Annotated in this window: 57 protein-coding genes (1 of these 57 running past the window's edge); 26 read left to right on the top strand and 31 right to left on the bottom strand. The window is 66.3% G+C overall.

Annotated elements, in window-relative coordinates:
• The 5 genes from IPU70_RS26170 to IPU70_RS26150 all read left to right on the top strand — a co-directional run.
• Nucleotides 1–1294 carry the 3' portion of an ATP-binding cassette domain-containing protein gene (locus tag IPU70_RS26170; RefSeq protein WP_207471974.1) on the top strand. Its footprint begins 521 nt before the window's first position, so 1294 of the gene's 1815 nt are visible here — the last part of the coding sequence; its start codon lies off the left edge, out of view; it ends in the stop codon at nt 1292–1294.
• Nucleotides 1287–2012, top strand: a complete 726-nt coding sequence (locus IPU70_RS26165) for an ABC transporter ATP-binding protein (RefSeq protein ID WP_207471972.1) — start codon at nt 1287–1289, stop codon at nt 2010–2012. The genes IPU70_RS26170 and IPU70_RS26165 overlap by 8 nt, the downstream gene beginning before the upstream one ends.
• Before the next feature lie 6 nt (nt 2013–2018).
• Nucleotides 2019–3458: a dihydrolipoyl dehydrogenase gene (gene lpdA, locus IPU70_RS26160; protein ID WP_242702707.1), complete on the top strand. Its 1440-nt coding sequence runs from the start codon at nt 2019–2021 to the stop codon at nt 3456–3458.
• 42 nt (nt 3459–3500) lie between these two features.
• Nucleotides 3501–4154, top strand: coding sequence for a TetR/AcrR family transcriptional regulator (locus tag IPU70_RS26155; RefSeq protein ID WP_207471970.1), 654 nt, complete (start codon nt 3501–3503; stop codon nt 4152–4154).
• Between the two features lie 99 nt (nt 4155–4253).
• Complete coding sequence (locus IPU70_RS26150; RefSeq protein WP_207471968.1) at nt 4254–4571, top strand: hypothetical protein; 318 nt, start codon at nt 4254–4256, stop codon at nt 4569–4571.
• A gap of 30 nt (nt 4572–4601) precedes the next feature.
• Here IPU70_RS26150 and IPU70_RS26145 read toward each other — a convergent pair whose 3' ends face one another.
• Together IPU70_RS26145 and IPU70_RS26140 are read right to left on the bottom strand one after the other, a co-directional pair.
• The gene (locus IPU70_RS26145) at nt 4602–5204 is read right to left on the bottom strand and encodes a LysE/ArgO family amino acid transporter (protein WP_207471966.1); all 603 of its coding nucleotides are present in this window, start codon (nt 5202–5204) and stop codon (nt 4602–4604) included.
• A gap of 178 nt (nt 5205–5382) precedes the next feature.
• Nucleotides 5383–5607, bottom strand: a complete 225-nt coding sequence (locus IPU70_RS26140; protein ID WP_013395499.1) for a YdcH family protein — start codon at nt 5605–5607, stop codon at nt 5383–5385.
• Nucleotides 5608–5860: 253 nt separating this feature from the next.
• Between IPU70_RS26140 and IPU70_RS26135 the strand changes: the two genes are divergently transcribed.
• A complete protein-coding gene (locus IPU70_RS26135) occupies nt 5861–7009 on the top strand; it encodes a sterol desaturase family protein (RefSeq protein WP_013395498.1) in 1149 nt (382 codons plus the stop codon).
• 79 nt (nt 7010–7088) lie between these two features.
• On the opposite strand, the gene ycaC is transcribed toward IPU70_RS26135, so the two are convergent.
• From ycaC to IPU70_RS26120, 3 genes are all read right to left on the bottom strand, one after another.
• The gene (gene ycaC, locus IPU70_RS26130; RefSeq protein WP_207471964.1) at nt 7089–7715 is read right to left on the bottom strand and encodes an isochorismate family cysteine hydrolase YcaC; all 627 of its coding nucleotides are present in this window, start codon (nt 7713–7715) and stop codon (nt 7089–7091) included.
• Between the two features lie 58 nt (nt 7716–7773).
• On the bottom strand, nt 7774–8451 hold the full coding sequence (locus IPU70_RS26125; protein WP_013395496.1) for a hydrolase: 678 nt from the start codon (nt 8449–8451) through the stop codon (nt 7774–7776).
• A 114-nt stretch (nt 8452–8565) separates the two neighbouring features.
• The gene (locus tag IPU70_RS26120; RefSeq protein ID WP_013395495.1) at nt 8566–9513 is read right to left on the bottom strand and encodes a LysR substrate-binding domain-containing protein; all 948 of its coding nucleotides are present in this window, start codon (nt 9511–9513) and stop codon (nt 8566–8568) included.
• Nucleotides 9514–9623: 110 nt separating this feature from the next.
• On the opposite strand from IPU70_RS26120, the gene IPU70_RS26115 reads away from it, so the two are divergent.
• On the top strand, nt 9624–10442 hold the full coding sequence (locus tag IPU70_RS26115) for a 2-keto-4-pentenoate hydratase (protein ID WP_207471962.1): 819 nt from the start codon (nt 9624–9626) through the stop codon (nt 10440–10442).
• A gap of 35 nt (nt 10443–10477) precedes the next feature.
• Here the strand turns inward: IPU70_RS26115 and IPU70_RS26110 are convergent, their stop codons facing one another.
• The 9 genes from IPU70_RS26110 to IPU70_RS26070 form a co-directional block, all read right to left on the bottom strand.
• A complete protein-coding gene (locus IPU70_RS26110) occupies nt 10478–11566 on the bottom strand; it encodes a LacI family DNA-binding transcriptional regulator (protein ID WP_207471953.1) in 1089 nt (362 codons plus the stop codon).
• A 25-nt stretch (nt 11567–11591) separates the two neighbouring features.
• Entirely contained in the window at nt 11592–12626 is a 1035-nt protein-coding gene (locus IPU70_RS26105) for a succinylglutamate desuccinylase/aspartoacylase family protein (RefSeq protein WP_207471951.1), read from the bottom strand.
• Between the two features lie 66 nt (nt 12627–12692).
• On the bottom strand, nt 12693–13040 hold the full coding sequence (locus tag IPU70_RS26100; protein ID WP_013395491.1) for a RidA family protein: 348 nt from the start codon (nt 13038–13040) through the stop codon (nt 12693–12695).
• 23 nt (nt 13041–13063) lie between these two features.
• On the bottom strand, nt 13064–13849 hold the full coding sequence (locus tag IPU70_RS26095; protein ID WP_207471949.1) for a transporter substrate-binding domain-containing protein: 786 nt from the start codon (nt 13847–13849) through the stop codon (nt 13064–13066).
• A gap of 24 nt (nt 13850–13873) precedes the next feature.
• Nucleotides 13874–14614 carry an amino acid ABC transporter ATP-binding protein gene (locus IPU70_RS26090; RefSeq protein ID WP_013395489.1) on the bottom strand — a complete coding sequence of 247 codons (741 nt, stop codon included), beginning with the start codon at nt 14612–14614 and terminating at the stop codon, nt 13874–13876.
• A complete protein-coding gene (locus IPU70_RS26085) occupies nt 14601–15251 on the bottom strand; it encodes an amino acid ABC transporter permease (RefSeq protein WP_013395488.1) in 651 nt (216 codons plus the stop codon). Before IPU70_RS26085 ends, IPU70_RS26090 begins: the two co-directional genes overlap by 14 nt.
• A gap of 11 nt (nt 15252–15262) precedes the next feature.
• On the bottom strand, nt 15263–15931 hold the full coding sequence (locus tag IPU70_RS26080) for an amino acid ABC transporter permease (protein ID WP_207471947.1): 669 nt from the start codon (nt 15929–15931) through the stop codon (nt 15263–15265).
• Nucleotides 15932–15934: 3 nt separating this feature from the next.
• Nucleotides 15935–17236 (bottom strand): alanine racemase, encoded by a 1302-nt coding sequence (locus tag IPU70_RS26075; RefSeq protein ID WP_207471945.1) that lies wholly within the window; start codon nt 17234–17236, stop codon nt 15935–15937.
• Between the two features lie 118 nt (nt 17237–17354).
• Nucleotides 17355–18317: an AraC family transcriptional regulator gene (locus IPU70_RS26070; RefSeq protein ID WP_207471935.1), complete on the bottom strand. Its 963-nt coding sequence runs from the start codon at nt 18315–18317 to the stop codon at nt 17355–17357.
• Between the two features lie 319 nt (nt 18318–18636).
• Between IPU70_RS26070 and IPU70_RS26065 the strand changes: the two genes are divergently transcribed.
• Nucleotides 18637–19683 (top strand): aldo/keto reductase, encoded by a 1047-nt coding sequence (locus tag IPU70_RS26065; protein ID WP_207471933.1) that lies wholly within the window; start codon nt 18637–18639, stop codon nt 19681–19683.
• Nucleotides 19684–19731: 48 nt separating this feature from the next.
• Nucleotides 19732–20391, top strand: a complete 660-nt coding sequence (locus IPU70_RS26060) for a thiopurine S-methyltransferase (protein WP_207471931.1) — start codon at nt 19732–19734, stop codon at nt 20389–20391.
• A gap of 47 nt (nt 20392–20438) precedes the next feature.
• Here the strand turns inward: IPU70_RS26060 and IPU70_RS26055 are convergent, their stop codons facing one another.
• The 6 genes from IPU70_RS26055 to IPU70_RS26030 form a co-directional block, all read right to left on the bottom strand.
• Nucleotides 20439–21206, bottom strand: coding sequence for an SDR family NAD(P)-dependent oxidoreductase (locus IPU70_RS26055; protein ID WP_207471919.1), 768 nt, complete (start codon nt 21204–21206; stop codon nt 20439–20441).
• A complete protein-coding gene (locus IPU70_RS26050; protein ID WP_207471918.1) occupies nt 21203–22198 on the bottom strand; it encodes an NAD(P)H-quinone oxidoreductase in 996 nt (331 codons plus the stop codon). The genes IPU70_RS26055 and IPU70_RS26050 overlap by 4 nt, the downstream gene beginning before the upstream one ends.
• A gap of 18 nt (nt 22199–22216) precedes the next feature.
• Complete coding sequence (locus IPU70_RS26045; RefSeq protein WP_207471916.1) at nt 22217–22921, bottom strand: ABC transporter ATP-binding protein; 705 nt, start codon at nt 22919–22921, stop codon at nt 22217–22219.
• The gene (locus IPU70_RS26040) at nt 22914–24695 is read right to left on the bottom strand and encodes a branched-chain amino acid ABC transporter ATP-binding protein/permease (protein WP_207471914.1); all 1782 of its coding nucleotides are present in this window, start codon (nt 24693–24695) and stop codon (nt 22914–22916) included. Before IPU70_RS26040 ends, IPU70_RS26045 begins: the two co-directional genes overlap by 8 nt.
• A 22-nt stretch (nt 24696–24717) precedes the next feature.
• Nucleotides 24718–25584: a branched-chain amino acid ABC transporter permease gene (locus IPU70_RS26035; protein WP_013395478.1), complete on the bottom strand. Its 867-nt coding sequence runs from the start codon at nt 25582–25584 to the stop codon at nt 24718–24720.
• 118 nt (nt 25585–25702) lie between these two features.
• Nucleotides 25703–26902 carry an ABC transporter substrate-binding protein gene (locus IPU70_RS26030; protein WP_013395477.1) on the bottom strand — a complete coding sequence of 400 codons (1200 nt, stop codon included), beginning with the start codon at nt 26900–26902 and terminating at the stop codon, nt 25703–25705.
• A gap of 326 nt (nt 26903–27228) precedes the next feature.
• Here IPU70_RS26030 and IPU70_RS26025 point away from each other — a divergent pair, with 326 nt between their 5' ends.
• Genes IPU70_RS26025 through IPU70_RS26015 form a run of 3 tightly spaced genes read left to right on the top strand, consistent with a single transcriptional unit; the run spans nt 27229 to nt 29895 of the window.
• Entirely contained in the window at nt 27229–28011 is a 783-nt protein-coding gene (locus tag IPU70_RS26025) for an SDR family oxidoreductase (RefSeq protein ID WP_088142064.1), read from the top strand.
• Nucleotides 28011–28967 carry a 3-hydroxyacyl-CoA dehydrogenase gene (locus IPU70_RS26020; protein ID WP_207471912.1) on the top strand — a complete coding sequence of 319 codons (957 nt, stop codon included), beginning with the start codon at nt 28011–28013 and terminating at the stop codon, nt 28965–28967. The genes IPU70_RS26025 and IPU70_RS26020 overlap by 1 nt, the downstream gene beginning before the upstream one ends.
• Nucleotides 28960–29895, top strand: coding sequence for a 3-keto-5-aminohexanoate cleavage protein (locus IPU70_RS26015; protein WP_013395474.1), 936 nt, complete (start codon nt 28960–28962; stop codon nt 29893–29895). Before IPU70_RS26020 ends, IPU70_RS26015 begins: the two co-directional genes overlap by 8 nt.
• A gap of 35 nt (nt 29896–29930) precedes the next feature.
• On the opposite strand, the gene IPU70_RS26010 is transcribed toward IPU70_RS26015, so the two are convergent.
• Together IPU70_RS26010 and IPU70_RS26005 are read right to left on the bottom strand one after the other, a co-directional pair.
• Nucleotides 29931–31001: a glycerol dehydrogenase gene (locus IPU70_RS26010; RefSeq protein ID WP_207471909.1), complete on the bottom strand. Its 1071-nt coding sequence runs from the start codon at nt 30999–31001 to the stop codon at nt 29931–29933.
• 9 nt (nt 31002–31010) lie between these two features.
• Nucleotides 31011–31715, bottom strand: coding sequence for a GntR family transcriptional regulator (locus IPU70_RS26005; protein ID WP_013395472.1), 705 nt, complete (start codon nt 31713–31715; stop codon nt 31011–31013).
• A gap of 128 nt (nt 31716–31843) precedes the next feature.
• Here IPU70_RS26005 and IPU70_RS26000 point away from each other — a divergent pair, with 128 nt between their 5' ends.
• From IPU70_RS26000 to IPU70_RS25985, 4 genes are read left to right on the top strand one after another with little or no spacing between them, the layout of a single operon-like run.
• A complete protein-coding gene (locus IPU70_RS26000) occupies nt 31844–32701 on the top strand; it encodes a transketolase (protein WP_242702706.1) in 858 nt (285 codons plus the stop codon).
• The gene (locus IPU70_RS25995; protein WP_207471908.1) at nt 32702–33688 is read left to right on the top strand and encodes a transketolase family protein; all 987 of its coding nucleotides are present in this window, start codon (nt 32702–32704) and stop codon (nt 33686–33688) included.
• A gap of 15 nt (nt 33689–33703) precedes the next feature.
• On the top strand, nt 33704–34525 hold the full coding sequence (locus IPU70_RS25990; RefSeq protein ID WP_207471901.1) for a shikimate dehydrogenase: 822 nt from the start codon (nt 33704–33706) through the stop codon (nt 34523–34525).
• A gap of 5 nt (nt 34526–34530) precedes the next feature.
• Nucleotides 34531–36129: a GMC family oxidoreductase gene (locus IPU70_RS25985; RefSeq protein WP_207471894.1), complete on the top strand. Its 1599-nt coding sequence runs from the start codon at nt 34531–34533 to the stop codon at nt 36127–36129.
• A 57-nt stretch (nt 36130–36186) separates the two neighbouring features.
• On the opposite strand, the gene IPU70_RS25980 is transcribed toward IPU70_RS25985, so the two are convergent.
• Genes IPU70_RS25980 through IPU70_RS25960 form a run of 5 tightly spaced genes read right to left on the bottom strand, consistent with a single transcriptional unit; the run spans nt 36187 to nt 40982 of the window.
• Complete coding sequence (locus tag IPU70_RS25980; RefSeq protein ID WP_013395467.1) at nt 36187–37200, bottom strand: proline racemase family protein; 1014 nt, start codon at nt 37198–37200, stop codon at nt 36187–36189.
• Nucleotides 37201–37234: 34 nt separating this feature from the next.
• Nucleotides 37235–38026, bottom strand: coding sequence for an ABC transporter permease (locus IPU70_RS25975; RefSeq protein WP_013395466.1), 792 nt, complete (start codon nt 38024–38026; stop codon nt 37235–37237).
• Nucleotides 38023–38871 (bottom strand): ABC transporter permease, encoded by an 849-nt coding sequence (locus IPU70_RS25970; protein ID WP_207471892.1) that lies wholly within the window; start codon nt 38869–38871, stop codon nt 38023–38025. The genes IPU70_RS25975 and IPU70_RS25970 overlap by 4 nt, the downstream gene beginning before the upstream one ends.
• A complete protein-coding gene (locus tag IPU70_RS25965; RefSeq protein WP_207471889.1) occupies nt 38868–39920 on the bottom strand; it encodes an ABC transporter ATP-binding protein in 1053 nt (350 codons plus the stop codon). The genes IPU70_RS25970 and IPU70_RS25965 overlap by 4 nt, the downstream gene beginning before the upstream one ends.
• A 9-nt stretch (nt 39921–39929) precedes the next feature.
• Nucleotides 39930–40982, bottom strand: coding sequence for an ABC transporter substrate-binding protein (locus IPU70_RS25960; protein ID WP_207471887.1), 1053 nt, complete (start codon nt 40980–40982; stop codon nt 39930–39932).
• A gap of 139 nt (nt 40983–41121) precedes the next feature.
• Here IPU70_RS25960 and IPU70_RS25955 point away from each other — a divergent pair, with 139 nt between their 5' ends.
• From IPU70_RS25955 to IPU70_RS25930, 6 genes are all read left to right on the top strand, one after another.
• Nucleotides 41122–42189, top strand: a complete 1068-nt coding sequence (locus IPU70_RS25955; RefSeq protein ID WP_207471885.1) for a GlxA family transcriptional regulator — start codon at nt 41122–41124, stop codon at nt 42187–42189.
• Nucleotides 42190–42252: 63 nt separating this feature from the next.
• Nucleotides 42253–42963 carry a glutathione S-transferase gene (locus IPU70_RS25950; RefSeq protein ID WP_207471883.1) on the top strand — a complete coding sequence of 237 codons (711 nt, stop codon included), beginning with the start codon at nt 42253–42255 and terminating at the stop codon, nt 42961–42963.
• A gap of 187 nt (nt 42964–43150) precedes the next feature.
• Entirely contained in the window at nt 43151–44587 is a 1437-nt protein-coding gene (locus tag IPU70_RS25945) for a methyl-accepting chemotaxis protein (protein WP_207471881.1), read from the top strand.
• Between the two features lie 105 nt (nt 44588–44692).
• Entirely contained in the window at nt 44693–44917 is a 225-nt protein-coding gene (locus tag IPU70_RS25940) for a DUF1653 domain-containing protein (RefSeq protein ID WP_207471879.1), read from the top strand.
• A gap of 85 nt (nt 44918–45002) precedes the next feature.
• Nucleotides 45003–45545 (top strand): PolC-type DNA polymerase III, encoded by a 543-nt coding sequence (locus tag IPU70_RS25935; RefSeq protein ID WP_242702709.1) that lies wholly within the window; start codon nt 45003–45005, stop codon nt 45543–45545.
• 2 nt (nt 45546–45547) lie between these two features.
• Complete coding sequence (locus IPU70_RS25930) at nt 45548–45907, top strand: nucleotide pyrophosphohydrolase (RefSeq protein ID WP_207471875.1); 360 nt, start codon at nt 45548–45550, stop codon at nt 45905–45907.
• Between the two features lie 30 nt (nt 45908–45937).
• Here IPU70_RS25930 and IPU70_RS25925 read toward each other — a convergent pair whose 3' ends face one another.
• Nucleotides 45938–46228 (bottom strand): antibiotic biosynthesis monooxygenase, encoded by a 291-nt coding sequence (locus IPU70_RS25925; RefSeq protein WP_013395456.1) that lies wholly within the window; start codon nt 46226–46228, stop codon nt 45938–45940.
• Between the two features lie 455 nt (nt 46229–46683).
• Here IPU70_RS25925 and IPU70_RS25920 point away from each other — a divergent pair, with 455 nt between their 5' ends.
• Nucleotides 46684–47151 carry a hypothetical protein gene (locus IPU70_RS25920; protein ID WP_207471873.1) on the top strand — a complete coding sequence of 156 codons (468 nt, stop codon included), beginning with the start codon at nt 46684–46686 and terminating at the stop codon, nt 47149–47151.
• A 44-nt stretch (nt 47152–47195) separates the two neighbouring features.
• Nucleotides 47196–47864, top strand: a complete 669-nt coding sequence (locus tag IPU70_RS25915) for a hypothetical protein (protein WP_207471871.1) — start codon at nt 47196–47198, stop codon at nt 47862–47864.
• Nucleotides 47865–47919: 55 nt separating this feature from the next.
• On the opposite strand, the gene IPU70_RS25910 is transcribed toward IPU70_RS25915, so the two are convergent.
• Together IPU70_RS25910 and IPU70_RS25905 are read right to left on the bottom strand one after the other, a co-directional pair.
• Nucleotides 47920–50328, bottom strand: a complete 2409-nt coding sequence (locus IPU70_RS25910) for a DUF3772 domain-containing protein (protein ID WP_207471869.1) — start codon at nt 50326–50328, stop codon at nt 47920–47922.
• Nucleotides 50329–50560: 232 nt separating this feature from the next.
• Nucleotides 50561–51481: a LysR family transcriptional regulator gene (locus IPU70_RS25905; RefSeq protein ID WP_207471867.1), complete on the bottom strand. Its 921-nt coding sequence runs from the start codon at nt 51479–51481 to the stop codon at nt 50561–50563.
• Nucleotides 51482–51721: 240 nt separating this feature from the next.
• Between IPU70_RS25905 and IPU70_RS25900 the strand changes: the two genes are divergently transcribed.
• Nucleotides 51722–53239: an acetyl-CoA hydrolase/transferase family protein gene (locus IPU70_RS25900; RefSeq protein WP_207471865.1), complete on the top strand. Its 1518-nt coding sequence runs from the start codon at nt 51722–51724 to the stop codon at nt 53237–53239.
• Nucleotides 53240–53370: 131 nt separating this feature from the next.
• Here IPU70_RS25900 and IPU70_RS25895 read toward each other — a convergent pair whose 3' ends face one another.
• Nucleotides 53371–54315: a LysR substrate-binding domain-containing protein gene (locus IPU70_RS25895; protein ID WP_207471863.1), complete on the bottom strand. Its 945-nt coding sequence runs from the start codon at nt 54313–54315 to the stop codon at nt 53371–53373.
• Nucleotides 54316–54439: 124 nt separating this feature from the next.
• Between IPU70_RS25895 and IPU70_RS32880 the strand changes: the two genes are divergently transcribed.
• Entirely contained in the window at nt 54440–54745 is a 306-nt protein-coding gene (locus tag IPU70_RS32880) for a hypothetical protein (RefSeq protein WP_242702705.1), read from the top strand.
• Nucleotides 54746–55022 lie beyond the last annotated feature (277 nt).

The following is a 55022-nucleotide window of genomic DNA, read 5'->3' as shown; positions in this document are numbered from 1 at the left end:
GCTGGTCGTCATGCTGATGTTGCGAAACTTCGTCAAAAGCCATTTCGGCAGGGCGTTCTACGCCGTGCACGTCAGCGAAATCGCCGCTGGTTCACTGGGCATATCCCAGGCCGCCGTCAAACGTGCCGCCTATGCCATCAGCGGCGGGCTCGCGGGCCTGGCAGGGGGGTTCTATGCGCACATGATCGGCTATCTGACGCCGGAGAGCTTCGGCCTGATGCGGTCCATCGAGATCCTGGTGATGTCCATCGTGGGCGGCCTGGGTTCGCTCGCGGGACAGGTATACGGGGCGGTGCTGTTCACCTACCTGCCGCAGAAGCTGCAGGCTTTCAATGACTATCAGTACATCGTCTATGGCTTGATTCTGGTGTTCATCTTCTCCTTGTTGCCCAAGGGCCTGGCCGGCTTGCTGCGCACGCAGACACGCTACAGCAAGTTCGACCAATTGCGCCCCGCAGCGGGCAGCGCGGCCGAGCCGCCAATGTCGCGGCGGCAGCCCGCGGCAGGCATTGGTGGAGGACAAGCGTTGGTGCGTGTCGAGGGCGTGGTCATGGAGTTTTCCGGCCTGCGCGCGCTGGCAGGAGTGTCGCTCGAGCTCAGCGCCGGCAACATCACCGCGCTGGTCGGCCCCAATGGCTCGGGCAAGAGCACGCTGGTCAACGTCATCAGCGGCATCTATGCGCCGACTTCGGGGCGCATTCTTTACAAAGGCCAGGACATCGCCGGCTGGCCCTCCCACAGGGTGGCGCAGGCTGGCATCACCCGAACCTTCCAGGATCCGCGCAACGTGCCCAGCTTTACAGTGCGCGAGAACATCCTGATGGGTGCCCATCGCCGCTATCGGCACGGCGCCCTTGCCGCAGCTTTCAATACGCCCGGTGCGAGGCGCGAGGAAGGCGCGCTGCTGCGCCAGGTCGAAGCCTTGATGCAGGCGGCCGGGTTGGCCGGGCACTCGGACGCCATCATGAGCGAATTGCCCTACGGCATACAGCGCCTGGCCGAAGTTGCCCGCGCCCTGGCGAGCGATCCGGAGCTGCTGCTGCTGGACGAACCCGCCGCCGGCCTGTCCGAAGTGGAGTCCGAACACCTGGTCAGGCTGGTTCGCCTGGCGCGCGATCATGGCGTGGCCATCATGATCATTGATCACCACATGGATTTCCTGGCCGAACTGGTCGACGAAGTGGTGGTGTTCGAAGCCGGCGAGGAAATCTACCGGGGTGACATGGACGGCATGCGCGCCGACCGGGCCGTGATCCAGGCCTATCTTGGCGTTGAGGAGCCGGCCCATGCTTGAAGTCCGCAATCTGCAGGTAAGTTACGGCGCGATCGATGCCGTGCGTGGTGTCAGCCTGACGGCGCGCCCTGACGGCATCACGGCTCTGATAGGCGCGAACGGCGCCGGCAAATCGTCGCTGATGCGAGCGATATCAGGAGTGACGCCGATCAAGGGCGGACAGATTCTGCTGGATGGCGAGGACATATCTCGCCTGCCTCCGCACGAGCGCGCGCGGCGGGGGCTGGCGCACGCCATGGAGGGACGGCGCATCTTCCATCAACACACGGTAGAGGAAAACCTTATTACGGCTTGGCACTTTCGCAAACCCAAGGGCAATTTCAAGACAGCGCTGGAGCAGGTGTACGGCAATTTTCCGGTTTTGGCGCAACGCCGGGCAGCGAAGGCGGGGACCCTGAGCGGCGGCCAGCAGCAGATGCTGATCCTGTCGATGGCCACGTTGCATGAGCCGCGCTGCGTGCTGCTGGACGAGCCGTCCCTGGGGCTGGCGCCCATCGTCGTCGCGCAGATATTCGACTTCATCAAACAGTATTGTGCGCAGGGCGGCCGTGTGGTTTTGCTCAGCGAGCAGATGGCCAGCCTGGCGCTCAGAGTGGCCGATTTCGGCTACGTGCTCAAGCACGGTACGACGGTCTTCGAGGGCACACGCGAAGTGCTGACGGGCGGCGCGGGGGCGGCGCTGTCCAGCGCCTATCTGGGCGCAGGCAGAACGGAATAGGCAGACATGCAGACCGAAAACAAGGACAGGCCGCCCGTGGGCGAAAACATCGATACCGAACTGCTGGTACTGGGCGGCGGGCCAGGTGGTTATACGGCGGCCTTCCGCGCCGCCGATCTGGGGCTGTCGGTGACGCTGGTCGAGGAACGGCCGGCCCTCGGAGGCGTATGCCTGAACGTGGGTTGCATCCCTTCCAAGGCCCTGCTGCACGCAGCCAGCGCCCTGGAAGAGACGCGAGGCCTGCACGAGCTGGGCATCGAGTTCGGCGAGCCGCGCATCCGCCTCGACAAGTTGCGGCGGTGGAAGGAGGCGTTGGTCGCCAAACTGAACGGCGGACTGGCGGGCCTGGCAAAACGGCGCAAGGTTCGCGTGGTGCATGGCCTGGGGCAGTTCACTGGGTCCAACACCCTGGAGGTCGCCGGCGGCCAAACCGTGCGCTTCAAACAGGCCATCATTGCCGTGGGCTCGCATCCCGTGCGCTTGGCGGGCTTGCCGGACGATCCTCGCATCATGGATTCCAGTGATGCCCTGGCGCTTGAGAGTGTGCCCCAGCGCCTGCTTGTGGTGGGTGGCGGCATCATCGGCATGGAACTTGCCACGGTGTACGCGGCGCTTGGCACGAGGGTGACGGTGGTGGAACTGACCGACGGCCTCCTGCCGGGATGCGACCGCGATCTGGTGAAGCCCCTGGAGCAGCGGGTGGCCAGCCGATACGAGGCCATTCTGACTGGCACGCGGGTGGTCTCGGCCAGCGCGCGGGAGGACGGGGTGCACGTCGTGTTCAGCGGGCCGCATGGCGTCGGACCCCAGGTGTATGATGCCGTCTTGGTCGCGGCGGGCCGCCGGCCCAACGGGGCCCGGATCGGAGCAGACCGCGCCGGAGTCCTCGTGGACGAACGCGGTTTCATTGCGGTGGATGAACGCCAGCGCACCAATGTCCCGCATATTCTGGCCATAGGCGATGTCGTCGGTGAACCGATGCTGGCGCACAAGGCGGCCTACGAGGGCAAGGTGGCGGCCGAGATAGCGGCGGGCAAGAAGGCAGGCAACGATGCCAAGGTAATTCCGGCAGTCGCCTACACGGATCCGGAAGTGGCGTGGGTGGGCTTGACCGAGACCGCCGCGCGCCGGGACGGCGTGGCGTTCGAGTCGGCCAGCTTCCCCTGGGCGGCCAGCGGCCGCGCGCTGAGCCTGGGACGCGGAGAGGGACTGACCAAAATCCTGGTCGAGCCACGGACCCGCGCCTTGCTGGGGGTGGGCATGGTGGGGCCGCAGGCGGGCGATCTGATCTCTGAAGCGGCGCTGGCCATCGAGATGGGCGCGGAGCCCGGTGACATCGCGCTTACCATACACCCGCACCCGACCTTGTCGGAGACGCTGGCGTTTGCCGCCGAGGCCTATGAGGGGACGCTCACCGAGTTGTTCCTCTCTGGGAAAAAAAGTTAAGTATGCGGCCGGTCCACGCAATTCACCGGGAGGGTTTGATCAGTGGCAACATGGAATAATTCGGTGCCGACGCACAAGGCGATGCACCAATTGAAGCGCGAAGCGCTGCTGCGCCAGGCGATTGCCGCCTTCAATCAGAAAGGGTTCCACGCTACTTCGCTGGGAGATATCGCGACGAGCCTGGGCGTGACCAAGGCCGCGCTCTATCACTATTTCCCGAACAAGCATGCCCTGCTGTATGAGGCGTTCGCCGAGGCGTTGCGAGTGGGGTTCGAGGCCATCGAGGCGGCCGAACGCCATGGCGGCACCGGCCTGGAAAAGCTGCAGTTCGCGTTGCGCGAGTACCTGGAGGTGACGCTCAGCGAAATGAGCCGCTGCGTCATCATTACAGAAGAGCATGCGCTCGAACCGGACGACCGCGCCGAGATCGTCAAGCAGCGCGACCGCTTCGAAGCCAAGCTGCGCGCCTTCGTGCGCGAGGGCATGGAGGACGGCACCATTATCCAGTGCGATCCGAAGCTGGCCATCTTTTCCATTTTTGGTGCCGTGAATTGGGTGCCGAAGTGGTATTCGGACGCGGGGGAATGGAACAATAAACAGCTGGCCAAAGGCATGTCCGAACTGCTGTGCCGTTCCATCGCCAGCAAGCCTCCGGAGGGATTTGCGCCCGACATCGGCAAGATGCAGGTGGAATAGCTGCGCCGCCGAGGAAAATTTACGTTCTAATCGCGGTCTATGAAGCTAGCGCCAACACGCTGGCCGCAGCTTGCGGCCCGCCAGACCGGGGAAGACAGAATGAGAACATCCTTGCTTTTCGTGGCTGCCATCGTGACGGGCTGCGCCAGCACTAGTTCCGGCGACCTGCTGACCGAATCGAAGGTGGCGGCCATCAGGCTCAACGTCACGACCTACGACGAGATGGTCCGGGACTACGGCCCGCCCCGCTCCCAGAGCGTCAACCGGGATGGTCTGACCACGGCCACCTGGTTCTATTTCGACAACAGCGCCTACGGCGCGATGGACAACCAGCAAACCTTGACGGTGATCTTCAACAAGGACCGCACGGTCAAGGACTACATGAACGCGTCCGCCGGATCAGGCAAGAGCCGGTAAACCGGACACCCCGGGGGGCCGGCCGGGCGGTCAGAGCACCAGCTTCAGCCCGATGGCGAACATGGCCGCGGCGACGCAGCCGTCCAGCACCCGCCACGCGTTGGGATTGGCGAAGATGGGCCGCAGCAGGCGCGCTCCATAGCCCAGGGCAAAGAAGAAAGCGAACGAGGCCGAAATCGCGCCCAGCGCGAAGGCGGTCTTGTGGCCGTCGTACTGGCTGGACACCGATCCCAGCAGGACCACCGTGTCCAGGTATACGTGGGGATTGAGCCAGGTCAGGGCCAAGCAGGTCGCCAGCGCGGCGGCGCGTCCCGCCGTCTGGGTGGATGACGGCGTCAGGTTGTCATGGCGGGCGCGCAGCGCCGACCTCAGGCTGCGCGCGGCGTAGGCGAACAGGAACAGGGCGCCGCCATAGCGCAGGGCGGGTTCCAGCCAGGGCAGGGCGCCGACCGCCAAGCCGAAACCGGCCACGCCGGCGCTGATCAGGATGGCGTCCGACAGGGCGCAGGCCAGGCAGACGGCAAAGACATGTTCCTGGCGCAGTCCTTGGCGCAGGACGAACGCGTTCTGCGCGCCGATCGCCATGATGAGGCTCAGGCCGAGCAGGAAGCCGGGAATGTAGGCGGTGGTCATCGATACCCTTCAGGGAAGGGCGACAGACTAGCCTTTGCCAAAAGATTAGGAAAACTAATTATCCTAATCCTTATTTAGTTCTGCTAATTTTCTCGGCGCATTCCGCCGGTCAGGAGGGGCTGGCGATGGCGGCACGGGACCGGAGTGGTCCGATGCCGCCCGTAGCGGTGCGGTGAACTCAGCTGCCGCCCTGGTCGGCAGCGCGCAGGATGCCGTACAGCTTGTCCTTCAGGTGCAGTTTCTCCTTCTTGAGCACTTCGACCTCGTTGCCCGACGCCGGCTGGATGCCGGCCTCCATGTTCTTGATTTCCTGGTCCAGGTCATTGTGACGCTGGAACAGCGCTGAGAAATGCGCGTTTTCGGATTTCAGTTGGGTAATGAGGTGGCGGTATTCAGGGAACATAGGGGCCTCTTTAAAGAACCGGTTGATGGGCACTGCGGGAAACCGGGGAACCTGATGATCCATAAAGCTTTCGATTCCATGACACGCCAAGCCCGCGTCGTTGTCAACCGCCCGGCAGGCCGCGGCCAGCGGGCGGATTGATGCTGCGCAAGCCTGCGCGGCACTGATTCTGTCGTGGCTGTTCACCTTTGCTTACATGCAGATCCGTCCCCAGCGATACACTCGCTTCCCCGTGGTCTGCCATAAATTTGAAATGAATCAGCGCGCGTCCATCCTTCGCCAGGTCTTTGACCTTTTCAAGCAGGACGGGAGAATCCACCCGGGAACGGGCATGATGAGCGGCGTGATTGCGCTGTTCCTGGCGATCCTGGCGGTGCTGGGGGTCCTGGCGTTCCACTTTCCCGCCTACCTGACCACGCCGGAGCTGCGCAGCTTCTACAACGTGGACGTGATGCGCGGCCTGCTGTTCGGGGCGCTGCTGGTATCGGGCACGATCGCGCTGGCCAATACCGTGCTGGGCCGTCAGCGCTGGCTGAACATCGCGGCCTTCGTACTGGTGTGCGGGGCGGTGGCCGCGGGCGGCAGCAATGTGGTGGTGACCTCGTCCAATACCGGCAACCACCCCTATCTGGGTCTGGACTGGTTCATCCTGGACCTGCTGGCTTCCAGCACCGTGTTCATCATTTTCGAGAAGCTGTTCCCGCTGTATCCGGGCCAGCCGGTGTTTCGCGGCGAATGGCAGGTGGACATGAAGCACTTCCTGTTCAACCACCTGTCGGTGGGGGCGGTGCTGCTGTGCATCAACTTCTTCGTGCACCGGCTGTTTTCCTGGGCGGCCTACGAGCCCCTGCAGCAGGCGATCGTGTCGTTGCCTTATCTGGCGGAGTTGTTCCTGGCGGTGCTGGTGGCGGATCTGGTGCAGTACGCGGCGCATCGCGCGTATCACGAGGTGCCGTTCCTGTGGCGCATCCACGCGGTGCACCACAGTACCCGCACGCTGGACTGGCTGGCCGGTTCGCGCCTGCACATCGTCGAATTGCTGATCACCCGGGTCGCGGTGCTGGGCGTGCTGTTCGCGCTGGGCTTTTCCAAGCCGGTGCTGGACGCCTACATCATCATCGTCGGCTTCCAGGCCGTGCTGATCCATTCCAATGTCAGGCTGCCCTGGGGCTGGCTGCGTTACATCATCGTGACGCCGGACTCCCACCACTGGCACCATTCCTCGGACACCGAGGCGATCGACCGGAACTATGCCGCGCACTTCTCGTTCATTGACTATGCATTCGGCACGGCGGTGCGCGGCGTGAGCAAGCGCCTGCCCGAGAACTACGGCATCCTGGACAACGACATGCCGGGCACCTTCCTGGCGCAGCAGGCCTACCCGTTCGCCCGCAAGAAATGAAACGGCGGCGCGCCCGATGCGCGCCGCCGCGGAAGATGCCGCCAGCCGGCTCAGCGCCTGGGCGCGGCCGGCCGGGACATTACCTGCTGCCCTTGACGGTGGAGTAGGCGGCCATCAGGTTGCGGTAGTCGGGGATGTGGTTGGAGAACAGCGTCCCCAGGCCTTCGATGTCGTTGCGCCAGTCGCGGTGCAGCTCGCACGCCACGCCGAACCAGCTCAGCAATTGCGCGCCGGCCTGCTCCATGCGGCTCCAGGCGGCGTTGCGGGTCACTTCATTGAAGGTGCCGGACGCATCGGTCACGACGAACACGTCAAAGCCTTCCTCCAGGGCCGACAGCGCCGGGAACGCCACGCAGACTTCGGTGACCACGCCGGCGATGATCAACTGCTTCTTGCCGGTGGCCTTGACGGCCTTGACGAAGTCTTCGTTGTCCCAGGCGTTGATGTTGCCCGGACGGGCGATGTAGGGCGCCTTGGGGAATTTGTCTTTCAGTTCCTGCACCAGCGGGCCGTTGGGGCCGTCTTCGAAGCTGGTGGTCAGGATGGTGGGCAGCTTGAAATATTCGGCCAGGTCGGCCAGCGCCAGGACGTTGTTCTTGAACTGGTCGGGCTGGAAGTCCCGGACCAGGGACAGCAGGCCCACCTGGTGGTCGACCAGCAGCACCGCGGCCTGGGTCTTGTCGAGTTTCACATAGGGCTTGGTCATTGCATACTCCATGAGGGAATTGCGCGCCTTGCGGCGCGCGGGGGACTTCAGGGCCGGCTCAACGCTGGGAGTCGAGCTGCTCGCCCTTCTTGATGACTTCCTGGGCCCGGTTGTAGCTTTCGATCAGCAACTGGTAGGGCGGGAAGATCTTGGTATAGACCTCGGCCCACTTGGCGGCGTCTTCGCGGTTCCAGGTCTTTTGCAGCTCGGCCGCGACGGCGCCCGTGTCCATGGGCACGACGCCGGCCTGCACCACGCGCGCCAGGGTGATTTCCTGGGCCATCTTGCTGTAGGTGCCCGAGGCGTCGACCACCACGAAGACCTTGTAGCCCTCGGCCACCGCGCTGATGGCGGGGAAGGCCATGCACACGCTGGTGATGGTGCCGGCGATGATCAGGGTCTTGCGGCCGGTCGCCTTGACCGCCGCGACGAATTCAGGATTGTCCCAGGCATTGATTTCACCTTTGCGCGCGACGTATTTCGCATGCGGGGCGTTCTCGTGGATTTCCGGGATCAGGGGGCCGTTGGGGCCTTGCGGCACGGAGGCGGTGGTGATGACAGGCAGCTTTGCCAGGGTGGCCATGGAGGCCAGCGCGCCGGCCAGCGAGCGCAGCTCGGTCATCGGCATGTCGGCAACCGTCTGGAACAGACCGCTCTGATGATCGATCAGCAGCATGGCTGCATCGTTGGGATCGATGACGGGGCGCTGGCCGTTGAAGTTGGCGGGGACGCTCATGGTGTGCTCCAGTTGAGGTGGGGCTAACCATGCTAGGAGCAACGCGGGCCGCTGGGTAGGCGGGGAAAATGGGTTTCTGCGTCCCACTCGTCGAACGCTGGCCCAGCCCCGGAGCTACTTCAAGGTGGGCAGCTTGTGGCGCACCTGCGTGTCGTGTTCACGCTTGGCCACTTCCTGGTACTCCGAGCTGAGGAAGTCCAGCAGTTCCCGCACGCCGGGCAGCAGGCCGCGGCGCGACGGGAAGATGGCGTGCACGCTGCCGGCCTCCGGCTGCCAGGGAGCGCCCACGTCCACCAGGGTGCCCGCGTCCAGTTCGTCGCGGATCATCAGCAGGGGCAGGGCGACCACGCCCACGCCGCGCAAGGCGGCCTGCTTCAGGGCCAGCATGTCGTCCGTCACCAGGCGCGGCGTGAACGGCACGACAATGCGCGCGCCGTCCGGCCCGTCCAGCCGCCAATGGGATTCGCGCTGTTCGGTGCCCAGCGCCAGCGTGGGCAATTCGCTCAGGGCGTGGGGGTCGGCGGGCAGCGCGATGCTGCGCGCCAGCGCTGGACTGGCCACCAGACACTGGCAGCTCATGCCCAGGGGCTTCATGATGAGGTCGCTGCTTTCGATGGGCCCGAAGCGCACGCGCACGGCGATGTCGAAGCCCTCGCGCAGCACGTCCACCGGCCGGCTGAAGCTCTTCAAGAACACGTGGACCTTGGGGCAGCGGACCATGAAGCGGGCCACCAGATCGCCCAGGAAGTAGTAGATCAGCGCGGGCGGGGCGCTCATGCGTATCGTGCCTTGCGGTTCGGCCCGGGTGCGGTCGATGACTTCCTGGGCTGCTTCCGCGCCCGCCAGCATCGACAGGCATTGTTCGTAATATTCCTGACCCAATTCGGTCACGGCGAAGCTGCGCGTGGAACGCTGGATGAGCCGCACGCCCAGCCGGTCTTCCAGCAGCGCGATGCGCCGGCTGAGGCGGGACTTGGGTATGCCGAGCGCCCGTCCCGCAGGCGCGAATCCGCCGTTCTTGACGACCTGGACGAAGTAATAAAGGTCATTCAAGTCGTGCATTGCTTCCCCCAACTGTTCTGAAAATAGGACATCAGAGGGGAGCATATAACGGCTGCGGTATTGCGCGGGCAGCTTTTCTTTTACATTCGAACCTACCCTCAGGAGCCACCATGCCAGCTTCCGACCCCGCGTCGCTCGCGCGCGAAATCAAGGCGGCGCAGGATCATGCCGCTTACCTGGCGCCGCCCACGGCCAGGCGGCCGCGCTTCGACCTGGATGCCGCCTACGACGTGGCCGCGCGGATTCACCAGGCGCGGCTGGCGGAAGGCGCGCTGCTCGTCGGCCGCAAGATTGGGTTCACCAATGCCGCGATGTGGGCAGCGCTGGGCGTGGATTTTCCGGTATGGGGACGGGTCTACGAGCACAGCGCGATCTACGACGACACCGGCGAAGTCCATTGCCGCCTGGGCCGCTATGTCGAGCCGCGCATCGAGCCGGAGATCGTGCTGCATTTCCACAGCGCGCCGCCGCGGACGCGGGATCCGGCCGCGATACTGGAGTGCGTGGACTGGATCGCCCATGGTTTTGAGTTGGTGCAGTCGCACTATCCGGCCTGGCAGTTTCAGGCCGCCGACACCGTGGCGGACAACGCCTTGCATGGCGCGCTGTTCATCGGGCCGCTCATGGAGCCGGCCGAGCTCGGGCCGGGCTTGATCGAACGGCTGGCGGACTTCCGGGTAGACCTGTCCTGCAACGGCATCCACCGCGAAACCGGGACCGGCGCCAACGTGTTGGGCAGCCCGCTGGAGGCGCTGGCCCATCTGCTGGCGGTGGTGGCGGAACGGCCGGCCGACGAGGCGATCCAGGCGGGCGAACTGGTCACGACCGGCACGCTGACCAAGGCCTGGCCGGTGCATCCGGGCGAAACATGGAGCACCACGCTGGACGGCATCGGCCTGCCTGGGCTGCGCATCGTGTTCGACGAGTGATCTTGGTGCCGGCCCTTGCCGGCCGGCCCGCAAGCCTAGGCGCTGGCGCGCTGGTTGAGCGTCAGCGGAAACACTTCCTGGCGCGCGGCGGGTGCACCGCCGTTCAGGCGCTGCAGCAGCAGTTCGCCCGCGCGCGCGCCGAGCTTGCGGCTGTCCACGCCTATGGTGGTCAGGCCCGGTTCGATTTCGCTGGCGATGTCGGTATCGCCGAAGCCCAGGATGGCGACGTCGCGCGGAATGGCGAGCTGACGGTCGCGCGCCTCGAACAACGCGCCCACCGCCAGCAGGTCATTGGCGCAGAACACGGCGTCGAAGGCCTGGCCCATGGCGAGCAGGCGGGTGAAGGCCGCGCGTCCGTCGGCGATGGTCTGCGCGTTGTCCACGGCCAGTTCGGCCACCACTTGCAGGCCTAGCTCGGTGGCGGCGGCGTTGAAGCCCTGGCGGCGCAAGTCGCCGCGGCCGCCCTGGCGGGCGACGAAGGCAACGCGCCGGTAGCCGCGCGCGGCCAGATGGCGCGCGGCCATGACGCCGCCGTCGTAGTTGGAAAAGCCCACCAGCATGTCGATGGGATCGCGCGGATAGGCCCAGGTCTCCATGATGGGGATGCCCAGCTCGCGCAGGGATTGGCGGTTTTCCTCGAGTTCGATGACGCCGGTGAACAGCACCGCTGCGGGCCGCAGGGCGCGCAGCGATGCAATCATGCTGGTTTCCTTGGCGTAGGAATACGAGGTCTGTCCCACCATGAGCTGGTAGCCCTGCGGCTCCAGCACTTCGGCGCAGCCCTGCACCGCCAGCGCGAACTGCTGGCTGAGGATGTTGGAGACGAAGGCCGCCACCACGCTGGACTGCCCGGAGCGCAAGGCCCGCGCATGCGGGTTGGAGGCATAGCCGGTCTGCGCCACCACCTGCAGGATGCGGTCGCGCTTTTCCTGCGCCACTTTTTCGGGCTGGCGCAAGGCCCGCGATACGGTGATGGGCGACACCCCGGCCAGCCTGGCTACCTCTTCGATGCGCGGCGGTTTGGCGGGGGCGGTCGCGCGCGCTGGCGCGGCCGCGCCCTCGGGACGCACACGCAGCACGTCGTCATAGGTGGGGGCGGAAGGAGGCGCGGGCCGGTGGCTCATGCGATTTCTTTTGATGGTTCCGGGGTCAGGCGGCAGCCGCCAGGATATCAGCCTGGCCGACCGGACGCGCAACCTGGATCAGGCTGTCGCCGGATTCGCAGTCGGTATGCAGCCGCCGGGAAATGACGATGCCTGACTGCCGGAAGCGCAGGACTTCCTCTTCCGCGTCCAGTTGGTTGAGGTCATGGTAGTAGCCTGCGACATCGCCTTTGTTGACCGTCGCACCGATGTCCACCGCCGGCTCGAACCAGCCGCGGCGGGTGGCAAAGATGTTCTGCTCGTGGCTGTCCAGCTCCAGCAATTGCATGGCGGGCGCGCCGGGCACGTGCGGGCCGAGCAGCGGCGCGTCGGTCACGCCCAGCTTCTGCAGCAGATTGTCGATGGCGCGTTGGGTCGCGGCCAGCGTGGCCGGGGTCAGCGTGCCGCCGCCGCCGAATTCGCCGCTGATGCCGATGGCGCCCGCGCGCGCGGCCGCCGCCATGGAGGTGGGCGCATCGCGGCCGTTGGCCGCGACGAAGGCGTGGCCCATGCCGAGCGAGCCCATCAGGTCCAGCGCGCGCGCCATGCGCTCCGGCGAGTCCTGGCGCTCGATCAGGGCGGTGGGCAGGTGCGCCATCGAGGTGCCGCCGGAATGGATGTCGAACACCACGTCGTGGCGCGGGAACAGTTCATGTTCCAGGAAGTGCGCCAGGCGTTCGGTCGGGGTGCCGCCGGGCATGCCGGGGAAGGCGCGGTTGAGATTGCCATTGTCCAGCGGCGAGCGCCGCCGCGCCGCCATCACGGCGGGCAGGTTGGCCAGCGGCAGGATCGTGACCTCGCCGCGCATGCGGGCGGGTTCCAGGCGGCGGATCAGGCGGCCCAGGGCGACCTCGCCTTCATACTCGTCGCCGTGGTTGCCGGCCATGAGCAGCACGCGCGGGCCGCTGCCGTTGCGGATGCGGCAGATGGGAGTCTTGATCTGGTAGTAGGGCGAACGGTCCACCGAATAGGGGGTGCCCAGGAAGCTGAGCGCCTTGCCGTCGGCGTCGAAATCTATCTCGTGAAACAGGCCGGTATGCATGGGGAGAGACAACAGCGCCGCGCAAGGCGGCGCGAAAAGGGGATCGGAAGGCCTAGGCAACGCGCCTTAGCGCAGCGCGGCGACCGCGGTCATTTCGACCCGCAGGTCGGGGTCGGCCAGGCGCGCTTCGACGCAGGCGCGGGCCGGCGGGTTGGCGGGGTCGATCCAGGCGTCGTAGACGCGGTTCATGGCGTCGAAGTCGCCGATGGCGGGCAGGAATACGTCCACTGCCAGCAGGCGGGATTTGTCGCTGCCGGCCTCGGCCAGCAGCGCCTCGATCTTGGCCAGCACTTCGCGCGTCTGCGATTCGAGCGAACCCTGGCGGTTGTCGGCGACCTGGCCGGCGATGAACACGAAGCCGTTGTACGAGACGGCCTGGCTCATGCGCGAGCCGGATTTGTAGCGTTTGATCATGCGAGTCCTTTTGATTCGGCCGATTACATCTGCGGCAGGGTCTGGGCTTCCTTGAACCACTTCTGCTGCAGGGCCGGCAGCTTGCCGTTCAGGCGGTTGGTGAAGAGGAAGGTGTTGATCCAGTTCAGCAGGTTCTGCTGGCCCTGCTGCACGGCGGCGTGGGCGGGCGACTGGCGGATCAGGAACTTGAGCTGGGGTGCGCGGGCGGGATTGTCTTCGGTCACCTTGAGCGCGATGGCGCTGTTCTCGGCGAACGACTCCGACTGGCCGGCCAGATAGGCGGCCACTGCCGACGGCGTGTCCTCGAAGCGCACCAGCTTGGCGCCGGGCGCGTTGTCGGTGAGCCAGATGTCCAGCGTGGAGCCCTTGGCGACCGCGATGCTGTGGCCCTTGAGTTCGTCGACGCTCTTGGCTTGCGGCATGGCTTCGCCGCCATAGACGCCCAGGTTCACCGCGGCGTAGGGCTGCGAGAACATGACCTGCTGGGCGCGCTCCGGGGTGGCGCCGGCGGCTGCGATCAGCACGTCGACCTTGCCGGCCAGCAGGCTGGGGATGCGGCTGGCGCCGGTGACCTGCACCAGCTCCAGCTTCACGCCCATGTCGGCGGCCATCAGTTTGGCCAGGTCGATGTCCAGGCCGGCGGCCTCGCCCTTGGCGTCCTTGAAACCCCAGGGCGCGGCATCCATCAGCACGCCCACGCGCAGCTTGCCCGCGCCCAGCACGTCCTGCAGTTTGTCGGCGGCCGAGGCGGGCGCGGCCAGGGAGAGACAGAGGGCCGCGGCGGCGGCCAGCTTGGCGTACAGTTTCATGCGATGACTCCAGGGGCGGTTGCTTCAGTGAGTGGAAGGCGCGGCCGTGCCGATGAACTGGCGCAGCTCGGGGGTTTGGGGGTTGGCGAAGAGTTCGGCGGGCGGGCCTTGTTCCCAGACGCGGCCCTGGTGCATGAACACCACCTTGGACGCGACGTTGCGGGCGAAGGCCATTTCGTGCGTCACCAGCACCATGGTCATGCCCTGGCGCGCCATGTCTTCCATGACCTTCAGCACCTCGCCCACCAACTCCGGGTCCAGCGCCGAGGTGACTTCGTCGAACAGCATCAACTGCGGTGCCATGGCCAGGCAGCGGGCGATCGCCACGCGCTGCTGCTGGCCGCCCGAGAGCAGGGCCGGATAGGCGTCGATCTTCTCGGCCAGGCCGACGCGGCGCAGCACGTCCAGCGCCAGCGCGCGGCCCTGCGACTTGGCGATCTTGCCGTTGAGCGTGGGCGCCAGCGTGATGTTGCGTTCCACGTTCAGGTGCGGGAACAGGTTGAACTGCTGGAACACGATGCCCACGCGCTGGCGGAACTGGCGCAGTCCGGGCATGCCGGCATGGATCTGTTCGCCGCCGATGCGGATGTCGCCGTCGTCCACCGTTTCCAGCGCGTTCAGGCAGCGCAGCAGGGTCGACTTGCCCGAACCGGAGCGGCCGATGATGGTGACGATCTCGCCTTCGTTGACCTCGAGCGAGACGCCGTTGAGCACCGCGTTGGCGCCGAAGCGTTTGTGGATGTTGGAGACTTCAACGAGCGCCATGGAAGCGGCCCTCCAGGTTACGGGCCCACATCGTCAGGGGCAGGCACGCCGCGAAGTACAGCAACGCGACGCAGGAATAGACCAGCAGGGGCTGGAAGGTGGCGGCGCTGGCGATCTGCCCGGCGCGCGCCAGTTCGACGAAGCCCACCACCGAGGCCAGCGAAGTGCCCTTGATGAGCTGCACCAGGAAGCCCACCGTGGGCGGCAGCGACAGGCGGAAGGCCTGCGGCGCGATCACATGGCGGAACTGGTGCCACTTGGACAGCCCCAGGCAGGCGGCCGCTTCCCACTGCTCGTGCTTCACGGCCTGGATGCCGCCGTACCAGATCTGGCCCAGGAAGGCCGCGGTGTAGATGATGAAGGCGACGCTGACGGCGGTCAGCGCGGGCACTTCGATGCCCAGGAACACCGGCATGCCGAAGTAGAAGAACATCAGCAGGCCCAATAGCGGTACGCCCTGGACCAGCTGCTGCAGGGCCGCGGCCAGCCAGCGCAGCGGCGCCGAACGGTGGCCGCGCAACAGCGCCAGCCCCAGGCCCAGCGGCGCGCCGATGGCCAGCGCGATCAAGACCAGGGCCACCGTCCACTGCAGCGCGCTGATGAGGGAGGCGAAATCGCTCAGGGTAAACGTACGCATGCTTGCAGCTCCTAGCGGCGCACGGGCCAGGTGAACGTCAGGCGGCCGGCCAGGGCCAGCAGGGCCTTGGTGATCAGTACCAGCGTGAAATAGATGCCGCAGATCACGGCATAGACCTCGAAGCTGCGGTAGGTGCGGCTTTCGATGAAGCTGCCGGCATGGAACAGGTCTTCGGCCGACACCTGCGAGGCCAGGGAGGTGCCGAGCAGCAGGATGACCAGCTGCGTGCCCAGGGCCGGATAGACGTTGCGCAGGGCGGGCGCCAGCACGATGTGGCGGTACACCTGCCAGGTGCTCAGGCCGAGGCAGTGGCCGGCTTCGATCTGGCTGCGTGGAATGGAATCCAGGCCTGAGCGCAGGATCTCGATGGCATAGGCGCCGAAGTACAGGCTGAGCGCCAGCGCCGCGGCCACGAAGGGCGGCATGCGCAGGCCCAGCCCCGGCAGGACGAAGAACACCACGAACAGCTGGATCAGCGACGGCGTGTTGCGGAACACCTCGACATAGGCGCGCAGCGCCAGCTTGACCCCTTTGGGGCCGTGGCGCGTCAGCAGGGCGCCGGCCAGGCCGATGGCCAGTCCGGCGACCACGGCGATGATGGTCAGCTCCAGCGTCACCTGGATGCCGTCCCAGAGCTGTTCGCGGTAGCGCCAGATCTGTTGGAAGTTCAGCTGTTGCATGGCTTACCCGAAGAACGTGCGATACGCCGACTGCACGCGGCCGTCGACGTCCAGGCCGAAGAAGACGCGCCAGCGGTCCAGACAGGTGCAGGGGTGGGAAATACCGAACTCGATGACGTCGCCCGGCGCCAGCTCGCTGTCCGGCGCGATGGCCAGGAAGGCGTGCTGGTCATTGAGCCGCGTGACGCGGGCCTGCGCATCCCAGCCGGGCAGGGCCGCGCCGCCGCGAAAGGCCGCCAGCGGCGCGGGCAGGTCCTGGTCGTAGGACACGTCGCGCATGCCGAAGCCGCAGATCGCCAGGCCCGGCTCCGGGCGCGACAGGACTTCGCCCCAGAGGCGCAGGGCCGGCCGGAAATCGGTGGCGGCGCTGCGCGCCTGGCCGTCGACCTGGAAGCCCGCGCGGGCGTCCATGGCTTGCAGCGCGCGCTGATAGGTGCCGTGGTCATGGAAGAAGATGGCGCCGCTGCGCAGCACCAGCTGGGCATTTCCGTCCTCGGCGAGCCAGCCTTTGGCCGCCTGGGTGACATGGTCGAAGAAGGCCGAGCCGCCCGCGGTGAACACCAGCGGCGCTTGCGGCGCCAGGGTGCGCACTTGTTGGAACGCCCGGGCGGCGCGCTTCATCAGCGCGGCGATGTTCTGCGCGGTGAGCGCAGCGTCAGACGAGGCGACGGCGCCTTCATAGGTGGCCACGCCCGCCAGCGCCAGTTTGTCGCCCTGTTCGCCGATCGCGTCCAGGATGGCCGAGACCGCGGCATCGTCGCGTGCGCCCGCGCGGCCGCCGCCGACTTCCACCAGCACCTCCACCGGCCGGCCGGCTTCAGCCGCCGCGGCGGCCAGCGACCGCACCGTGGCGGCGGAATCCGCGAAGGCCAGCAGGCGCGCATCGGGGTAGGCCGCCAGCAGCTTGCCCAGGCGGGCGCCGCTGGCCGCGCCGCCGATCTCGTTGCCCAGCATCAGGCGGGAGACGCCGGCGCGCAGCAGCACCGCGGCTTGCTGCAGATTGGCGACGGTGGCGCCCCAGGCGCCGGCATCCAGCAGCCGCTGCACGATCTGCGGCGACATCGGCGTCTTGGCATGCGGCGCCAGCGCTGCGCCGTGGCTGCGGGCGTATTGGAAGATCTGTTCGACGTTATGGGCGAAGGCCGCCTCGTCCAGCGTCAGGACGGGCAGGGCCATGTTGCCGCTGCTGGGCTGCCAGCCGCGGGCCGCCACGGCGCGCAGCGCAACCGCTGGTTCGCCCGGAGGAATGCCCCGGTAGGTGTCGTCCAGTGGAGTATCGAGCAGGGTTTCCAGGAAGGGATTCATGCGGCCGCCGAAGAAGGATTCAGGGATATGACAACGTTATCATTTGATGGCGGCAGTCTAATGGTAACGTTGTCAAATTAGGATTAGGGCAATCCCTAGGGCAGCGAAAACCGGCGTTTCAAGCCGGCGCCAGCGCGGTTTCGTCCTTCCAGCGCTGCTTGTCGCGCAAGGGCGGGGAGCCGAACAGGCGGCTGTATTCGCGGCTGAACTGCGAGGAGCTTTCATAGCCCACGGCATGGGCCGCCAGCGCCACGCCGGCGTCGTCGGTCAGCATCAGCCGCCGCGCTTCCTGCAGGCGCAGGTGCTTCTGGTATTGCAGCGGGCTCATGGCGGTGGCCTGCTTGAAATGATGGTGCAGCGAAGACACGCTCATGTGGACGTCGCGTGCGATCTCTTCCACGCGCAAGGGCTGCGCGTAGTTGTCGCGCAGGATGCGGATGGCCTTGGCCACGCGGTTGAGTTGGCTGTCTTGCAGCACCGACTGGCGCAGTACAGCGCCCTGGCCGTTCATCAGCAGGCGGTACAGCAGTTCGCGCTTGACCAGCGGCGCCAGGATGGGAATGTCGCGTGGCGTATCCAGCAGGCGCAGCAGGCGCAGTACCGCGTCCAGCAAAACGCTGCCCAGCGGATTGACGCAAAGCGCGCGTCCGGCCTCGGCAGGCGGCTGGGCGGGCAGGTTTTCGTCGCTGATCAGCGCGGTGATCTCCTCCACGTTCAGGTCCAGCCGCAAGCCCAGGTAGGGCAGGGTCGGGCTGGCGACGGAGACCTTGGCCACGACCGGCAGTTCCACCGAGGAAATCAGATAGTGGAAGGGATCGTACTCGTAGGCCTCGTCGCCGATCAGCAGGCGCTTGGACCCCTGCGCGATGACAGCGAACGCTGCCTTCTGCAGGCCGGGCTTGGCGCCGGTGGGCTGCGAAAGGCGGTGCAGGAACAGGCCCTCGATGGGCGTGTCCAGTGAGCCCTCCAGGTCGCCGGTCATGCGTTCCAGCGTGCAGAGCAGCTCGCGCCGCGCCGGCTCGTAGGCGGCGTCCAGCGTCGGGCCGGCGCGGTGGTCGGTAATGGCGGTCGTCATGGTCATGGGGGCTCCCGTGGCGCACCGCGCCGGGAAGGCGGGCGGCGGAGGAAAATCGGAGAATCGGGCGGCTTTCAGTGTATGCCCAAGTGGGGCTGCTTCCAGGGTGCCGCCTCCATCATGGAGAAATGGGCAGAAAATCCGGAGGAATGAGTGCGCGCCGATTGGATGCCTGGCGTCGCCGGAGAATTGGGCAAAAAAAGGGCAGGATCAAGCAGCGCCTGCGGCGGGCGCCGGACGCATACTGCCTTCATCCCGGCAGACGGGCCGAGACCCTACCATCCTGGAGTGCCGGCTCCCGTCGAGCCCTTGAAGGAGTGCAACCATGCGGTACAAGAAATTCGGCAGTACTGGCCTGTTCGTGTCGGAACTCTGCCTGGGCACCATGACCTTCGGCGGCGAAGGCGAGCTGTGGAGCAAGATCGGCAGCCTGCAGCAGGAAGACGCCAACCGGCTGGTGGGCCGGGCGCTGGATGCCGGCGTCAACTTCATCGACACGGCCGACGTGTATTCCGAGGGGCGTTCCGAGGTCATCACCGGCCAGGCGCTGCGCGACCTGAAGGTGGCGCGCGAGGACGTCGTCATCGCGACCAAGGTGTTCGGCCAGACGGGGGCCGGCGTCAATGCGCGCGGCAACTCGCGTTCGCACATCATGGACGGCGTCAAGAAGAGCCTGTCGCGCCTGCAGCTGGACCATATCGACCTCTACCAGATCCACGGCTTCGATCCCGCCACGCCGGTGGAGGAAACGGTGAGGGCGCTGGACAATCTGGTGCAGCACGGCCACGTGCGCTACGTCGGCGTGTCCAACTGGGCTGCCTGGCAGATCATGAAGGCGCTGGGCATCGCCGAACGCCTGGGCCTGGCGCGCTTCGAGTCGCTGCAGGCCTACTACACGATCGCCGGCCGCGACCTTGAGCGCGAGATCGTGCCCATGCTGCAAAGCGAAGGCGTCGGGCTGATGGTGTGGAGTCCGCTGGCGGGCGGCCTGCTCAGCGGCAAGTACAGCCGCGACGGCCAGGCTGAAGCCGGCAGCCGTCGCGCCGCCTTCGACTTCCCGCCGGTGAATCAGGACCGCGCCTACGACAGCATCGACGTCCTGCGTCGCATGGCCGGCGCGCGCGGCGTGTCCGTAGCCCAAGTGGCCCTGGCCTGGCTGCTGCACCAGCAGGCCGTGACCAGCGTCATCATCGGCGCCAAGCGCGTGGAGCAGCTGGACGACAATCTGGCGGCGACTGCCATCCGGCTGACGGCCGACGAACTGGCCGAACTGGATCAGGTCAGCGCCTTGCCGCCGGAGTATCCGGGCTGGATGCATGTGCGCCAGGGCGAATACCGGCGCAAGCAGCTGAGCGATTCCGGCGCGGCATAAGCCAGCACTACAATGCCTCGCAACGATTACACAGGAGGCAGAGCAGGCATGGACGCGGAATTCTGGCTGGAGCGCTGGCGCGAAGGGCGCACGCATTTTCATCAATCGCGGGTGACCCCGCTGCTGCAGAAGTACTGGCCTACGCTGGGCGTCCCCAAGGACGGCCGCGTGCTGGTGCCGCTGTGCGGCAAGTCGCTGGACATGGTGTGGATCGCGGCGCAGGGGCATCCCGTGCTGGGCGTGGAACTGTCGCAGCTCGCGGTGGAGCAGTTCTTCGAAGAGAACGAACTCAAGCCGCTGACGCACGTGTCCGTCTATGGCAAGCACTACGTGGCGGGCAGCATCGAAATCATCTGCGGCGACATCTTCAAGCTGGACGCGCAACTGCTGTCGCATTGCGTCGGCGCCTATGACCGCGCCGCGCTGGTGGCGCTGCCCGAAGCCATGCGCGCGGATTACGTGCGCCACGTCTACGGCAATCTGTCGCCCGCCTGCCAGGGCCTGCTGATCACGCTGGACTATCCCCAAGAGGAAATGCCGGGGCCGCCGTTCTCGGTGGTGGACAGCGAAGTGCAGGCGATCTTTGCAGGCGTGTCGCCCGCCAGGATCATCGACCGCCGCGACATCCTGGAAAAGGAACCCAAGTTCCTGGCGGCCGGCGTGAGCCGGCTGGACACGGTGGTCTACCACCTGGGCTCGCAGGAATGAAGGGGACGCCCGCCTGAGCTTGCAGGCGGGCGTTTTTCATCACGACATCAAGTCATCAGCCAGCCGCCGGCCACGTCCAGCACCTGGCCGGTGACGAAGCGGGCCTGGTCCGACGCGAAGAACAGGCAGGCATCCGCCACTTCCTCCGGCGTGCCCAGGCGGCGCAGCGCGGTCACCTGAGCCACGGCGTCATTGATTTCCTTGGGTACGGATTTCAGCAGAGGCGTGCTGATGCGTCCGGGCGCCAGCGCATTGACCGTGACCTCGTGTTCGCCCAGTTCGGCTGCCCAGTGGCGCGTCAGGCCGATCAGGCCGGCCTTGGTGGCCGCATAGTGCGCCGCCACGATGTCGCAGTAAGCCCGGCCGGCTACCGAAGACATGTTGATCACGCGGCCTTGGCGCTCGCGCACCATGTGTGGCGTGGCCAGGTGCGTCATGTAGAACACGCTGTTCAGGTTGACGGCGACCACGTTCTCCCATTCCCGCGGCGGCATCTCCCAGACCTTCAGCGCGCGCCCGTCCGTCTTGGGCGAAATGCCGACGTTATTGACCAGAATGGTGGCGGCGCCCAGCTCGCGGCTGATGCGTTCATAGGCCGCCTGGCATTCCTCGAAACGCGCCACGTCGGCGTGCACGAAGCACACTTCATGGCCGCGCTTGCGCAGCTCCTTCTCGTAGGCCTGGCCGCCCTGCGAATTGAAATCGATCAGCCCCACGCGGCCGCCTTCGGCGAGGAAACCCTCGACGATGGCCGAGCCTATGCCGCCGACCGCGCCGGTGACGATGGCGACCTGGTCCTTGAAGCGTCCGCTCATGCGGCCACCTTGAGCATGATCTTGCCGATGTGCTTGCTGCTTTCCATCAGCGCGTGCGCCTGGGCCGCTTCGGCCAACGGGAACACCTTGTGGATGCGCGGCAGGCATTGCCCTTGCTCCATCAGCGGCAGCACCTTATCCGCCAGCGCTTGGGCGATCGCGCCCTTGTCTTCGTCGGAGCGGGGGCGCAGGGTGGATCCGGTGAACTGCAGCCGCTTGATCATGATGGGCATGGCATCGATCTCGGCCTTGCTGCCTTCCAGGAAGGCGATCTGCACCAGCCGGCCGTTGACCGCCAGCAGCCGCAGGTTCTTGTTGATGTAGGCGCCGCCCACCATGTCCAGGATCACGTCCACGCCCGGGCCGCCGCTGCCCTGGCGCACCTCGGCCTCGAAGTCGGCCTCGCGGTACAGCACGGCATGATGCGCGCCGGCGGCCAGGCAGGCCTCGGCCTTTTCCTGGTTGCCCACGGTGGTCCAGACCTCGGCGCCGAAGGCGCGGGCCAGCTGGATCGCGGTCAAGCCGATGCCGCTGGAACCGCCGTGCACCAGGAAGCGCTCGCCAGCCGCCAGGCGGGCGCGGTCGAATACATTGGTCCAGACGGTGAAATAGTTCTCGGGGATGGCGGCGGCCGTCAGGAGGTCCAGGCCGCGCGGCACTGGCAGGCAATGGCGCTCGTCAGCCAGGCAGTACTGGGCATAGCCGCCGCCCGGCGTCAGCGCGCAGACCTGGTCGCCGACCTTCCAGAGGCTGGCCTCGGGGCCGGTGGCGATGACGGTGCCGGATACCTCCAGTCCCAGATGGGGCGAGGCGCCAGGCGGCGGCGGGTAGGAGCCGGAGCGTTGCAGCACGTCGGGGCGGTTGACCCCGGCATAGGCGACCTCGATCAGCACCTGCCGGGCGGCGGGCGCTTCCATGTCGCGTTCGGCCAGGCGCATGCAATCGGGCGCGCCGCCCTGGCCGTGGTCGATGTATGTGCAGCGTAAAGACATAACAGGAGGTCCTTGGTATCAGTGGCCCAGATAGGCCTTCTTCACATGCGGGTCGCTCAGCAGTTCCGCGCCCGTGCCGGTGCGCACGATGGCGCCGTTCTCCAGCACGTAGCCGCGATCCGCCAGCCGCAGCGTGCGGAACACGTTCTGCTCCACCAGCAGCACGGTCACGCCGTGCGCGGTGACGCCGCGGATGATGTCGAACATCTGCTGCACCAGCAGCGGCGACAGGCCCAGCGAGGGCTCGTCGAACACCAGCAGCTTGGGGTCGGCCATCATGCCGCGCGCGATCGCCACCATCTGCTGTTCGCCGCCCGAGAGCGAGCCCGCGTACTGGTTCAGCCTTTCCTTCACCCGCGGAAAAATGCCCAGCACCTCGTCCAGCTTGCGCTGCACGATGGGGCGGGCGGCGCGCTTGTACGAACCCATCAGCAGGTTGTCGCGCACGGTGAAGTGCGGGAACAACTGGCGGCCTTCGGGAATCATGGTGATGCCGGCGTCCACGATGTCGTAGGGCTTGCGGTTGGTCAGGTCTTGTCCTTCGAATTCGACCTTGCCTTCCATCGCGCCGATGACGCCGCAAAGCGTCTTCAAAGTGGTGGTCTTGCCGGCGCCGTTGGCGCCGATCAGCGTGACGATCTCGCCCGCCAGGACCTCGAAGTTCAGGCCGTTCAGGACCTGGCTCTTGCCGTAGCCCGAGGACAGATTCGAAACCTTAAGCATCCTGGTACTCCTTGCCCAAATAGGCTTCGATGACGGCGGGGTTCTCGACCACGTCCTTGGGCGCGCCGCTGACCAGCACCGCGCCTTCATTCAGCACGATGATGCGGTCGGACAGCGCCATGGTGGCCTGCATCATGTGTTCGATCAGCAGCACCGACACGCCCGAATCGCGGATGCGCCGGATCATCTGGATCGACTTCTCGATGTCGGTCGGGTTCAGGCCCGCCATCACCTCGTCCAGCAGCAGGATGCGCGGCTTGATCGCCAGCGCGCGCGCGACTTCCAGGCGCTTCATGCCGCCCACGGTCAGGTTGCGCGCCTCGATGTCCAGGGACTTCACCAGGTCGGTCTGCTCGGCCACCTTCATGGCGATCTGCTCGGCCTCGTCGCGGTTCGAGGTCCGGATGAAGGCGCCCAGCATGATGTTCTCGAGTACGGTCAGGCCGGTGAACGGCTTGGCGATCTGGAAGGTGCGGCCCAGGCCCTGGTGCGCGAACTCGTCGGGCGTCTTGCAGGTGACCCATTTGCCGTGCGCGTCCAGCATGCTGATGCCGCCCTTGTCCGGCGACAGGAAGCCCGACAGCAGGTTGAACACCGTGGTCTTGCCCGCGCCGTTCGGGCCTATCATGCCCAGGATCTCGTTCTGGTTCAGCGTCAGCGACACGTCGTTGGTGGCGCGCAGGCCGCCGAAGCTCTTGAACAGCTTGTCGGCCTTCAGCACCGGCTGATCGGTGCGTTCGGCGCTGTGCAGGCGCAGTTCGTCGGCCAGCTTGAGCTTGGCGCGCGGCGTGCCCAGATAGGGCAGGCGCGACAGCCAGCGCTCGATGGTCGGACCGAAGGCGCCGGCCAGGCCGCGCGGAATGGTCAGCACCACCGCCACCAGGATCAGGCCGTAGATCAGCCCGTGCATGCCGTTGCCCACGCTGCTGAGCCAGCCGCGCGCCAGTTCGGCGATGGGCAGCACCAGGAAGGTGCCGGCGATGGGGCCGGCCACCGTGCCCAGGCCGCCGATCAGGGCGAACATGGCCACCTGGATCGACAGCTCCAGCGAAAACGCCGAGCTGGGATCCACGAAGGTCAGGTAGGTGATGTGGAAGGTGCCGATGATGCTGGTCAGCATGGCGGACACGACCGCGGCGATGATCTTCATGCGCACGGTATGGATGCCGACCGCCAGCGCCGCATCCTCGCGTTCGCGGATCGCGATCAGGTAATGGCCGATGCGCGACTTGCGGATGTACCAGGATGCCCAGGTCACCAGCAGGAACAGGCCGAAGGCGATGATCACGTAATTGACCTTTTCGCGGAACACGATCCAGGTCCAGCCTATGTTCAGCGGCAGGCTGATGCCGCTGGAGCCGCCCGTCCAGCTTTCTTCATGGATGACCAGGAGGCGCACCACTTCCAGGATCGCGATGGTGGCCAGCGCGAAGAACGGCCCGCGCAGTCGCAGGGTGGGGTAGCTGATCAGGATGGCGACCGCGCCTGAGATGACCGCGCCCGCCAGCATGCCGAACCAGGGCGAAATGCCGAAGTTCTGCGTCAGCAGCGTGGCGGTGTAGCCGCCGATGCCGTAGAACACGGCGTGGCCCAGGGACAGCTGGCCGGCGTAGCCGCCGACGATGTTCCAGGCCACCGACAGGGCCGAGAACACGAACAGCAGCACGAACAGATTGGTCCAGAAAGGCGTGCCCATGACTACGGGCACGAGGAACATCGCGATCAGCAGGATCAGGCTGACGTAGGTCTTGGGGTGTCGAATATCGGGAAACACATCTCGCTCCTAGTTGCTCTGATCACTCTGTGCCGACGCCGAACAGGCCGTTCGGACGCAGCACCAGGATCAAGAGGAAGATCCCGAAATAAACGACCTCTTTCAGGTCGGGGGCGATGTAGAAGCCGGCCAGCGTGTCGACGATACCGATGATCATGGAGCCGGCCACGGCGCCATACAGGCTGCCCAGGCCGCCCAGCACCACGATCACGAACGCCGTCAGCACGAAGTACGTACCCACGGTGGGAAACACCGGATACTGCGGCGCCAGCAGGCCGGCGGCGATGCCGACGAAGGCCGTGCCCAGGCCGAAGGCGATGGCGTAGACATTGTTGACGTTCACGCCCATCAAAGTGGCGGCGTAGCGGTGCTGCGCCACCGCCCGCAGCGCGCGGCCCAGATAGGTGCGGTGCATGAACAGGTGCAGCAGCACCGCCAGGCTCAGGCCGATCACGAAGGTAATCAGCTGTCCGGTCACCATCGAATAGGGGCCGATGTCGATGGCGTTGGTGCCCAGTTCCACCGGCGCGCGGTAGACGTTGGCGCCGAATATGACCAGGGCGAGATTCAGCAGGATGGTGGACACGCCCACCGTGGCGAAGATCTGGATGTGCTGGTCGGCATTGAGCAGCGGCTGGATGATGCCCTTCTGCGTCAGCGCGCCCAGCGCGAACAGGATGACTGCCACCGGCACCAGGCCGGCGTAGGGATGCACGCCGAATTGCGCCGCGATCAGATAGACCATGTACATGCCTATCATCAGGAACTCGCCATGCGCGAAGTTCACCACGCGCACCACGCCGAAGATCAGCGTCAGCCCCAGGCTGATGATGGTGTACGCGCCGCCCAGCAACAGGCCGTTGATGACCAGTTGAATGAATAGTTCCATGTTGCAACCTCTTAGAGCGGGTAGCGGCCCCGATCTGGCCGAACTGTTGGCCGGATCGGGGCGCGCGGACCCCGGGATACGTCAGGCGCCCCCGAGCGCCTGAGCACTGGCGTGGCGCTTATTTCTTGAAGACCGGCTTGCCGAGTGCGAGGTTGCTGGGCGCGATGGTGACGAGCTTGCCGTCCTGCCACTGCATCACGTAGAACGTGGATGCATTGTTCTGGCCGTCTTCGCCGAAGTCGAAGGCCCAGCCGTTGGCGGTCTGGCCGGCCGGCTTCTTGTAGGCCAGGACCGCGGCGCGGATCTTGTCCTTGTCCGTGGACTTGGCGTTGCCGATGGCTTCGAAGAAGGCCTTGGCGCCGACATAGTTGGTCAGGCTGTGGCCGGACTGCGGATCGCTCTTGTAGGTGGCCTTGTAGGCTTCCAGGAACTTGTCCAGGCCGGGCGCGCCCGCCGGATTGATGGACGACTGCGGGAAGTCCAGGTCGAACACGCCGTTCATGTCCGCGCCCACGGCCTTGGCCGTGTCGGCCAGGGAGTAGCCGCCGCCCGCGCCGATCACGACCTTGGGCTTGAAGCCCGCGGCGCGCGCCTGGCTGAAGAACAGGATGGCGTCGTTCTGGTAGGCGGTCTGCAGCACCACGTCGACCTTGGCGCCCTTCAGGCGCAGGATGAGCGAGGACAGGTCCACGGTCTTGGCGGAGTACGGCAGCACTTCCGCCACCGTATAGCCCAGCTCCTGCGCGCGCTTCTTCTCGGTGGCGGCCACGTCGGTGCCGTAGGGGCCGTCCTCGTGGATGATGCCGATCTTGATGTCCTTGGGGTTCAGCCCCATGCCCGGCGCGATGGTGTCGTGCAGCGCATTGACCACCGACACGCCATACAGCGCGGTGTTGGGATTGCTGCGGAACAGGTACTTGTAGCCGCGCGTGGTGATCTTGTGCGCGGTGGCGCCCAGTTCGAAGTAGGGCACGCCGGCCAGCTCGGTGACGGGCGAGGCCGCGTAGGAAATGCCGGAAGCGTAGCTGCCGAACACGCCGACCACGTTGGAGGAAATCAGGCGCTTGGTTTCCGACACGGCCTGGGTCGGGTCGACGGCGTCGGCCTTGATGATTTCGATCTTTTCGCCGTTGACCCCGCCGGCGGCGTTGATCTCATTGACGGCCAGCTCCAGGCCGCGATAGCTCTCTTGTCCCAGGAGCGCGAGCGCGCCGCTGAACGGGAAGAGGGCGCCTACCTTCATGTCGGCCGCTGCGGTGCCGCTTGCCAGCGCGCCGCACACGCCCAGCGCCAAAGCAATTTTGTTGAACTTGAACACTGTCTACGCTCCTTTGTCGGTATGGGATGCGGACTTTCTTGTTTGGTCCGTTTTTTTGAATATATGATATATCGGCCGGGCGGGTAGCAAACCCCGCCTTGGATTCTAGTGGGGGCCGTAACCCGCCGAATCGGGGAATTCCCTAAAGCCGCATGAATAAAGACTTAGCGGGCTGATCCAACGCAAATTCGGGTTTTCATCCTACTTTGGGATGACTCTTTCCGGGCTAGGCGATGGTTGCCAAAAACATCAGTCCATAGCTGTTTTTTTCATATATCGTATATCATCAATTGCCCGCTTTTCATAAGAATCTAGGAGACAGAGGCATGTTCGAGGAAGTGGATTTCGCCGGGAAAAGGGTGCTGATCACCGCCGGCGCGGACGGGCTGGGCCTGGAAATGGCGAAGGTGTTCCGCCATGCCGGCGCCTCCGTATTCGTATGCGATGTGAACCAGGAGCGCCTGGCCGCGCTGCCGGCCGAATTACCCGGCGTGCACGCGGCCCTGGCCGACGTTTCGGACGAAGACAGCGTCAGCGCGCTGTTCGATCAGGTCCGCGCCCAGTTGGGCGGCCTGGACATCCTGGTCAACAACGCGGGCGTGGCCGGCCCCACCGGCTATGTCGAAACCCTGTCCAAGGCGGACTGGGACCGTACGCTGGCCGTGAACATCACCGGACAGTTCCTGTGCGCGCGCCAGGCCATCCCCTTGCTCAAGGAATCCAAGGCCGGCGTCATGATCAACCTGTCGTCCGCGGCCGGGCATCTGGGTTTTGCCGGACGTTCGGTCTATTCGGCATCGAAGTGGGCGGTGATAGGCTTCACCAAGTCCCTGGCCATCGAGCTGGGGCCGCATGGCATCCGCGTCAACGCGATCCTGCCGGGCGCGGTCGAAGGGCCGCGCATCCGCGCCGTCATCGCGGCCAAGGCGGATACGCTGGGACGCCCGGTGGAGGAGATCGCCGCGCAGTATGAGAACCAGGCGGCGCTGGGCCGCATGGTCACGGCGCGCGATATTGCCAACATGGTGCTGTTCAATGCCAGCGAGGCCGCCCGCAGCGTCTCGGGGCAGGCCATCGTGGTGGACGGCTTCACGCAGAAGCTCTACTGATGGACGCCGCGTCCAATGCGCAGCGCGCCGCCATCGTCGGCACCGGATTGATAGGCCAGGGCTGGGCTATCGTGTTTGCCCGCATGGGTTGGGAAGTGCGCCTGTACGACGTCAACGCCGCCATGCTGGCCGAGGCGCGAGGCCTGATCCTGCAGCAGCTGCGGGAACTTGAAACCCAGGGTTTGCTCAAGGACGCCGAGGCCATCGGTGGCCGCGTCCATGTGGCAAACAGCCTGGCGGATGCCTTGAAGGGCGCCCGCTACATCCAGGAAAACTCGCCGGAAAACGTCGAGATCAAGCGGGCGTTGTTCACGCAACTGGACGCCGCGGCCGAACCCGACGCCATCATCGGCAGTTCCACATCCAGCATTCCCGCCAGCGAATTCACCGGACACCTGCCCGGACGGCACCGTTGCCTGGTGGCGCATCCCGTGAATCCGCCCTACCTGATCCCGGTGGTGGAACTGTGTCCCGCGCCCTGGACCAGCCCCGAGGCCGTGGCTGCTGCCCGCGCCATCATGACGGGCATCGGCCAGAAGCCCGTGCTGGTGCGACGCGAAATCGAAGGCTTCATCCTGAACCGGCTGCAGGGCGCGCTGCTGCACGAGGCTTTCCGCCTGGCCAGCGCCGGCATCGCCAGCGCCGAGGATATCGACACCACGGTGAAGGACGGCCTGGGCCTGCGCTGGTCGTTCATGGGGCCGTTCGAAACCATAGACCTCAACGCGCCCGGCGGCATTGCCGACTATTGCGCACGCTACGGCGGGCTGTACCAGTCCATCGGCGCGACCCAGGGCGAACCCGTCGCCTGGGACGGCGCGCTGGTCGATGCCCTGTCGGACGAACGCCGCGGCTTGCTGCCGCAGGAAGATCTTGCCAAGCGCCGCTTCTGGCGCGACGAAAAACTGATGCGCCTCATGCGCCACAAACAGGACAACGGAGACAACAATGGCTAAGCCCAAGCAGAAAGTCATCATTACTTGCGCCGTGACGGGCGCCATCCATACCCCCAGCATGTCGCCGCACCTGCCGGTCACCGCCGACGAAATCGCGGAAGCGGCCATCGGCGCGGCCAAGGCCGGCGCAGCGGTGCTGCACCTGCACGCGCGCGATCCGCAGACCGGCAAGCCCTCGCAGGATCCGGCCCTGTTCAAGCCCTTCCTGGAGCGGATCAAGCGGGAAACGGACGCCATCATCAACATCACCACCGGCGGCAGCCCCCACATGACGGTGGAAGAGCGCATGCGTCCGGCCACCACCTTCAAGCCGGAGCTGGCGTCGCTGAACATGGGTTCCATGAACTTCGGCCTGTACCCCATGCTGGGCCGCTTCAAGGAGTTCAAGCACGACTGGGAGCGCGAGCACCTGGAGAACAGCCGCTCGCTGGTATTCCGCAATACCTACCAGGACATCGAGTCCATCCTGGCGCTCGGCAACGCCAACGGCACCCGTTTCGAGTTCGAGTGCTACGACATCAGCCATCTGTACAACCTGGCGCATTTCGTCGACCGCGGCCTGGTCAAGTCGCCGCCTTTCATCCAGTCGGTGTTCGGCATCCTGGGCGGCATCGGCCCGCACCCCGAAGACCTGATGCACATGAAGCGCACGGCCGACCGGCTGTTCGGCAACGACTATGAATGGTCGATCCTGGGCGCTGGCCGCGGCCAGATCCCGCTGGCGACCATCGGCGCCGCCATGGGGTCGAACGTGCGGGTGGGGTTGGAGGATTCGTTGTGGATCGGGCCGGGCGAAATGGCGCAGTCCAATCAGGTCCAGGTGGAGCGCATCCGCACCATCCTGGAAGCATTGAACCTGGAAATCGCCACGCCCGAAGAAGCGCGCGCCAAGCTGGATCTGAAGGGCAAGGACAACGTCGCGTTCTGATGCGGTGGGGCGCCGGCGGGGCCGGCGCCTGCCTGTCAGGCGTAACGGCGCAGCGCGGCGGCCAAGGTATCGGTGTCGAGCGCGCGGTCGAAGTTGGCGGCGTGGCGGGCCTTCAGGCTCAGCTCCGCGGCCAGCATCAATTCCGCGTCGGATGGCTCGGCGGCCGCGCCCAGTTCGCGCAAGGTCGTGGGCAAGCCCACTTGTTCATACCAGCGGGTCAGTTCGGCCAGCATGCCGTCCGTCCGGTTTTCCAGGTCCAGCTGCACCAGCAGGCCGACGGCCACCTGCAGGCCGTGCGGCGCGCTCGCCACGCCGCTGATCTTGGGCAGCCCGCGCGTCAGCGCGTGGGCGATGGACAGGCCGCCGCTTTCGAAACCGAGGCCGCTCATGAGGATCATTGCTTCCACCACGCGTTCGAAGGCCGGCGTGGGCTGGCCGCTGCCGGCCGCGACAACAGCGTCCACGCCGTCGGCCAGCAGGGTGCGCAGGCAGCCGTCGGCGATGAACTGGGCAGCGAGGGGCGGCGCGCCGTCATACATGTTCTTGCCGCCATTGCGGGCGCACTGCTCGGCCTCGAACTTTTTCGAGACCGCATCGCCCAGGCCGGCGCGGAAGAAGTGCGCCGGCGCGGTGGCGATGACGGCCGTGTCCACCAGCACCATGGTGGGGTTGAACAGCATGTGCTCCACCGCCAGGAGATTGTGATGGGCGTCGTACAGGACGTAGTTCTTGCTGGTAGGCGCGTCGTTGGAGGCAACGGTGGGCACGGTGATGAGATGGCAGTGCGAGGACTTGGCCACCGCCTTGCCCGCGTCCAGCGACTTGCCGCCGCCCACCGCGATCACCATGTCGATGCCGGCCGGCGCGGCCTGCGCGCGCAACTGCGTGATCACGGCCGGCGTCAGGTCGCCTTCGACGATCAGCGGTATCAGCGACACGTTTTGCGCCGCGCACAAGGCTTCGATTCTTGGCCCCAGCACGCCATGCACGTAGCTGTCGATGACCAGGGCGGCCCGGCGGCCGAACAGGGCGGCGTACTCGCCCAGGGTGTCCAGGGCGCCGGCGCCCTGAATGTAGCGGCAGGGCGCGCCAAAAATCTTCAGCATGGGTTGTTCCTATTTGCGGGCAGCGGGAGGGCGGTAGTCGAGTTCCTTTTCGCGCTCGACCAGCCAGTCGATCATGATCTTGCCGCCCCAGACCAGGTCGGCCTGGATGGCTTGCCTGGCGGCTTCGGAGTCGCGCGCTTCAAGGGCTTCCAGCACGGCCTCGTGGCGGTGCTCGTTCTGCGAGTAATCCAGCCCCGAGGTCTTGACGTGGAACACCTTGAGAATGGGGCCGGTGATCACCCAGAACGATTCCACCGTGGCGCGCAGGATGGGCTTGTTGCTGGCTTCCAGGATGGCGAAGTGGAACTTGCGGTTCAGATAGCTGGCGCGCTTGGGATCGCTGGAAGTGCAGGAGATGAAATCCCGTTGCAGCGCGATCAGGTTGTCCAGCTGCTTGCGCGTGATGTTCTGGGCGGCCTCGGCCGCGCCCATGCCTTCCAGGTGGAAACGGATCTGCTGGATTTCGCGCAGTTTTTCCGAATTGACGTAAGGCACGTAGACCGCGGTGGCCGCCTGCATTTCCAGGCCCTGCTCGCTGATCAGCCGGAAGATCGCTTCGCGCACGGGCGTGATGGAGACGCCCATTTCCTGGGCCAGTTCGCCAATGATCAGGCGTTCGCCGGGTTCGTACTGCCCGTTGATCAGGGCATTGCGGATTTCGTTGTAGACCCTGACGGAGAGGTTCTCTTTCTTTACCGGTTTGAGGCTGGACATGACAGGGCTCAGGCTTGCTGTATTGATGGGGGCGGGTGGATTCGGGATGAATTCTATCCCGCCATGGCAAATTCGAGCGCGATGGGTATATTATATATCATATATCCTAACAGTAAAAAGGAAGCGCCATGAGCAGTGACAGGGAGGCCCCTACCGAAGGGGAGGTCGGGATGCTGCGGGAAAAGGCCCGCCACATCCGGCTGGAGACCATCAGGCTGATCGAAATCGCCAAGGTCGGGCATTACAGCTCGGTGTTCTCGTGCGCGGAAATCTTCGCCGCGCTGTACTACGACGTGATGCGCCTGCGGCCGGGCGAACCGCAGTGGCCCGACCGCGACCGCTTCCTGATGGGCAAGGGCCATGCCGCCGTGGGCCTCTTTCCGGTGCTGGCCGACCACGGCTTCATAGACCGCGAACTGCTGGACGGCTACACCCGCCTGGGCAGTCCGCTGGGCGATCATCCCGACATGAGCAAGGTGCCGGGCGTGGATTTCAGCTCGGGCTCCATCGGCCACGCGCTGTCCAATGGCGTGGGCATGGCGGTGGGTGGGCGCATGAGCGGACGCGACTTCAACGTGTTCGTGCTGCTGGGCGATGGCGAAATGCAGGAAGGCCAGGTCTGGGAGGCCGCGCTGTTCGCCGCGCACAATCGCCTGTCGCGCCTGGTCGCCATCATCGACCGCAACGGCTACCAGCTGGACGGCAAGGTCGACGAGGTCATGGGCGTGGAATCGCTGAAGGAAAAATGGCAGGCCTTCGGCTGGGACGTGCACGAAGTGGACGGCCATAACCTGGCGGAGCTGACCGCCTTGCTGCGCCGCCTGCGCGCGGACGAGGTTCGCGCCAAGCCGGCCTGCGTGATCGCGAAGACCATCAAGGGCAAAGGCGTGTCCTATATGGAAACCGAGCCGGGCTGGCACCTGGGCTACCTAGCGCCGCAAGACGCGCAAAGCGCCGTCGACGAAATCCTTTCCCGCGAGATTTGAATGGCACAGGCACAAGTCCTCTCTCCCGACTCCTGGCAGTACCGCGCCCTGAACGCGGTGAATCCCGGGCTGTCGTATCTTTCCGACGCGCTGATTGAATTGGCGCAGGCGGGACATCCCGTGGTGGCAGGCTCGGCCGACCTGCAGTATTCCAACGGCCTGAACCGCTTTGCGCAGGCCTACCCCGACCGCTACGTCCAGTTCGGCATTTCCGAGCAGAACATGGTGTCGGCGGCCGCTGGGCTGGCGACCACGGGCATGATGCCCTTCGTCGCGACCTTCGCGTCCTTCCTGGGCCTCTTGTGCTGCGAACAGATCCGCATGGACGTGGCCTATACCAAACTGCCGGTGCGCCTGATCGGCCACCATACCGGCATCAGCCTGGGCTTTTACGGCACCTCGCACCACGCCACGGAAGACATTTCGACGATGCGTGCTTTGGCCGGCCTGACAGTGGTCTCGCCCGCCGACGGTCCGCAGCTGGCGTCCGCCATCAAGGCTTCGGCGGATTGGCCCGAACCGATCTACTTCCGCATCGGCCGCGGCCGCGACCCGCAGGTCTATGAAGACGGCATGCCTTTCGAATTCGGCCGCGCCATCGTCCATTCCAGCGGTTCGGACCTGAACATCATCGCCTGCGGCATCACCTTGCACGCGGCCTTGGCCGCGGCCGAGCAGCTGCGCGGCGAGGGCCTGTCGGTGGGCGTGATCGACATGCCCACCATCAAGCCCCTGGACCGCGACGCCGTGCTGGCCGCGGCGGGCAAGTCCCGCCAGCTGATGACGGTGGAAGAGCACAACGTGCTGGGCGGACTGGGTTCGGCCGTGGCCGAGGTCCTGGCGGACGCGGGCACGGGCACGCGCCTGCGCCGCCACGGCATCTACGATGAATACAGCCTGATCGCGCCGCCCACCACCCTGTATGCGCATTACAAGCTGGACGCCGCCGGCATCGCCGAGGTCGCGCGCGCCACGCTCCAGCCCTGAAACACGGAGACAAGCATGAAGGAAATCACCGGAACCACGCGCCTGTTCGGCATCCTGGCCGATCCCATCCACCACGTGAAGACGCCGCAGCGCATGAACGAGCATTTCGCCGCCATCGGTTTCGACGGCGTGTGCGTGCCGTTCCACGCCCGGCCGGACAACCTGGCGGAGGTGGTGGCAGGCCTGCGGCGGCTGGAAAACCTGGGCGGCGTCATCGTCACCGTTCCGCACAAGACCGCCATCCTGGACCTGGTGGACGACGCCACTCCCGTGGCGCGCAAGATCGGCGCGGCCAATGTGGTGCGGCGCGAGGCCGACGGCAAGCTGGTGGCGCACATGCTGGATGGCGAAGGCTTCGTGCGCGGCTTGCGGAGCGCGGGCGTGTCGCCCGAGGGCAAGAGCGCCTACCTGGCGGGGGCGGGCGGCGCGGCCAATGCCATAGGCTTCGCACTGGTGCAGGCCGGCGTGGCGCGGCTGACCATCGCCAACCGCACCACGGCCAAGGCCGAGGATCTGAAGGCGCGCATCCTGTCGCTGCATCCCGATGCCCGGATCGACGTGGGGACGGCCGACCCGTCGGGGCATGACCTGGTGGTCAACGGCACCTCGCTGGGCATGAAGCCGGAGGACGCGCTGCCGCTGGACGCCAGCCGGCTGACGCCGGACCAGCTGGTCTGCGAAGTCATCATGCAGCCCAAGGACACCGCCTTGCTGTTGGCGGCGCAGGCCCGCGGCTGCAAGGTGCATTACGGCGCGCCGATGTTGGCCTGCCAGATCGAGCTGATGGCACAGATGCTGGGCGTGGCGGCGGACCAGCAGGCCGGCACAGGACGCTGACCCGCATGAGCGACTACGACTTCATCATCGCCGGGGGCGGCACGGCGGGCTGCATCCTGGCCAACCGCCTGAGCGCCGACGGCAAGCATCGCGTGCTGATGCTGGAGGCCGGCCACGAAGCCCGCAGCATGTGGATTTCCATTCCGGCGGGCTTTTCCAAGCTGCTGGTGAATCCGGAATACAACTGGCGATTCGCCACCGAGCCGGAAGACAACGTCCATGGCCGCACCATCGCCGTGCCGCGCGGCAAGGGCCTGGGCGGTTCGACCTTGATAAACGGCATGATCTACGTCCGCGGCCAGCCGCAGGATTACGACGGCTGGGAGGCGGCCGGCGCCACCGGCTGGGGCTACAACCAGGCCGAGCGCGTCTTCCGCAAGATCGAATGCTATGAACCCGGCGATGGCAGCCGCGGCAAGAACGGCCCCATGCACCTGGAAGAGGTGGCCGAACGCTTTCCCATCGCAGATGCCTTCTTGCGGGCGGCGCAGGAAGACGGGCAGCCCTTGAACCCCGATTACAACGGTGGCAGCCAGGAAGGCGTGGGCTACTACCAGGTGCTGCAGCACCGGGGCAGGCGCTGGAGCGTGGTGGACGGCTACCTGAAACCGGCCGCCGGCCGCAAGAATCTCAGCGTGGAATGCGGCGCGCACGTGACGCGGCTGGTGTTCGAGGGCAAGCGCTGCGTGGGCGTGGCCTACCGCAAGAACGGGCAGGAACACATCGTGCGCGCGCGGCGCGAGACGCTGCTGTGCATGGGCGCGGTGCAGTCGCCGCAGTTGCTGGAGTTGTCCGGCATCGGCAACCCGGCCTTGCTGCAATCGTTCGGCATTGCGCCGGTGCTGGCGCAGCCGCAGGTGGGGGAGAACTACATCGACCACTTTGCCACGCGCATGAACTGGCGGGTGAAGGACACGGTGACGCTGAACGAGATGTCGCGCGGCTGGCGCCTGGCGCAGCAGGTGGCGCGCTACTACGCCAGCCACAAGGGCATCCTGACGCTGGGCACGGGGCTGGTGCACGGCTTCGTGAAAAGCGCGCCGGACCTGCCCGCGCCCGACGTGCAGTACTTCTTCGTGCACGCCAGCTACGCCAACGCGGCCGAACGCATCCTGGACCGGCATCCGGGCATGACGATAGGCGTGGCGCAGTTGCGGCCCGAATCGGTCGGATCCATCCACATCAAGTCGGCGGACCCGCAGGTGGGGCCGGCGATCCGCCCCAACTTCCTGTCCGCCCAGGTGGACCGCGACAGCCTGGTGGGCGGCATGCAGGTGGCCCGGCGCATCGTCGGCCAGCCGGCCTTGCGGCGTTACGTGGCTTCCGAGATCAGCCCCGGCGCGGCGGTGGACAGCTACGACGAATGGCTGGACTTCGCGCGCCGCAACGGCCAGACCATCTACCACCCCATCGGCACCTGCCGCATGGGTTCGGACGCCGCCGCCGTCACCGACGTGCGCCTGCGCGTGAACGGCTTGTCGGGCCTGCGCGTGGTGGATGCCTCGGTGATGCCGAAGATGGTCTCCGGCAACACCCAGGCCGCCGTCATGATGGTGGCCGAGCGCGGCGCGGAGATGATCCTGGAGGATGCGGCGCGAGCGTAGCCGCGCCTGGCTTGGACAAGGGCGCACGGAGCCAATTGGTCCGTGCGCCTTTGCACTTCAGCGGATGAGGAACCCGGCGCCAACGGGGTCGTTCTTGTCGATCACCCAGCGCGCCGTGCCCAGGATGCTGGCCGTGCCCTTGACCGTTGGGCGCACGGCGCGGGTGCCGTTCAGATCGACTTCACCCAGCAGGCAGCCCTCGAACACGCCGCTGCCCAGCAGGCCTTCCGACTTGATCGGCTGGTTCAAGCCCATCTTGCCGCGCGCCTCGAACATGGCCATCATCGCGCTGGTGCCGGTGCCGCCGGGCGAGCGGTCCAACTGGCCGGCGCTGAACACGTGCACGTTCTTGTAGAACGCGCCCTCGATGGTCGGCTGGTGCCAGAAGGTGATGAAGTTCAGGTTGTTGATGTGGGCCTCGGTCGGATGCTGGATGCGTTGGCGGGCGTTGAGCTGGTCGCGCACGATCAGGCCCATGCGCGACAGCTCGGTGCCGTTGTCCGGCGAAATGCGCAGGTCGCAGCCGGACAGGTCGACGATGCCGAAGTAGTTGCCGCCCCAGACGATGTCGGCCGACAGCTTGCCGTAGCCGGGCAGCTCGACCGGGATGTCCTGCGCGGCCACGTAGGCGGGCACGTTCTCGAAGCGGGTCCACAGCACGTTGTCGCCTTCGGACGCCACTTCCGACACCACCAGGCCGGCGGTGGTCTCAAAGCGGATCTTGGTGATGCCGTCCTTGCCGCGCGGCACTAGGCCGTGGGCCACCATGGCCATGCTGACCGCGATGGTGCCGTGGCCGCACATGTGCGAATACTCGGTGCCGTCGATGTAGATCAGGCCGGCGTCGAACTCCGGGCTGGACGGCGGGGTCAGGAACACGCCGAACATGTCCTTGTGGCCGCGCGGCTCGCGCATCAGCGCCTTGCGCAGCCAGTCGTAGTTCTGTTCAAGGAAGGCGCGCTTCTCCAGGATGGTGGAGCCGGCGGGGTAGGGGATGCCGCTATGCACGATGCACAGGGGCTCGCCTTCGGTATGGGTATAGATGACATCGAACGCGTCTTGCTTGCGCATGACTGTGGCTCCAGACAAGTAAGGTAGGGAAAAGTTATTTGCCGCGTTCGGACAGCATGTCCAGCCCGACGGTCAAATCCAGGATGACGATGGCGATCACCGCAACCACGATCGTGGCGCCCGATACGGCTGCGATGGTCGGATCTATCGTGTATTGCACGTAGTTGAAGAGCTTCACGGGGATGGTGTTGAGGTCCGCCGTGGTGTTGAAAATGGATAGCTCCACGTTGATCCACGAAGAGATGAAGGCGAAGATCGAACCGGTGACGATGCCCGGCCGGATCTGCGGCAGCACCACCAGGAAGAAGGTCGTCCAGGGATTCGCACCCAGGTCCGCCGAAGCTTCCTCCAGCGCGCGCTGCTCCGGCGTCAGCAAGGTCAGCGTGGAACGCAGCACGAAGGGCGCAATGATGACGATGTGCCCGATCAGCAGCGACAGGAAGCTGCGCGTCAGGCCGAAGTACGCGCCGTACTGCAACAGCGCCGCGCCCAGCACGATGTGGGGCAGCACCAGCGGCGACATCAGCACCGAGGTCAGCGCGGCCTTGCCCGGGAACTCGTAGCGCGCCACCGCCAGCGCGGCCGGCACCGTCAGCAGCACGGCCGCGGCCGTGGCGGCCAGGGCCAGCACCGTGCTGGTCGTGAACGCCGCGACATAGCCGGCTTCGATCAGCAGGGTGCGGTACCAGTCCAGCGTGAAGCCCTTGGGCGGAAACGCCAGGTAAGGCGTGGCCGTGAACGAGGAACCCAGGATCACCACCAGCGGCAGGGCCAGGTAGGCCAGCACGCCCAGGGCGATCAGGCGGATCAGGTTGCGGGCGATCATCGCGCGGCTCCCGGCAAGACGGCGGCGCGGTTGGCGAGCGCCACCAGGATCAAGGTGAACACCAGCAGCACCATGCTCAGCGCGCCGCCGTAATGGAAGTCGAACACCGTGCTGTACTGCTGGAAGATCAGCATGGACAGCACTGACACGCGCCCGCCGGATAGCAGGGCCGGCGTCACGTAGGCGCTGACCGCCAGCGTGAAGACCATGATGGCGCCCGACACCACGCCAGGCAGCGTCAGCGGCCAGGTGATGTGGAAGAAGGTGGCTGCGGGGCTGGCGCCCAGGTCGGCCGAGGCCTGCTCGCAGGCCGGATCGACCCGCGCCAGCGCATTGCCCACCGCCAGCACCACGAAGGGCAGCAGCACGTAGACCATGCCGATCAGGATGCCCAGCTCGGTGCCGATGAAGCGCACCGGGCGATCGGCGGCGCCCACGCCCACCAGCGCCTGGTTGACCAGGCCGTTGCGGCCCAGCAGCACCATCCAGCCGAAGGCGCGCACGATGTTGCTGGTGAACAGCGGCACCACCAGCAGGATGACGCAGAAGCGCCGCCAGGCCTGCCAGCGCACCACCCGCACCAGATACCAGGCCAGCGGATAGCCCAGGAGCACGCAGGCGACGGTAGTGAAGAACGCCAGCCGGAAGGTCACCAGGATCACGTCCCAGTGGTACTGGTCGCCCAGCACGCGCAAGTATTGCTGCGGGGTGAGGCTCAGGCCGTCAGGCCCGCCGGTGATGCTGGCCAGCGCCACCACCGCCAGCGGCGCCAGGAAGAAGGCCGCGAAGAACAGCACGGGAGTCGCCAGCAGCAGGCAGGGCGAACGCCAGGCGCGCATGCTCATGGCTGTTCACCGATCAGGTGCAGGTGTTCCGGCGCGAATGCCAGGCGCGCCGCTGCGCCCGGGCCCAGGCCGGACGGCGCGATGCCGCCGTGGCGCGCCACCAGGACCTGTCCGCCGATGTCCACGTGGATCATGCAATGGCTGCCCACGTTGATGACGTCGGTGACCGTGCCGCTCAGGGCCGTGGCCGCCGATGCATCGGCCAGGCGCAGGTCCTCGGGCCGCAGCACCGCGACGCCACGCGCGGGCGCGGTCTTGCCCGGGAGCCGCACGCGCAGGCCTTGGGCATCCATCTGCAGTGCATCGCCGTCGATGGCCGTGAACGGCATGAGGTTGGCGTCGCCGATGAACTCCGCCACGAAGCGCGTGGCGGGATGCCGGTAGATTTCGGTCCCGCCGCCCACCTGTTCGATCTTGCCCGCATGCATGACGACCACCCGGTCGGCCATGGTCATGGCTTCTTCCTGGTCGTGCGTGACGAAGATGAAGGCGATGCCCAGCTTGGCCTGCAGGTGCTTGAGCTCCAGCTGCATGCGCTTGCGCAGTTTCAGGTCCAGCGCCGACAGCGGTTCGTCCAGCAACAGCAGCTTGGGCTGGTTTACGATGGCGCGCGCCAACGCCACGCGCTGCTGCTGGCCGCCGGACATTTCGCGCGGATAGCGCGGGCCGAAGTCCGCCAGCCCCACCATGTCCAGCGCGGCGCGCGCGCGCCCGGCCGCGTCCTGCTTCGACGCGCCCTGGCGCCGCGGACCATAGGCCACGTTTTCCAGCACACTCATGTGCGGAAACAGCGCGTAGTTCTGGAACACGGTATTCAGCGGCCGGTGGTGCGCGGCCAGGCGGCTGATGTCCTGGCCTTCGATCAGGATGCGGCCGGATTCGGGCCTGAGGAATCCGGCGATCGAGCGCAGCAGGGTGGTCTTGCCGCAGCCGCTGGGACCGAGCAAGGCCACGAACTCTCCCTGCTGGATCTCCAGGTCGATGCGGTCCAGCGCCTGGTAGGCGCCAAAGCGCATCGACACGCCTTCGATGGTGAGCAAAGCGGACATGTTCTATCCCTAGCGCTTGCGGGCAACCTGGCGGTTCCAGGCGTCCGTGACCTCGGCGCGGCGGCTGTTGATGAGGTTCCAGTTGAACAGGCTCAGGTTCTTGACCGAGCCGTCCGCGCCCCAGGGCAGCTTGCGGGCCACGTCCTTGGACACCTGCACGTCCTTGACGGCGGGCCCCAGGTACAGGCGCGTGGCCAGGCAGGCGGCGGCATCCGGCGTGAGCGCGGTGTCGATGAACTTCTGCGCGGCGGCCTTGTTCGGCGCGTTCTTCACCAGATGCAGGCGCGCATCCGTGGCCCAGGCGCCTTCCTTGGGCACGGCGAAGCCGATGGGCAGGCCCTTGTCGATCAAGTCCCAGGCGCCCACGTTGAAGTGCGCGCCGATGATGGCCTCGCCGCTCTGGTAGGCGTTGGTGGCCGCGCCCGAACTGTCGAAGAACAGCGCGGTGTCCAGCGACGCCAGCTTGGCGTATAGCGGCGCCAGATTGGACGGGTCGACGGAGAACACCCGCGCCAGGAAGAAGATGAACGGCACGCCCGACGAGTTCGTCGGCGAGGGAATGGCGACGGCGCCCGCGTACTCGGGCTTCCACAGGTCCTTCCAGCTGGTGGGCGGTTGCGGCACTTCCTTGGTGTTGTAGGCGATGCCCAGCGAGTAGTAGCCGGTGCTGACGGCGTAGGCGCCAGCGCCATTGCGGTACACGCCCTGGTCGATGACGTTCTTCAGGTTGGGGATGCCGGCGGGATCCAGCGCGTCCAGCACGCCCGCTTCGGCGGCCAGTTCGCTGATGCCGCCGTCCATCCAGGCCACGTCTATGGTGGGCGCGCCCTTCTGCTGTTGCAGCTTGGCCAGCGTGGTGGTGGACGTGCCGACTTCCGGCACCACGGCCACGCCGGTCGCCTTGGTGTAGGGCTCGGCCACGCAGGCGCGGAACGCATCGCCCCAGTTGCCGCCGTACCAGGCGACCGTGATCTTCTGTTGCTGGGCCAGCGCCTGGCCTGCGAGCAGCAGGCCGGTTCCCAGCAAGGCGGCGCGGATCGCGCTGCGGGTAGGTGTTGCCATGTCGGATTCCCCTTGTCGATTTATCGGCCCGTTGCGACTGCGCCGGCGGGCGCGGCAGCACGGTGCCATAGATGCATCTTGGGCGATCCCCGGGAAAACCAGCTTGAAGGCCTGGGACAAAAACTTGAATAATTGCGACATGGAAACCGCTACACCCGCCGCGGCGCCGTCTTTCTCCTATGACGACGAGTTCAGCGGCCTGCCTCAGGGGAAACCCGCACTGACCGTAGGCATCGTGCTGCTGGACCAGTTCACGCTGGCCGCCTTTGCCGGATTGGTGGACGTGTTGCGGCTGGCGGGCGACCACGGCGGACGCAGCCGCCAGATCCATACCGCCTGGCGCGTCATGAGCTGGGACGGCAAGCCGCGCTGCTGCAGCGCGGGCCTGACCATAGACGTGGCCGACGGCCTGCCCGAGGATCCGACCCAGTTCGACTATGTAGCGGTTTGCGGCGGCAACGACTATTTCAACGGCCGTCTGCCCGAGCCCCTGCGCGACTGGCTGCGGCTGGCGGCGGCGCAGCGCGTGCGGCTGCTGGGCATATGCACGGGCACCTTCGCGCTGGCGCAGGCGGACGTCATCGGGCCGCGCACGGTTTGCGTGCACTGGAACGTGCTGGACACTTTCCGCGAGCGCTTTCCGCAGGCCCGCGCCGTGGTGGACCGGCTGTTCGTGGACGAAGGCGACCTGATTTCCTGCGCCGGCTCCACGGCTGCAATCGACCTGGCGCTGTACCTGGTGGCCCGCCATTGCGGGCGCGACAAGGCGCAGCAGGCGATGCGGCACATGATGCTGCAAGGCGTGCGCCCGGGGCGCGTGCCGCAGGCGCACTTCCACACGGATCTGTCGGGCATCCAGGACCTGCGCGTGCGCCAGGCCGCGCACTTCATCGAGCAGCGCATCGACAACCCGCCGCCGCTGGATGCGATTGCGCGCTACGTCGGCGTGGGGCGCAGGCAGCTGGAACGCGCATTCCGCCTGGCGACGGGCATGTCGCCCATGGCGTTCCAGCGGCAGTTGCGGCTGGAATACGGCAGTTGGCTGCTCTTGAACAATCCCAGCAGCATCACGCAGATCGCGCTGGATTGCGGCTTTGCCGACGGCGCGCATTTCTCGCGCGATTTCCGCGCGCATTTCGGCCAGTCGCCGCGCCAGTATCAGCAGGCGGCGGATCGTGACAGCGGAGTCAGCGTGTTTCCCGCCTAGGATCGGCGCGCGGCTCGTTCCGGCGCGGGCAAGCCCTGGGGCGTATCAACGGAAGGAGACGGCATGACCTATGACCTTTGGTATTGGGACGGCATACCCGGGCGCGGCGAGTTCGTGCGCCTGGCCCTGGAGGCTGGCGGCATCCCCTATCGCGAATGCGCGCGCCAGCCGGGCGCGGATGAAGGCACGCTGGTCGCGGACCTGAGCGCGGAGCGCAAGCATCCGCCGTTCGCGCCGCCCTATCTGGTGGCGGGCAAGATGACGCTGGCGCAGACCGCCAACATCCTGCTGTTCCTGGGCGAAAAGCACGGCCTGGCGCCGGACTCGCTGGAAGGGCGGCTGTGGGTGAACCAATTGCAGCTCACCATCGCCGACATGGTGGCCGAGGCGCACGACACGCATCATCCAATATCCGCCAGCGAATACTACGAAGACCAGAAGGTCGAGGCCGCGCGCCGCGCACGCAGTTTTCGGGAGGAACGGATGCCCAAGTTCCTGGGCTATTTCGAATGCGTGCTGGGCGGGGAGCAGGCATGGCTGGCGGGCGGCAAGCGCTGGACCTATGTGGACCTGTCCTTGTTCCAGCTGGTCGATGGCCTGCTTTTCGCCTTTCCCAAGCGGATGGCCACCCTGGCCGTGCGCTATCCGAACGTCATGGCGCTGCATGCGCGCGTGGCGTCGCTGCCGGCATTGCAGCCCTACTTCGAAAGCGGCAGGCGCTTGCCTTTCGGCGAAGGAATCTTTCGCCAATATCGCGAATTGGACGCCGCTTGAGTCGGGATAAACCCTGGTGTTGCTGGATGCCGATTTTTTTGACGGGTCTCTTGAAAATCTTGAGACCCGCTCATTTTTAAGATTAAATGTTTGCAAATTGTTAGATAAATATATCCATTTGTCTCGCGGCAGATAGGTCGAATCGAACGGCATCAAACCACCCGGGTTCCGGGTAGGAGACGTCACGATGAAATGGATTACCCTCAGCCTGCTGCTGCGCATGGATCGCGGCATGCAGAAGGCCGACATGCTCGGGCAGATCGCTGCGATCCACAACGCCCAGGCCGTCATCGAGTTCGACCTGGACGGCCACGTCCTGGCGGCGAACCCGAACTTCCTGGACACCATGGGCTACGCGCTGGACGAGATCGTGGGGCGGCACCACCGCATGTTCGTCGACCCGGCAGAGGGCGCATCGGCCGGCTATGCGGAATTCTGGAGCCGCCTGCGGCAGGGCGGCCGCGATGCCGGGCGCTATCGCCGGATCCGCAAGGATGGCAGCGACGTCTGGCTGCAAGCCTCCTACAACCCGATCCTCGACCGCCACGGCAGGCTGGTCAAAGTGGTGAAGTACGCCGTCGACATCACCGCGCAACAGCAGCGGCAGGCGGACGTGGAAGGCCAGCTGGCGGCGATCTCCAAGGTTCAGGCCATCATCGAGTTCGAACTCGACGGCACCATCATCCGCGCCAACGACCTGTTCCTGGACGCCGTGGGGTATCGCGCGCACGAGATCCAGGGGCGGCACCACAGCATGTTCGTCCCGCCGGAAGAGGCGCGCGGCCAGGCGTACAAGGAATTCTGGCGCAGGCTGCGCAATGGCGAGCACGACACCGGGCAGTATCTGCGCATCGGCAAGGGCGGCCGCCAAGTCTGGATCGAAGCCAGCTACAACCCGATCTTCGACGCCGAGGGCCGCCCGGTAAAGGTCGTCAAGTACGCCACCGACATCACGCGGCGCTTTACCGCCGCCCAGACCCTGCGCGTTGCGGTCCAGGGCCTGACCGAAAACGCCGGGCGCGCGGGCCAGGCCAATACGCTGGCGCAGGACGCCTGTCGCGTGGCCGAGCAGGGCGGCCATACGGTCCAGGAAGTGGTGCAGACCATGGGCGGCATCACCCAGAGTTCGCGCCGCATCTCGGAAATCATCGGGGTGATGGACGGCATCGCCTTCCAGACCAATATCCTGGCGCTGAACGCCGCGGTCGAGGCCGCGCGCGCCGGCCCGCACGGCAAAGGCTTCGCTGTCGTGGCGTCGGAGGTCCGCAGCCTGGCGCAGAACAGCGCGGCAGCGGCCAAGGAAATCAAGGACCTGATCACCTCCTCGGTGCAGCAGGTCGAAAGCGGCGCGCGCCAGGTCCAGTCGGCGGGCACGACCATGGACGACATCGTCGCGTCGTCGCGCCGAGTGACTGAAATCATGGCGGAGGTGGTGGAGGTGTCGCTGGCCCAGTCCGCCAGGCTAGGCGAGGTCACCGAGGACATCACGCAGCGGGCCGGCGAGCCTGCGCGCACCGCGCCGCCAGCCACCGCGGTCAGGCCCGTGGCGCCTGCCTTGCGGGCCAGGCCGGCCGCCAATGGACCGCTGCAGCCGCAGGCCGAGCGGCAATACCGGCGCTACTGAGCCGGCGCCGCCGGCCCGATGCGCTATAAAGACGGTATTGATCTGAACCCGCAGGCCCGGGCAGGAACCTTCCCGCCCGGGCCGCGCCATTTGCGGCTACCGTCCATGACCGAATCCGAAGCACTGGCTCTTGCCTCGCACCGCCATTACAAGGGCGGCCTCTACCTCTATGTGGGCACCGCCCGCCACTCCGAAACCGAGGAGTCCCTGGTCGTCTACGAACACCTGTGGCCGCATGAGCGCGGCTTGTGGGTGCGCCCGGCCGAGATGTTCTTCGGCCAGTTGCCGGATGGCGCGCCGCGCTTCGCGCCCTTGCGGCCGGCGGAGTAAGGCCGTGGCGTTCTACTACCGGCGACCGCGCGCAAGCGGCAGCGCGCCTGTCCGCGCGGCGGGCAGCAAGGCAGGCGGCGAGGCCCTGGCCGCGGCGTTGCAGGCATTGCGCGGCCCGTTCATCGTGGCCGACCTGGAAACCACCGGCCTGTCCACCGCAACCTGCGAGATCCTGGAGTTCGCGGCGGTGCGCGTGGGCGAGGCAGGGACGCTGGAGCGCGAGTACACGCAAGTCGTGCGTACCCGCGGTCCGGTGCCGTCCTTCATCAGCCGGCTGACCGGCATCACGCAGGCGGAAGTCGATCGCGATGGCGTGCCGGTGACGCAGGCGTTTTCCTCCTTCCTGGATTTCGTGGAAGACCTGCCTGTGTTTTTCCACAATGCGTCGTTCGACCGGCGCTTCCTGGGCGCGGCGGCAGACCAGACCGGCCTGCCATTCGCCAATTCCACCCATTGCACCCTGGCGCTGGCGCGGCGCGCCTGGCCGGAGCTGCCCTCGCACAAGCTGGAAATCCTGGCGCGCCATGTGGGCGCTTCCAATCCCACCCACCGCGCGCTGGCCGACGTGCGCACGACCGTGGCGGTGGCGCTGGCCGCCAGTTCCCGCCTGGCCGCGGGCCAGGAGTAGCCATGTCCGACCTGGAACAGATCAGGCTGGCCGTGCGCCGCTTTACCGAAGAGCGGGAGTGGCAGCCGTTTCATACGCCCAAGAACCTGGCGATGGCGCTGGCCGGAGAGGCGGGCGAACTCGTGTCCCTGTTCCAATGGCTGAGCGAGGCCGAGTCGCGCCAGATGCCGCCCGAAAAGCTGGCGGATGCCGCGGACGAAATCGCGGATGTGCAGATGTACCTGGTGGCCCTGGCCGATCAGCTCGGCATCAACATCGCCGATGCGGTCGCGGGCAAGATGGTCAAGAATGCGCGGAAGTACCCGGCGGATCGTTTTCGCGGCAGCGCGCGCAAATACGACGATCCGCCTGAACAGTCCTGACCCGCGCGCGGCGCGGCCAGGCTGGCCGTATCAGATCACTTTTTGCTCGTGATGCACTTGGGGCGGCTCGACGAAGAAGCCCGCCACCAGCTTGCGCCATTCCTGGAAATCGCCGGATTCGCGGAAGTCCACCATGTGGTTCTCGACGGTTTCCCAATCCACCACCAGCGTGTAGCGCTGCGGCTGCTCGATGCTGCGGTACAGCTCCATGCCGTGGCAGCCGCGGGCCCGCAGGAACAGCGGCTTCGCTTGCGCGACGCCTGCCTCGAACAGCGCTTCCTGCCCTTCGCGGACATGGATGCTGGCAATTTCCTGGATCATGTTCTGGTCTCCAAACAGATGAGGCCGGGTAGCGCCCGGCTGGCCGCCGTAGTATCGCTGAAAATTCCGAGGCAGGCGCGCGGCGGGCCTCGCCGCTTCGGTTGTGCGCGCTAGGGAACTTGCCCGAGGCGGTCCGCCTTATTCCCATCCATAAAGTTGAAGCCGGACGCGCACGGCGCGGAGTCAGCGCGTTTTTCCTCGTCCATACGCAGGGTCGCCGCGCAAGATTGCCGCAAATCTGGCCGATTGTTTTACAGCCCGGGATCGTCCATCGGGATTCGGTCGCCCGTTTAGGCGATATCGACTTGCCTAGGACGGCGCAATCATTCCGTACCAATACGAAAGTCCCACGCCTTTCGTCATTGTCCAGGCGTGGCGCTGAGCGGTAACGGTCCGCGCCGGTCGGTCGCCGGTAAATCGTGAATCCGTGCATGCACGGAGCAGGAGGAGCTGAAATGAAAAAGCTCGCAGCAGTCGCCGTCTTGTCCTTGTTCGCCGTCTCGGCCTATGCCTCGGACCCTGGCGGATCAATCACGGGCCACGCCGGCGCAATCAATGGCACCGCATCGTCCATCTCCACAGGCAGTTCCGTGGCCGCCACCCAGATCAACGGTTATGGCTCTTCCAGCCAGGTGTCGTTCGGCATGACGGGCGGGGTCTCCGAAGTGGGCGGCAGCTTCAGCCGCGATGGCACGCAAGTGGTCACCAGCACGCGTCAGTACGCCAATAGCGACTCGTACGGCCACGTGTCGGGCAATGCGCCCATCATGGTGGGCGACAGCATCGCCAATGGCGGCGCCACGTTCGCCAAGACGGATACCAGCGCTTCGGCGACGGGCTCCTTCCATGCGGCGAATGTGGGTGCATTCGGGTCGATACATGGCATCGGTCCGGTGGGCCATGTCGGCGGTTTCAATCACTGACCCAGTTATCCGGACGGCTCCGGCCGTCCGGGCGAGGGGACATCATGAAGACTATAGTGCTTGCCATTTCCCTGTCGCTGGCGGCGTTTTCCGCCGGCGCCCAGACCAGCAGTTCCAATGCGTCGACATCGGCGTCGTCGGGCTCGACCAACGCCGGCAACAATCAGGGCATCACGCTCAACTCCAACAACAGCGGGTCCAGCACGCTGCGCAGCGTGCCGCCGCTGGGCGGACAGAGTTTCTACGGTTCGTTCTCTTCCGACAGCTGCATGGTTTCGGCGGGCGGCGGCGGCGCCGTGGTCGGCTTCGGCCTGAACGTGGCGATCCCGATCGAGGATCAGAAGTGCAGCCTGCGACGCAACTTCGAGCGAACCATGCAGGCGGCCGCCTCGACCAAGGACGCGGACCGTTCGCGCCGCCTGGAAACCGCGGCCATCGACATTCTGTGCCAGACCGACGACCGCACCAAGGCGGCGCTGGTGGCGCAGGGACTGTGCACCAATCCTGCCTTGACGACCGCGGATCACCGCTTCGACAGCAACGCGGTGGCGCAGGTGGCGCCTTCGGGACCGGTCCTGGCCGACCGCCCCGCGCTGCCGCAACCGCCGGCGCCCGAGGCGCGGGCCTATCCGGTGCGCAGCGTGCAGAGCGCCGCGCTGGCGGCGCCGCCGTTGCGCAACCGGACTTTTACCGATCTGTACACGCCGGGCTGATGCGGAAGTCCTGCCGATCCCGGGCGGGGCGGGATGGCGGCAGGATGTGGCGGCTTCAGGACTGGGTCGGCGGCGCGACGGCGAGGGGCGCCGCTGCCGGCGGCGGCGCTGAAGCCAGCAGCATGGTGGGCGGCGACGACACCTCCAGGCCGGCGTCATGCAGGCGCTTGAGCAGAGTGAACAGCAAGGCGCTGCGCACGCCGTAGGCTGCCCGCGGCGACGACACGTAACCCTTGGCGTTGAAGACCAGGTTGCCGCCCTCGATGCCGTCCAGGAAGACGTTCGGGGCGGGCGCGTCCAGCACGTCCTCGTGGTCCGAGAAAGCTTGCAGGATCAATTCGCGCACCTGTTCCGCGTCGGTCGACAGCGGCAGCGGCAGCTTGATCTGCACCAGCCCCAGCGGATTCGAGCGGGTCACGTTGCGCACGGTCTTGGTGACGAACTCCGAGTTCGGCACGATCACCGTGGAGCGGTCCCCCATCTGGATTTCCGTGGCGCGCACGTTGATGCGCAGGATGTCGCCTTCGACTCCGCCCAGCGATACCCAGTCTCCCACCTTGACCGGGCGTTCGGCCAGCAGGATCAGGCCGGACACGAAGTTCTGCACCACCGCCTGCAAGCCAAAACCGATACCCACGGACAGCGCGCTCGCGATCCACGCCACGCGTTCCAGGCCGAAGCCGGCGGCCGACAGCGCCAGCGCCACCGCCGTGACGAAACCGGCATAGCCGAACAGCGTGGCGGCCGACAACTGCATGCCCGGATCCAGCTCGGTCGTGGGCAGGTAGCGGTTGGACAGCCAGCGCTTGAGCATCTTCACGGCCAGCAGCGACAGCGCCAGCACCAGCAGCGCCTGCAGGACCGCGCCCGGACGGATCTGGGCTTCGCCGATGGCCAGTCCCTTGCGCAACTGGTCGAAGCGCTGCAACAGGTCCATCGGCGCTTCGCCGAAGGGCGCCAGCAGCAGGATCACGGCCAGCAGGCCGACCGCCACGCGGCCCACGCCTGACAGCAGCACGGCCGCCTGGTCGCGCATGCTGGGCGCTTCGTGTTCGCCGCCGTCTCGGTGCGAGGTGCCCAGCAGCGTGCTGAAGCCGTCCTCGATCAGCGTGGACAGCAGATAGGCCGAGGCCAGCACGATCAGCACCCACAGCACCTGCTTGACCATGAAGCTGCCGAACGCCACGTAGCCGGCCAGCAAGCTGGCCAGGCTCAGGATCAGCACCGTCCAGACCGAGGTCAGCAGCAGCGACACCCAGAACGGGATCGGGGCCTCGCTTTCCTGCATGGCCTGGCGCCGCAGCCGGCGGCTGATGGCCAGCACCGCGCCTATCGTCGCCATGGTCAGCACGGCGACGATGCCGGTCAGCGTGATGGTGGTGGTCAGGCTGGCGTTCAGCAGCACCGGCAGGCGCTCGGCCAGCCAGATCATCACCACCAGCACGCCCAACACGCCGGGCAGCCAGCGCAGCCGCAGCGCCACGGCGTCGCTGATGGGCGGCAGGCGCCACGACGGCCGGTTCGCGGACAGCAGCGCATAACCCAGGCCGGACACGTAGCCGCCGAAACAGACCGTCGCCACCAGGTTCGCGAGCAGCGACGAGGTGTTGTCGCTCAGCTGCGAATCCCAGTCCAGCCCGATATGGATCAACAGCGCGATGACGCCCGGCGTGGCCACGGCCAGCACCAGATGCGTGACCGCAAGAAAGGAGCGGCGCAAGCGCCCCGGCGGGACGCGCGTGGCGGTTATCCGCAGCAGCACCCGGCCGATGGCGACGCGCAGGGCGATCGTCAGCGCGATCGCCGCGCCCAGCAGCAGCCAGCCCCATTTCGGCGTCTGGCCGACCGCGGTCGCCAGGTCATCGCGCAGGGCTTCCAGGCGTTCCAGGTCGCGCGGGAATTCCTCTCGGAACTCGGTCCAGAATTGGCCGGACAGGAAGGAGTCGCGCCGCTCGCCCAGGCGTGCCTGGAACTGCTTGCGCCGTTGCGCCGAGATCTGCTCCGCGGTTTGTCCGGCGTCCACGGACAGCAGCCGGGCCAGCTTGATCTGCGCGTCCAGCGCGCGGCTGTTCTTATCCAGCTGCATGCGTTGCGCGGCCACGTCGGACGCTTCCTTGACGCCTTCGGGAGGAGTGCCCAGCTCGCTCAGCCGGGCCGTTACGCTGGTCAACTGAGGCGTCAGGGCCTCGGCGGCGGCGTCGGCCTTGGACTGGATGTCCAGCGCATCGCCGCGTTGTTTGACCAGGGTGGCGTCGTCGGTTTCGTCGGCGACGCGCTTGCGGATGTCATCGATCTGCTTGCGCGCGGCCGCCAGCGTCGCTTCGGTGTCGGCCGGGGTAGGCGGCGCTGCCGCGTGGGCCGGCAGCAGGAAAAGCGCCAGCAGCAGCGCCGCCATCAGCGCCACCAAGGCGGAGTAGCGGGCGCGGCGGGGCCGGGCGGGCAGGGTAAGGGAAGTCTGTGTCATGTTTCTTGGGCGAGTCGCTCGCATCGAGGCGGGAGCATAGCAAGGCGCCGCCCCATCCGTTGCAACAAAAACGAGCGCTGCGGCCCTATTTTTGACGGGGGCTCCAAGCGCCGGAATGGCAGCATGAGCCGGGGGGTAAAACAGGGCCGGATAAGCGGCGCTGGCGCCCCGCAGGGTCCAGAGGCGGCGGCGCTGGCAAAGCATGTTTACCTGGCCTACGTTTGGATTCAACTCAGGCCGGCGGGATGGCGCGCGCGGCGCCTTTTTTCGGTTTCCCGAGCACCGTATCGCACACCTCCAGCCAGGCGCGGGCGGCATACGACAGATAGCCGGATTGCTGCCAGATATGGCCGACTTCCCACTGCATGCCGGATTTGGCCAGTTTGGCGGTGCTCAAGCCGCGCGTTTTCATGCGCAGCATCAGCGGTTCGGGCAGCAAGGCCACGCCCAGGCCGGCCGAGGCCATCGCCACCAGGAAATCCCAATGCGCGCTCTGGGCTGCGATGCCCGGCTGAAAACCGGCCTCGGCAAAAGCCTGCCGCAAGCGGCGGGTCATGGCGAAGTCGTCCGTGGGGATCAGCAGGCGCGCATCGCGCAACGCGGCGAGCGGCAGCGAAGTCTTGCCGGCCCAAGGCGCGTCGGGCGGGCCTATCACCCAGATCGGGTAGCTGCCGAAGGGCTGGGCGGCCAGGCCGCCGTCCGGCGCGATCGGCAGAATGGTCGCGCCCACTTCAAGTTCGCCGCTGGCGACCAGCCCCTCCACGGCTTGGCCGGTGCCTTCGCGCAGCGTCAGGTGGATGCCGGGATGCAGTTCGCGGAAGCGCTTGACCACCGGCGTGAACAGCAGGTTGATCATGGGCGGGATGCCGACCTCCAGCGCGCCGCGGCGCAGGTCGGCCGTCTGGCGCAGTTCTTCCGATAGTTGGCGCATCGTTTCCAGCACCTGCAGGCCGCGCTGGTACATGACCCGGCCCGTGTCGGTGGGGCGGGCCGTATGGCCGTCGCGGATCAGCAGCGGCGTGCCGGCCTCTTCTTCGAGCTGGCGGATCATCTTGCTCACCGTCGACTGTGTCACGTACAGCGTCTTGGCCGCCTGCGTGAAGCTGGCATGTCTGACGGTTTCGACGAAGTACCGCAACGCGCGCACGTCCATGGACCGGAATTCCCTCGCGCGATGCGCGCAAAACATTCAAACGATGAAAAAAGCGACTTATCTAGATGATTTTAAGTCATTACGAGATTTGAGCCGGCCTTCCTATACTGCGGAAAATTCGTTCCCGGGCCGCTTCGAGCCGGCCCTGGAATCTCGGGAAACGCCGCGTCAGACGGCGCCTGGGCGCATGGCGGCAATGCCGCGCCCCGCCGCACGTAGGCCCTTGAATCTGGAGACACCATGCATCTCGACCGTATCCGCCACCCTGGGCTGCGCGCCAAGATCACTTCCGCCGATCAGGCGGCTTTGCTGGTTCAGGACGGCATGACCGTCGGAATGAGCGGCTTCACCCGCGCGGGCGACTGTAAGTCGGTGCCGGCGGCGCTGGCGGCCCGCGCCGAGCGCGAACCGCTCTCCATCACCCTGATTACCGGCGCGTCGCTGGGCCACGATACGGACAAGATGCTGGCACAAGCCAACGCGCTGGCGCGTCGCATGCCGTTCCAGGTCGACACGACCCTGCGCCGCAAGATCAACCAAGGCGAAATCGCCTTCATCGACCAGCACCTGTCCGAAACCGTCGAGCAGTTGCGCGCGGGCCATATCGGCCCCATCAACGTGGCCATCATCGAGGCCGCCGCCATCACCGAGACCGGTGCCATCGTGCCGACCATGTCGGTGGGCAACTCCGCTTCCTTCGCGCAGCAGGCGGACGTCATCATCATCGAACTGAACATGGGCGTGCCCGCCGCCATCGAAGGCCTGCACGACATCTACGTGCCCGAAGCCCGTCCGGCGCGCCAGCCCATCGGCCTGGTTTCGCCCGACCAGCGCATCGGCCTGTCCTGCATCGAAGTGGATCCCGCCAAGATTGCCGCCATCGTCATCACGCAGGAACCGGACAGCCCGTCCAACGCCTTGCCGCCCGACGAGGAAACCAATGCCATCGCCAGCCACATCAACGCCTTCCTGCGCCGCGAGGTCGACGCCGGCCGCCTGACCAATGAATTGCTGCCGCTGCAGGCTGGCATCGGCACCATCGCCAACGCCGTGCTGCATGGCTTCGAGTCGTCGAGCTTCGAGAGCCTGACGATGTACTCCGAGGTGCTGCAGGACAGCGCCATCGAACTGCTGGACCAGGGCAAGCTCGCGTTCGCGTCGGCCTCCTCGATCACGGTGTCCAAGCCGGTCTACGAAAAGATCCTGGCCAATATGGAGCACTACCGCGAGCGCATCGTGCTGCGTCCGCAAGAGATCAGCAATGCGCCCGAGATCGTGCGCCGCCTGGGCATCATCGCCATCAACACCGCGCTGGAATTCGATCTCTACGGCAATGTGAATTCCACGCACGTGGGCGGTACGCACATGATGAACGGCATCGGCGGCTCGGGTGACTTCGCCCGCAACGCGCACCTGGCGATCTTCGTGTCCAAGTCCATGGCCAAGAACGGCGACATCTCCAGCGTGGTGCCGATGGTGTCCCATGTGGACCATACCGAACACGACGTAGACGTGCTGGTCACCGAATGCGGCCTCGCCGACCTGCGCGGCCTGGCGCCTCGCGAACGCGCGCGCGCAGTCATCCAGAATTGCGTGCACCCGTCCTACCGCGATGCCTTGCAGGACTATTTCGACCGCGCTTGCGAGCGCGGCGGCCAGACGCCGCATCTGCTGGAGGAAGCGTACTCCTGGCACCAGCGCTTCAACGAAACCGATACGATGAGGCCGGCCAAGCCGGCTGCGCGCAAGGTGGCCTGAGGTCCGCCGCCACATGTGATTGCCGCCGCCGCGGCGCCTGCCGGATCATGCGTGCGTAGCGCATCCGGGCTTGCGGATCGTGGTTTCCGCTGGCGCCGCGATTGGGTAGAGGTAAGGCAGCAGATGCTGCTTTACCTTTTTTTTGCCTGCGGTTTCTTGCCTGCGCCGGGCTTGGGGGCGCTCAGATTCTCGCGCGACATCTCCAACTCGTCGCGCAACCACTGCTTCAGTTCCACCAGCGGCGCCCAGTCGCGCAGGCTGGGCCGATAGACCAGGTGGTAGGTTTGCGCCTGCTCATACTCGATGCTGATGGGAGATAGCTGCACCAGCCGGCCCGAGCACAGCGCGTCCGCGGCCAGCAGTTGGCGGCCCAGGGTGATGCCCAGTCCCTGCTCGGCGGCCTGCATCATCATGCCGGCATCGTTGAAGGAGGCCACCGGCGTGATGGGCGTGTTGAGCCCCGCAGCGTTGAACCAGGTCTGCCAGAGCTCGCGCTCGCCAAGCAAAGGCTGGCGCGCCAGCGTCTGCGGCGAATTGTCGGGGAGCGCTGCCGCGGTTTCCGGCGACGCCAGGACTATCAAGGGCAGGGGCGTGTCGAACAGAGGTTCCGATTCCACGCCCGCCCAGGGGCCGCGGCCAAAACGCAGCGCCGCGTGAAAGCCGTCTCGCAGCAGATCCACCACCTGCTGGGAAGTTTCGATCTCCAGCGTCAGGCCCGGATTGCGCTCGCGCCACCGCGCCATGCGCGGCAATAGCCAGCGCTGCGCGAAGGACGGCAGCACCGACACGCGCAAACGCTGCTCGCTGCCCGAGGCCGCGGCCGATGCCGCCATCGTGCCTTCATCCAGTAGAGCCATGGCGCCTTGCACACTGCACAAAAGCGCGGCGCCGGCTGAATTCAGGACGATGCCGCGGCCGCTGCGCTCGAACAGAGGAAAGCCCAACTGGGTTTCCAGCACCTTGATCTGCTGGCTGACGGCGCTGTGGGTGAGGTGCAGCCGTTCGGCTGCGGCGCGCAGATTCTGCAGCTCGGCCACGGCACGGAAGGCGGGGAGGGTACTGAGCGGCAGGCGCATGGCTAGGGGGAGCGATGAAGAAGATTGGTCATCATAGCTTACCGATATTCCCAAAACAATTCGATTTTCAGCCTGCTATTGGGCGATTACGCTTACCAAAGTGCATAAACACCTGGAGCCCATCATGTCTGCACAGCTTTGCACCCCGTCTTCCCCGGCCCTGGCCGCAGCTTCCTGGGATCGTCAACCCGCCACGGCCATGCCAGTTCCGGCGCCGTCCTCCGAACCGGCGGCGCCCCGCCTTGGATTGTTCGCCGTGCTCGCGGCGGCCTTTCGCAAGCGCCGCAACGAAGCGCGGCTGCGCCATCTGGCCGCCGACCTGGATGAGCACCTGCTGCAGGATCTGGGTGCTCCCAGCTGGTTGATGAACGAAGCCGCAGTCAAGCGCGACCTGGGGCGGCTTCGCGACGTGGACTATCTCCGCTGGTAGGGCGCGCGCGCCCGTGATGGGCGGCTCGGCGTTCCTTCTCTTCCCGCTGCGGCCCCGTCCTCTATATATAGGGGCCGGGGCCGCTTGCTTGCCAGGGGAGGCGTGTCTTGTCCGCCATCTATATATAGGCAGCATCGCTTGGCGGAAAAGGGCGGGGGTCAGAGCGGCAGCAGATCATGGGCGCGCCAAGAACAAATATTTGGCTGCGCGTCATGACAGGCGAAAAACTTGTGCTATAGTCTCGCTCCTTCGCAGTTCAGACAGTTTTGAACCGCGA

The sequence above is a fragment of the Achromobacter sp. SD115 genome (genome assembly GCF_017355315.1).
Classification (GTDB): Bacteria; Pseudomonadota; Gammaproteobacteria; order Burkholderiales; family Burkholderiaceae_B; genus Achromobacter; species Achromobacter xylosoxidans_B.
This window is presented reverse-complemented; position numbering and strand designations above follow the sequence as displayed.

Coding starts and splice junctions, on each gene's coding strand:
- IPU70_RS26165 (WP_207471972.1), top strand. CDS start 1,287: ATGCTTGAAGTCCGCAATCTGCAGGTAAGTTACGGCGCGATCGATGCC.
- lpdA (WP_242702707.1), top strand. CDS start 2,019: ATGCAGACCGAAAACAAGGACAGGCCGCCCGTGGGCGAAAACATCGAT.
- IPU70_RS26150 (WP_207471968.1), top strand. CDS start 4,254: ATGAGAACATCCTTGCTTTTCGTGGCTGCCATCGTGACGGGCTGCGCC.
- IPU70_RS26145 (WP_207471966.1), bottom strand. CDS start 5,204: ATGACCACCGCCTACATTCCCGGCTTCCTGCTCGGCCTGAGCCTCATC.
- IPU70_RS26140 (WP_013395499.1), bottom strand. CDS start 5,607: ATGTTCCCTGAATACCGCCACCTCATTACCCAACTGAAATCCGAAAAC.
- IPU70_RS26135 (WP_013395498.1), top strand. CDS start 5,861: ATGAATCAGCGCGCGTCCATCCTTCGCCAGGTCTTTGACCTTTTCAAG.
- ycaC (WP_207471964.1), bottom strand. CDS start 7,715: ATGACCAAGCCCTATGTGAAACTCGACAAGACCCAGGCCGCGGTGCTG.
- IPU70_RS26125 (WP_013395496.1), bottom strand. CDS start 8,451: ATGAGCGTCCCCGCCAACTTCAACGGCCAGCGCCCCGTCATCGATCCC.
- IPU70_RS26120 (WP_013395495.1), bottom strand. CDS start 9,513: ATGCACGACTTGAATGACCTTTATTACTTCGTCCAGGTCGTCAAGAAC.
- IPU70_RS26115 (WP_207471962.1), top strand. CDS start 9,624: ATGCCAGCTTCCGACCCCGCGTCGCTCGCGCGCGAAATCAAGGCGGCG.
- IPU70_RS26110 (WP_207471953.1), bottom strand. CDS start 11,566: ATGAGCCACCGGCCCGCGCCTCCTTCCGCCCCCACCTATGACGACGTG.
- IPU70_RS26105 (WP_207471951.1), bottom strand. CDS start 12,626: ATGCATACCGGCCTGTTTCACGAGATAGATTTCGACGCCGACGGCAAG.
- IPU70_RS26100 (WP_013395491.1), bottom strand. CDS start 13,040: ATGATCAAACGCTACAAATCCGGCTCGCGCATGAGCCAGGCCGTCTCG.
- IPU70_RS26095 (WP_207471949.1), bottom strand. CDS start 13,849: ATGAAACTGTACGCCAAGCTGGCCGCCGCCGCGGCCCTCTGTCTCTCC.
- IPU70_RS26090 (WP_013395489.1), bottom strand. CDS start 14,614: ATGGCGCTCGTTGAAGTCTCCAACATCCACAAACGCTTCGGCGCCAAC.
- IPU70_RS26085 (WP_013395488.1), bottom strand. CDS start 15,251: ATGCGTACGTTTACCCTGAGCGATTTCGCCTCCCTCATCAGCGCGCTG.
- IPU70_RS26080 (WP_207471947.1), bottom strand. CDS start 15,931: ATGCAACAGCTGAACTTCCAACAGATCTGGCGCTACCGCGAACAGCTC.
- IPU70_RS26075 (WP_207471945.1), bottom strand. CDS start 17,236: ATGAATCCCTTCCTGGAAACCCTGCTCGATACTCCACTGGACGACACC.
- IPU70_RS26070 (WP_207471935.1), bottom strand. CDS start 18,317: ATGACCATGACGACCGCCATTACCGACCACCGCGCCGGCCCGACGCTG.
- IPU70_RS26065 (WP_207471933.1), top strand. CDS start 18,637: ATGCGGTACAAGAAATTCGGCAGTACTGGCCTGTTCGTGTCGGAACTC.
- IPU70_RS26060 (WP_207471931.1), top strand. CDS start 19,732: ATGGACGCGGAATTCTGGCTGGAGCGCTGGCGCGAAGGGCGCACGCAT.
- IPU70_RS26055 (WP_207471919.1), bottom strand. CDS start 21,206: ATGAGCGGACGCTTCAAGGACCAGGTCGCCATCGTCACCGGCGCGGTC.
- IPU70_RS26050 (WP_207471918.1), bottom strand. CDS start 22,198: ATGTCTTTACGCTGCACATACATCGACCACGGCCAGGGCGGCGCGCCC.
- IPU70_RS26045 (WP_207471916.1), bottom strand. CDS start 22,921: ATGCTTAAGGTTTCGAATCTGTCCTCGGGCTACGGCAAGAGCCAGGTC.
- IPU70_RS26035 (WP_013395478.1), bottom strand. CDS start 25,584: ATGGAACTATTCATTCAACTGGTCATCAACGGCCTGTTGCTGGGCGGC.
- IPU70_RS26025 (WP_088142064.1), top strand. CDS start 27,229: ATGTTCGAGGAAGTGGATTTCGCCGGGAAAAGGGTGCTGATCACCGCC.
- IPU70_RS26020 (WP_207471912.1), top strand. CDS start 28,011: ATGGACGCCGCGTCCAATGCGCAGCGCGCCGCCATCGTCGGCACCGGA.
- IPU70_RS26015 (WP_013395474.1), top strand. CDS start 28,960: ATGGCTAAGCCCAAGCAGAAAGTCATCATTACTTGCGCCGTGACGGGC.
- IPU70_RS26010 (WP_207471909.1), bottom strand. CDS start 31,001: ATGCTGAAGATTTTTGGCGCGCCCTGCCGCTACATTCAGGGCGCCGGC.
- IPU70_RS26005 (WP_013395472.1), bottom strand. CDS start 31,715: ATGTCCAGCCTCAAACCGGTAAAGAAAGAGAACCTCTCCGTCAGGGTC.
- IPU70_RS26000 (WP_242702706.1), top strand. CDS start 31,844: ATGAGCAGTGACAGGGAGGCCCCTACCGAAGGGGAGGTCGGGATGCTG.
- IPU70_RS25995 (WP_207471908.1), top strand. CDS start 32,702: ATGGCACAGGCACAAGTCCTCTCTCCCGACTCCTGGCAGTACCGCGCC.
- IPU70_RS25990 (WP_207471901.1), top strand. CDS start 33,704: ATGAAGGAAATCACCGGAACCACGCGCCTGTTCGGCATCCTGGCCGAT.
- IPU70_RS25985 (WP_207471894.1), top strand. CDS start 34,531: ATGAGCGACTACGACTTCATCATCGCCGGGGGCGGCACGGCGGGCTGC.
- IPU70_RS25980 (WP_013395467.1), bottom strand. CDS start 37,200: ATGCGCAAGCAAGACGCGTTCGATGTCATCTATACCCATACCGAAGGC.
- IPU70_RS25975 (WP_013395466.1), bottom strand. CDS start 38,026: ATGATCGCCCGCAACCTGATCCGCCTGATCGCCCTGGGCGTGCTGGCC.
- IPU70_RS25970 (WP_207471892.1), bottom strand. CDS start 38,871: ATGAGCATGCGCGCCTGGCGTTCGCCCTGCCTGCTGCTGGCGACTCCC.
- IPU70_RS25965 (WP_207471889.1), bottom strand. CDS start 39,920: ATGTCCGCTTTGCTCACCATCGAAGGCGTGTCGATGCGCTTTGGCGCC.
- IPU70_RS25960 (WP_207471887.1), bottom strand. CDS start 40,982: ATGGCAACACCTACCCGCAGCGCGATCCGCGCCGCCTTGCTGGGAACC.
- IPU70_RS25955 (WP_207471885.1), top strand. CDS start 41,122: ATGGAAACCGCTACACCCGCCGCGGCGCCGTCTTTCTCCTATGACGAC.
- IPU70_RS25950 (WP_207471883.1), top strand. CDS start 42,253: ATGACCTATGACCTTTGGTATTGGGACGGCATACCCGGGCGCGGCGAG.
- IPU70_RS25945 (WP_207471881.1), top strand. CDS start 43,151: ATGAAATGGATTACCCTCAGCCTGCTGCTGCGCATGGATCGCGGCATG.
- IPU70_RS25940 (WP_207471879.1), top strand. CDS start 44,693: ATGACCGAATCCGAAGCACTGGCTCTTGCCTCGCACCGCCATTACAAG.
- IPU70_RS25930 (WP_207471875.1), top strand. CDS start 45,548: ATGTCCGACCTGGAACAGATCAGGCTGGCCGTGCGCCGCTTTACCGAA.
- IPU70_RS25925 (WP_013395456.1), bottom strand. CDS start 46,228: ATGATCCAGGAAATTGCCAGCATCCATGTCCGCGAAGGGCAGGAAGCG.
- IPU70_RS25920 (WP_207471873.1), top strand. CDS start 46,684: ATGAAAAAGCTCGCAGCAGTCGCCGTCTTGTCCTTGTTCGCCGTCTCG.
- IPU70_RS25915 (WP_207471871.1), top strand. CDS start 47,196: ATGAAGACTATAGTGCTTGCCATTTCCCTGTCGCTGGCGGCGTTTTCC.
- IPU70_RS25910 (WP_207471869.1), bottom strand. CDS start 50,328: ATGACACAGACTTCCCTTACCCTGCCCGCCCGGCCCCGCCGCGCCCGC.
- IPU70_RS25905 (WP_207471867.1), bottom strand. CDS start 51,481: ATGGACGTGCGCGCGTTGCGGTACTTCGTCGAAACCGTCAGACATGCC.
- IPU70_RS25900 (WP_207471865.1), top strand. CDS start 51,722: ATGCATCTCGACCGTATCCGCCACCCTGGGCTGCGCGCCAAGATCACT.
- IPU70_RS25895 (WP_207471863.1), bottom strand. CDS start 54,315: ATGCGCCTGCCGCTCAGTACCCTCCCCGCCTTCCGTGCCGTGGCCGAG.
- IPU70_RS32880 (WP_242702705.1), top strand. CDS start 54,440: ATGTCTGCACAGCTTTGCACCCCGTCTTCCCCGGCCCTGGCCGCAGCT.